48 protein-coding genes and 3 pseudogenes (2 of these 51 cut by a window edge) are annotated in these 57,671 nt (G+C 67.7%); 31 read left to right on the plus strand and 20 right to left on the minus strand.

Annotated features, from left to right (window positions below):
* The 3 genes in view from A5771_RS20985 to A5771_RS20995 are tightly spaced (at most 37 nt apart) and all read right to left on the minus strand, a layout consistent with a single transcriptional unit that may run on beyond the window.
* Nucleotides 1-1,294: the 5' portion of an AMP-binding protein gene (locus A5771_RS20985; protein WP_064857115.1), read on the minus strand. The gene continues 368 nt to the left of window position 1, outside the view; the window shows 1,294 of its 1,662 coding nt (coding positions 1-1,294); its start codon is at nt 1,292-1,294; its stop codon lies off the left edge, out of view.
* The gene (locus A5771_RS20990) at nt 1,287-2,192 is read right to left on the minus strand and encodes an NAD(P)-dependent oxidoreductase (RefSeq protein ID WP_342707878.1); all 906 of its coding nucleotides are present in this window, start codon (nt 2,190-2,192) and stop codon (nt 1,287-1,289) included. The genes A5771_RS20985 and A5771_RS20990 overlap by 8 nt, the downstream gene beginning before the upstream one ends.
* A gap of 37 nt (nt 2,193-2,229) precedes the next feature.
* Nucleotides 2,230-2,853: a helix-turn-helix domain-containing protein gene (locus A5771_RS20995; RefSeq protein ID WP_165606138.1), complete on the minus strand. Its 624-nt coding sequence runs from the start codon at nt 2,851-2,853 to the stop codon at nt 2,230-2,232.
* Between the two features lie 125 nt (nt 2,854-2,978).
* Here A5771_RS20995 and A5771_RS21000 point away from each other — a divergent pair, with 125 nt between their 5' ends.
* Both A5771_RS21000 and A5771_RS21005 read left to right on the plus strand, forming a co-directional pair.
* A complete protein-coding gene (locus A5771_RS21000; protein WP_064857117.1) occupies nt 2,979-3,563 on the plus strand; it encodes a VOC family protein in 585 nt (194 codons plus the stop codon).
* 10 nt (nt 3,564-3,573) lie between these two features.
* Nucleotides 3,574-3,912: a hypothetical protein gene (locus tag A5771_RS21005; RefSeq protein ID WP_064857118.1), complete on the plus strand. Its 339-nt coding sequence runs from the start codon at nt 3,574-3,576 to the stop codon at nt 3,910-3,912.
* Here the strand turns inward: A5771_RS21005 and A5771_RS21010 are convergent.
* From A5771_RS21010 to A5771_RS21020, 3 genes are read right to left on the minus strand one after another with little or no spacing between them, the layout of a single operon-like run.
* On the minus strand, nt 3,905-4,666 hold the full coding sequence (locus A5771_RS21010; RefSeq protein WP_064857119.1) for an SDR family NAD(P)-dependent oxidoreductase: 762 nt from the start codon (nt 4,664-4,666) through the stop codon (nt 3,905-3,907). The two genes, A5771_RS21005 and A5771_RS21010, sit on opposite strands and share 8 nt — an antisense overlap.
* An 18-nt stretch (nt 4,667-4,684) precedes the next feature.
* Nucleotides 4,685-5,713 (minus strand): phosphotransferase family protein, encoded by a 1,029-nt coding sequence (locus A5771_RS21015; RefSeq protein ID WP_064857120.1) that lies wholly within the window; start codon nt 5,711-5,713, stop codon nt 4,685-4,687.
* Complete coding sequence (locus tag A5771_RS21020; RefSeq protein WP_064857121.1) at nt 5,710-6,921, minus strand: acyl-CoA dehydrogenase family protein; 1,212 nt, start codon at nt 6,919-6,921, stop codon at nt 5,710-5,712. Before A5771_RS21020 ends, A5771_RS21015 begins: the two co-directional genes overlap by 4 nt.
* A gap of 139 nt (nt 6,922-7,060) precedes the next feature.
* Here A5771_RS21020 and A5771_RS21025 point away from each other — a divergent pair, with 139 nt between their 5' ends.
* The 4 genes from A5771_RS21025 to A5771_RS21040 all read left to right on the plus strand — a co-directional run bounded on the left by A5771_RS21025 (nt 7,061) and on the right by A5771_RS21040 (nt 14,657).
* Nucleotides 7,061-7,909: a TetR family transcriptional regulator gene (locus A5771_RS21025; RefSeq protein WP_064857122.1), complete on the plus strand. Its 849-nt coding sequence runs from the start codon at nt 7,061-7,063 to the stop codon at nt 7,907-7,909.
* A gap of 11 nt (nt 7,910-7,920) precedes the next feature.
* Nucleotides 7,921-11,517, plus strand: a complete 3,597-nt coding sequence (locus tag A5771_RS21030) for a hydantoinase B/oxoprolinase family protein (protein ID WP_064857123.1) — start codon at nt 7,921-7,923, stop codon at nt 11,515-11,517.
* Between the two features lie 117 nt (nt 11,518-11,634).
* Nucleotides 11,635-13,086, plus strand: coding sequence for a protein kinase domain-containing protein (locus tag A5771_RS24495; protein WP_428844429.1), 1,452 nt, complete (start codon nt 11,635-11,637; stop codon nt 13,084-13,086).
* A gap of 68 nt (nt 13,087-13,154) precedes the next feature.
* On the plus strand, nt 13,155-14,657 hold the full coding sequence (locus A5771_RS21040; RefSeq protein ID WP_064857125.1) for a serine/threonine-protein kinase: 1,503 nt from the start codon (nt 13,155-13,157) through the stop codon (nt 14,655-14,657).
* Between the two features lie 13 nt (nt 14,658-14,670).
* Here A5771_RS21040 and A5771_RS22905 read toward each other — a convergent pair whose 3' ends face one another.
* Nucleotides 14,671-15,333: a hypothetical protein gene (locus tag A5771_RS22905; protein WP_131808964.1), complete on the minus strand. Its 663-nt coding sequence runs from the start codon at nt 15,331-15,333 to the stop codon at nt 14,671-14,673.
* Between the two features lie 383 nt (nt 15,334-15,716).
* Between A5771_RS22905 and A5771_RS21050 the strand changes: the two genes are divergently transcribed.
* From A5771_RS21050 to A5771_RS21065, 4 genes are all read left to right on the plus strand, one after another.
* Nucleotides 15,717-16,661 carry an ABC transporter substrate-binding protein gene (locus tag A5771_RS21050; RefSeq protein ID WP_064857126.1) on the plus strand — a complete coding sequence of 315 codons (945 nt, stop codon included), beginning with the start codon at nt 15,717-15,719 and terminating at the stop codon, nt 16,659-16,661.
* 89 nt (nt 16,662-16,750) lie between these two features.
* A complete protein-coding gene (locus tag A5771_RS21055; RefSeq protein WP_064857127.1) occupies nt 16,751-17,410 on the plus strand; it encodes a 5-oxoprolinase subunit B family protein in 660 nt (219 codons plus the stop codon).
* Nucleotides 17,411-17,441: 31 nt separating this feature from the next.
* The gene (locus A5771_RS21060; protein ID WP_064857128.1) at nt 17,442-18,335 is read left to right on the plus strand and encodes a 5-oxoprolinase/urea amidolyase family protein; all 894 of its coding nucleotides are present in this window, start codon (nt 17,442-17,444) and stop codon (nt 18,333-18,335) included.
* Between the two features lie 8 nt (nt 18,336-18,343).
* Nucleotides 18,344-18,889: a GNAT family N-acetyltransferase gene (locus tag A5771_RS21065; protein WP_064857175.1), complete on the plus strand. Its 546-nt coding sequence runs from the start codon at nt 18,344-18,346 to the stop codon at nt 18,887-18,889.
* Between the two features lie 542 nt (nt 18,890-19,431).
* Here A5771_RS21065 and A5771_RS24230 read toward each other — a convergent pair.
* Nucleotides 19,432-20,472: pseudogene (locus A5771_RS24230) on the minus strand (SulP family inorganic anion transporter); the annotation flags it as partial.
* Nucleotides 20,473-21,063: 591 nt separating this feature from the next.
* Here A5771_RS24230 and A5771_RS23190 point away from each other — a divergent pair.
* The 7 genes and pseudogenes from A5771_RS23190 to A5771_RS21095 all read left to right on the plus strand — a co-directional run bounded on the left by A5771_RS23190 (nt 21,064) and on the right by A5771_RS21095 (nt 28,069).
* Nucleotides 21,064-21,465, plus strand: a complete 402-nt coding sequence (locus A5771_RS23190) for a hypothetical protein (RefSeq protein WP_131808966.1) — start codon at nt 21,064-21,066, stop codon at nt 21,463-21,465.
* A gap of 33 nt (nt 21,466-21,498) precedes the next feature.
* Nucleotides 21,499-22,713, plus strand: coding sequence for a sodium-dependent bicarbonate transport family permease (locus A5771_RS21070; protein ID WP_064857129.1), 1,215 nt, complete (start codon nt 21,499-21,501; stop codon nt 22,711-22,713).
* 182 nt (nt 22,714-22,895) lie between these two features.
* Nucleotides 22,896-24,302, plus strand: a complete 1,407-nt coding sequence (locus A5771_RS21075) for an MFS transporter (protein ID WP_064857130.1) — start codon at nt 22,896-22,898, stop codon at nt 24,300-24,302.
* 87 nt (nt 24,303-24,389) lie between these two features.
* Nucleotides 24,390-24,689, plus strand: a pseudogene (locus tag A5771_RS21080) (winged helix-turn-helix domain-containing protein); the annotation flags it as partial.
* The gene (locus A5771_RS21085; protein WP_064857132.1) at nt 24,686-25,402 is read left to right on the plus strand and encodes a sirohydrochlorin chelatase; all 717 of its coding nucleotides are present in this window, start codon (nt 24,686-24,688) and stop codon (nt 25,400-25,402) included. The pseudogene A5771_RS21080 and the gene A5771_RS21085, both read left to right, overlap by 4 nt.
* A 110-nt stretch (nt 25,403-25,512) precedes the next feature.
* Nucleotides 25,513-26,901 (plus strand): nitrate/nitrite transporter, encoded by a 1,389-nt coding sequence (locus tag A5771_RS21090; RefSeq protein WP_064857133.1) that lies wholly within the window; start codon nt 25,513-25,515, stop codon nt 26,899-26,901.
* A 31-nt stretch (nt 26,902-26,932) separates the two neighbouring features.
* A complete protein-coding gene (locus A5771_RS21095) occupies nt 26,933-28,069 on the plus strand; it encodes a uroporphyrinogen-III synthase (protein WP_064857176.1) in 1,137 nt (378 codons plus the stop codon).
* 33 nt (nt 28,070-28,102) lie between these two features.
* Here the strand turns inward: A5771_RS21095 and nirD are convergent, their stop codons facing one another.
* Complete coding sequence (gene nirD, locus A5771_RS21100) at nt 28,103-28,504, minus strand: nitrite reductase small subunit NirD (RefSeq protein WP_064857134.1); 402 nt, start codon at nt 28,502-28,504, stop codon at nt 28,103-28,105.
* Nucleotides 28,501-31,071 (minus strand): nitrite reductase large subunit NirB, encoded by a 2,571-nt coding sequence (gene nirB / locus A5771_RS21105; protein WP_082947375.1) that lies wholly within the window; start codon nt 31,069-31,071, stop codon nt 28,501-28,503. Before nirB ends, nirD begins: the two co-directional genes overlap by 4 nt.
* A 225-nt stretch (nt 31,072-31,296) precedes the next feature.
* Here nirB and A5771_RS21110 point away from each other — a divergent pair, with 225 nt between their 5' ends.
* From A5771_RS21110 to A5771_RS22355, 6 genes and pseudogenes are all read left to right on the plus strand, one after another.
* Complete coding sequence (locus tag A5771_RS21110; RefSeq protein WP_064857178.1) at nt 31,297-31,734, plus strand: Hsp20/alpha crystallin family protein; 438 nt, start codon at nt 31,297-31,299, stop codon at nt 31,732-31,734.
* 166 nt (nt 31,735-31,900) lie between these two features.
* Complete coding sequence (locus A5771_RS21115; RefSeq protein WP_064857135.1) at nt 31,901-32,197, plus strand: hypothetical protein; 297 nt, start codon at nt 31,901-31,903, stop codon at nt 32,195-32,197.
* Between the two features lie 62 nt (nt 32,198-32,259).
* The gene (locus A5771_RS21120; RefSeq protein ID WP_064857136.1) at nt 32,260-33,102 is read left to right on the plus strand and encodes a hypothetical protein; all 843 of its coding nucleotides are present in this window, start codon (nt 32,260-32,262) and stop codon (nt 33,100-33,102) included.
* A gap of 34 nt (nt 33,103-33,136) precedes the next feature.
* Complete coding sequence (locus A5771_RS21125) at nt 33,137-35,050, plus strand: fumarate reductase/succinate dehydrogenase flavoprotein subunit (protein ID WP_064857137.1); 1,914 nt, start codon at nt 33,137-33,139, stop codon at nt 35,048-35,050.
* On the plus strand, nt 35,050-35,805 hold the full coding sequence (locus tag A5771_RS21130; protein WP_064857138.1) for a succinate dehydrogenase/fumarate reductase iron-sulfur subunit: 756 nt from the start codon (nt 35,050-35,052) through the stop codon (nt 35,803-35,805). The genes A5771_RS21125 and A5771_RS21130 overlap by 1 nt, the downstream gene beginning before the upstream one ends.
* A 3-nt stretch (nt 35,806-35,808) precedes the next feature.
* Nucleotides 35,809-36,629: pseudogene (locus A5771_RS22355) on the plus strand (aldo/keto reductase); the annotation flags it as partial.
* Nucleotides 36,630-36,844: 215 nt separating this feature from the next.
* Here the strand turns inward: A5771_RS22355 and A5771_RS21145 are convergent.
* Both A5771_RS21145 and A5771_RS21150 read right to left on the minus strand, forming a co-directional pair.
* Nucleotides 36,845-37,714: an inositol monophosphatase family protein gene (locus A5771_RS21145; RefSeq protein WP_064857179.1), complete on the minus strand. Its 870-nt coding sequence runs from the start codon at nt 37,712-37,714 to the stop codon at nt 36,845-36,847.
* Nucleotides 37,715-37,798: 84 nt separating this feature from the next.
* The gene (locus A5771_RS21150; protein WP_064857180.1) at nt 37,799-38,284 is read right to left on the minus strand and encodes a flavin reductase family protein; all 486 of its coding nucleotides are present in this window, start codon (nt 38,282-38,284) and stop codon (nt 37,799-37,801) included.
* A 258-nt stretch (nt 38,285-38,542) separates the two neighbouring features.
* Here A5771_RS21150 and A5771_RS21155 point away from each other — a divergent pair, with 258 nt between their 5' ends.
* The 3 genes from A5771_RS21155 to A5771_RS21165 all read left to right on the plus strand — a co-directional run bounded on the left by A5771_RS21155 (nt 38,543) and on the right by A5771_RS21165 (nt 42,240).
* Complete coding sequence (locus A5771_RS21155) at nt 38,543-40,387, plus strand: acyl-CoA dehydrogenase (protein ID WP_064857141.1); 1,845 nt, start codon at nt 38,543-38,545, stop codon at nt 40,385-40,387.
* A gap of 153 nt (nt 40,388-40,540) precedes the next feature.
* Nucleotides 40,541-41,509, plus strand: coding sequence for a GlxA family transcriptional regulator (locus A5771_RS21160; RefSeq protein WP_064857142.1), 969 nt, complete (start codon nt 40,541-40,543; stop codon nt 41,507-41,509).
* A 17-nt stretch (nt 41,510-41,526) separates the two neighbouring features.
* On the plus strand, nt 41,527-42,240 hold the full coding sequence (locus A5771_RS21165; RefSeq protein WP_064857143.1) for a DJ-1/PfpI family protein: 714 nt from the start codon (nt 41,527-41,529) through the stop codon (nt 42,238-42,240).
* A gap of 143 nt (nt 42,241-42,383) precedes the next feature.
* Here the strand turns inward: A5771_RS21165 and A5771_RS21170 are convergent, their stop codons facing one another.
* Complete coding sequence (locus A5771_RS21170) at nt 42,384-43,718, minus strand: acetyl-CoA C-acetyltransferase (RefSeq protein ID WP_064857144.1); 1,335 nt, start codon at nt 43,716-43,718, stop codon at nt 42,384-42,386.
* Nucleotides 43,719-43,857: 139 nt separating this feature from the next.
* Between A5771_RS21170 and A5771_RS21175 the strand changes: the two genes are divergently transcribed.
* The gene (locus A5771_RS21175) at nt 43,858-45,222 is read left to right on the plus strand and encodes a 3-oxoacyl-ACP reductase (RefSeq protein ID WP_064857145.1); all 1,365 of its coding nucleotides are present in this window, start codon (nt 43,858-43,860) and stop codon (nt 45,220-45,222) included.
* 1 nt (nt 45,223) lies between these two features.
* Nucleotides 45,224-46,066 (plus strand): MaoC/PaaZ C-terminal domain-containing protein, encoded by an 843-nt coding sequence (locus A5771_RS21180; RefSeq protein WP_064857146.1) that lies wholly within the window; start codon nt 45,224-45,226, stop codon nt 46,064-46,066.
* Here the strand turns inward: A5771_RS21180 and A5771_RS21185 are convergent.
* Nucleotides 46,063-46,689, minus strand: coding sequence for a TetR/AcrR family transcriptional regulator (locus A5771_RS21185; RefSeq protein ID WP_064857181.1), 627 nt, complete (start codon nt 46,687-46,689; stop codon nt 46,063-46,065). The genes A5771_RS21180 and A5771_RS21185 overlap by 4 nt on opposite strands.
* Before the next feature lie 80 nt (nt 46,690-46,769).
* Nucleotides 46,770-47,948 carry a glycoside hydrolase family 3 N-terminal domain-containing protein gene (locus A5771_RS21190; protein WP_109401235.1) on the minus strand — a complete coding sequence of 393 codons (1,179 nt, stop codon included), beginning with the start codon at nt 47,946-47,948 and terminating at the stop codon, nt 46,770-46,772.
* 183 nt (nt 47,949-48,131) lie between these two features.
* On the opposite strand from A5771_RS21190, the gene A5771_RS21195 reads away from it, so the two are divergent.
* The gene (locus tag A5771_RS21195; RefSeq protein WP_019738802.1) at nt 48,132-48,305 is read left to right on the plus strand and encodes a DUF2613 domain-containing protein; all 174 of its coding nucleotides are present in this window, start codon (nt 48,132-48,134) and stop codon (nt 48,303-48,305) included.
* A gap of 49 nt (nt 48,306-48,354) precedes the next feature.
* The gene (locus A5771_RS21200) at nt 48,355-52,617 is read left to right on the plus strand and encodes an alpha-(1->3)-arabinofuranosyltransferase (RefSeq protein ID WP_109401236.1); all 4,263 of its coding nucleotides are present in this window, start codon (nt 48,355-48,357) and stop codon (nt 52,615-52,617) included.
* A 127-nt stretch (nt 52,618-52,744) separates the two neighbouring features.
* Here the strand turns inward: A5771_RS21200 and A5771_RS21205 are convergent, their stop codons facing one another.
* On the minus strand, nt 52,745-53,662 hold the full coding sequence (locus tag A5771_RS21205; protein WP_064857147.1) for a hypothetical protein: 918 nt from the start codon (nt 53,660-53,662) through the stop codon (nt 52,745-52,747).
* A gap of 112 nt (nt 53,663-53,774) precedes the next feature.
* On the opposite strand from A5771_RS21205, the gene A5771_RS21210 reads away from it, so the two are divergent.
* A complete protein-coding gene (locus A5771_RS21210; protein WP_064857148.1) occupies nt 53,775-55,151 on the plus strand; it encodes an NADP-dependent succinic semialdehyde dehydrogenase in 1,377 nt (458 codons plus the stop codon).
* Between the two features lie 6 nt (nt 55,152-55,157).
* Here the strand turns inward: A5771_RS21210 and A5771_RS21215 are convergent, their stop codons facing one another.
* The 4 genes from A5771_RS21215 to A5771_RS21230 all read right to left on the minus strand — a co-directional run.
* Complete coding sequence (locus A5771_RS21215; protein WP_064857149.1) at nt 55,158-56,102, minus strand: R2-like ligand-binding oxidase; 945 nt, start codon at nt 56,100-56,102, stop codon at nt 55,158-55,160.
* The gene (locus A5771_RS21220; RefSeq protein ID WP_064857150.1) at nt 56,099-56,782 is read right to left on the minus strand and encodes a TetR/AcrR family transcriptional regulator; all 684 of its coding nucleotides are present in this window, start codon (nt 56,780-56,782) and stop codon (nt 56,099-56,101) included. Before A5771_RS21220 ends, A5771_RS21215 begins: the two co-directional genes overlap by 4 nt.
* 68 nt (nt 56,783-56,850) lie before the next feature.
* Entirely contained in the window at nt 56,851-57,465 is a 615-nt protein-coding gene (gene wrbA / locus A5771_RS21225; RefSeq protein ID WP_064857184.1) for an NAD(P)H:quinone oxidoreductase, read from the minus strand.
* Between the two features lie 12 nt (nt 57,466-57,477).
* Nucleotides 57,478-57,671, minus strand: the end of a protein-coding gene (locus tag A5771_RS21230; RefSeq protein ID WP_064857151.1) for an FMN reductase. It continues 406 nt past the right edge of the window; 194 of the gene's 600 nt are visible here — the last part of the coding sequence; its start codon lies beyond the right edge, outside the window; it ends in the stop codon at nt 57,478-57,480.

Here is a 57,671-nt window from a genome sequence, read left to right on the forward strand (position 1 = left end):
GGACCAGCGGATGCCGGCGCAGCACCCGTTCGATGGTCAGTGCCGAGGTGTTCTCACCGTCGACCCGGATCCAGTCGCCGCGCCGGCCGGCGAAGTACAGGAAGCCGGCCTCGTCGCGGTAGCCGAGATCGCCGGTCCAATACCAGCCTTCGCGCACCTTTTCGGCGTCGGCGTCCTCGTTTTTGTAGTAGCCCTCGAAGTCGCGGGCTCCGGTCTTGTCGACAATCTCGCCGACCGCTTCGTCAGCGTTGGACACCCGCCCGTGCTCATCGAGGATCGCGGTGGCGCACTCGGCTCGGGTCTGCGGGTCGACGACGGCGATGCCTGCGTGCGCCGGACGCCCCAGCGCGCCGGCCGGCGCCGCCGGGTCGGGCACCGCGGCGTTGCCGCCCTCGCTGGAGCCGTAGCCCTCATGCAGCACGGCGCCGAACCGGCGGAGGAACTCGGCCTGATCCTGCGGCGACGCCTCGGTGCCGAAGCCGCGGACCAGGGTGTTGTCCGCATCGTCGGGACGCTCCTCGGTGGCCAGCAGATAGCCCAGGGCCTTGCCGACATAGGTGAAGTACGTCGCACCGAAGTAGCGCACATCGGGCAAGAACCGCGACGCCGAGAATTTCGGCGTCAGGCAGACCGTGGCCCCGTTGGCCAGCGCCGGCGCCCACAGCGCCATGATCGCGTTGCCGTGAAACAGCGGCATGCAGCAGTAGTCGACGTCGTCGCGGACATGGCCGAACTTCGCGGTGGCGGTCTCGGCGATCCGGGCCAGCCGGCCCTGGCTGCACTTGACCGCCTTCGAGGCGCCGGTGGTGCCGGAGGTGAACAGCAGCAACAGCAACGATTCAGGCCCGACGCCTGCCGCGACGGCCGGCTCGACCCGGTGCGCCTCAACCAGCGCGGTGTACTCGGGGTCGTCGACGACCAGGAAACGCGTGGGTTCCAGTCCGTGGTCCAGGTCGCGCAGCCGCTCTGATCCGCTCGCGTCGGTGACGATCAGCTGGCAGTCCGCGTGGCGGATCTCGGCGGCCAACTCGGCGTCGCCGCGAGTGGGGTTGATCCCGACCACGGCGGCACCCGCCAGCGCACCGGCACCGAGCCAGAACACGAAATCTTGCGTGTTCTCCAGCAGGACCCCGATGTGAAACGGCCCGTCCCGGCGCAACGCCGACGCCAACGAGGCGCGCGCGGCGGATTCCCGCACCACCTCATCCCAGGTCCAATCCCGCTGTCGGGTAAGCAATCCCGGATGGTGATCGCCGAGTCGGTCGAGCAGCATGGAAGCGATGTCGTCAGGCATTCGCTGCGGGCGCGGCGCGCCGTCGGGTGACCTCGGCGATGCTCGCCCAGTCCAGTTCCGCGCCAACGTGTTCAACGGCTTCCTCGAAGATCCCTTGCAGCACTGGGCCGGTAGGCAGCTCAACCCCCAGGTCGTCGGCCATGCCGAGGGCCAGCCGAAGATCCTTGAGCCCGAGCTCACTGGTGAATCCCGGCGGTGAGTAGCTGCTGGCAGCAATGGCACGCCCGTATCCGCCGTAAACCGGCCCCGGAAGGATGGAGTCGTTGATCAGATCGACAAACGCGCCGGTGTCGAGACCACGCGCGCCGAGCAAGGTGACCGATTCGGCCAGCGCCTGTAGCGCGTGAATGATGAGATAATTGGCCGAGATCTTGACGGCGGGAGCCGATTCCGCGGACGGCCCAAAGTCCCAAACCCGCCGACCCATCGCTTCGAGCGGGGCCCTAACGACCGTTCGACTCTCCGGATCGCCGGAGACCAGAATGGTGAGGTTGCCGGTCGTCACCGCTTCCGGCCGGCCGAGAACCGGAGCACTGACGTACCGGCTACCGTGCTCCGTAGCGGCAGAGGCTAATTCGCGTGCGGTCGCCGGGCTGATCGTGGCGTGGTTGACATGGATGAAACCTTCCGAGGCGGCGGCCAGCCGATCGGGGCTAAAGACCTGACGTACCGCGTCATCGTTGCTCAACATGGAGAAGACCACTCCGGTTGCGATAACGTCCTCAGGGCCTGAGCCGAGGGTGGCACCGCGCTCGACGAGCGCGGCCGCCTTGGCCGCAGTCCGGCTCCACACCGTCACGTCATAGCCGGCATCGATCAGACGGGCCGCCATCGCGATGCCCATGTTCCCCGCGCCGATGAACCCGACGCGATTTGGCTTTTCGTCCACGTCCTTCAATGCCCTTCTCCTCCCTTGACACCTGCGACCGAGCTGACTAAGGGTGTACGACGACCGACAGCACCTGGACAGTCTCGGCCGTCGGGTTGCGGTACCGATGCGGCGTTGCAGGATCGAACGCGATGGAATCTCCTTCGCGCAACCGCACGGTTTCGAAACCGACGACGGCTTCGATTTCGCCCTGCAAGACGTAGAGGTATTCCCTGCCCTCGTGCCGAATGGGTTGGCCGTTATCGGAGGACTGGCCACCCGGCCCGTAGACGACTTTGAGGAAATCGACCCGGCTGTCATGGCTGGGCGTGAGGCGCTCCCAGCGAACGCCCGACGACAGATCGATGCTGCGCCGATCATCGGCGCGTTGCACGATGCCTTTTCCGTCCGGGCCGGTAGCCCTTCCCCACGACTCGGCCGGCGCAGCAGGAACTGCGGTGACAGCCGGCGCACCGAACAACGAATCCAGGTTGATACCGAGTTCATGCGCCAGTGCATAAACCACGCGAGCCGACGGCGTGGTCACGCCGCGTTCCACCTGGGAGACCAGACTCGGCGAGCATCCCGCCCGTCCGGCGAGTTCGCGCACGGACAAGCCGCGCGCGGTGCGGATCCGGCGGATCCGTTCACCGATGTCGCTCGTTGGCCTCTTTGCGGCGCGGTCCTTCACTTGGTCATCCCTCACCACGCCTAATGTGCAATATTACAGACGCTGAGTGTACACAACTCCGCACTTCACATGCGATTATCTCGGGGTCGTGTGCGTTATTCTGCACACAAGAGATGGAGGCAGCTATGGCCCTGACAACCCCCGCCGCCCTTGTCGTCAACCACGTGGGAGTTACCGTCCCGGACATCCACGCCGCTATCGACTGGTACGGGTCCGTCTTTGGCTTCCGATGCATCATGGGTCCGCGCGAACTCACCGCGGCCGGTCATGCCGAGGCGTCGTCGGTGTTCGGCGCCGGCTTTCGCCGAGCGTGGCAGGCGCACCTCCTCACCGGGAATTCGGTGGGAATCGAGCTCTTCCAGTTCATCGACCCGCCAACCCGGGAACTGCGGCCGGATCAGGAAACGGCGCCGGGCCGAGAAGGGATGCCGTGGTTCCAGCCCGGACTCTGGCATCTGTGCATCACGCACCCGGACGTTCCGGCCATGGTTGAGCGCATCGTCGAACACGGCGGCGCGCTACTGGCGCCGCCCTACCAATTCGTGCCCGGCCGGCCGTGGACGCTGGCCTACTCCACGGACCCGTGGGGCACCGTGCTCGAGCTGATGAGCCATAGTTACGCCGAGGCGTTCAGCAACTGGCCCCAGCCCGGGCAGCTGGTTCCGCCGACGCTGGTGCCACGCCCGAATCACGACGGCGTCACCCAGTAGCCTCACCACCGTGACCTTCTACTTGGTGATCCGGGACTTCAACAACGAGACCCGCGAGGAAGGCCCCGAGCTCGCCCGGGCCGAACCGTCGGCCGTGGGCGCGGCCCTGCAAGCCTTCCGGCCCGGGCAAGAGTCGGTCCTGGGCCGGTTGCAACGCGCACTGGACGACGCACCGCCGCGCGTTTTCGACATCGACGACCCGCAGATCCTCAAGTCCAAGCAGCTGCTGCTTTTCGCCGACGAACTTTCGGTGCAGTTCAGCGGGTACGACGACGTAACGAAAGAGGAGGCGCGGTACGCCCATTACGATCGCCCGGAGGACCCGATCCGATTCTCCGACCTCAGTTGATCGTGAAACCGCCGTCGACGGCGATGGTCTGCCCGGTGACGTAGCCGCCGGCGTCGGAGGCCAGCCACACCGCGGTGGCCGCGAGTTCCTCGGGGTCGCCCATCCGGCCCAGCACCATGCGGTGGGAGATGCTGTCCAGGTAGCCCGGGCGGTACTGGTCGGTCATCTCCGATTGGAAGAAGCCGGGCGCGATCGCGTTGACCCGGATACCTTTCCGGCTCCCCCACTGCTGAGCCAGATCCCGCGTCAGTCCGATGAGCCCGGCCTTGCTGGCGGCATACGCGGCCTGCGGCAGTCCCGCCGTGGTCAGGCCCAGGATGCTGGAGATGTTGACGATCGACGAACCCGGCCCCATCACCCGGCCGCACGCTTGCGCGGCCCAGTAGGCCCCGTTGAGATTGATGTCGATCACCTCGCGGAACTGTTCGGGCGTTTCCCGGGTGGCGGGGTGTGCGGTGCCGATACCGGCGTTGTTGATCAGCACATCGACCCGGCCGAAACGCTCGACGGCGGCTTCCACCATTGCGGTCGCCGCCGCCGGGTCGGCGACATCGGTGGCCACCGGCAAGGCCGCGCGCCCGGTCGCGGCGACCAGTTCGGCGGCATCGGCGAGCTTGTCCACTCGCCGCGCGGCCAGCACGACGTCGGCGCCGGCCACGGCCAGCGCCCGAGCGAAATACACCCCGAGGCCCGAGGACGCCCCGGTCACCACTGCAACCCGGCCGTCGATGCGGAATTTGTCCAGTACGCCCACCCATCTCACCTTTCTTCGTCAGCAGTTCAATGCTTTTCGGGCCGCGGCGATGAACTCCGGCGCGGCCTGCGCTGCCTCATCGGCGTGCAGCACGTTTCCGGCCCCGTGCGCAGCCCGATGGGTGATCCCTTCGGCGATGACCCCGATCTTGAAGTTCGCCAAAGCCAGGTAGAAGTTCCACTGCCCCAGGTCGCGTCCGGAAAGCTGGGCGTATCGCTCGGCGAGGTCGTCGGCGGAGGGCAGTCGGGAACTGGTCCACGCGGCGGGGTGGCCGAAGACCAGATCGAACGCGGGCGACCGGTAGGCACACATCAGCGCGATATCGGTGAGCGGATCGCCGAGCGTGGACAGCTCCCAGTCCACCACCGCCCGGATGACCCCGGCCTGCTCGGGATCGCAGATGGTGTTGTCGATACGGAAGTCGCCGTGCACCACCGAGGACTCCGAAGCCCGCGGGATGGACTCGGCGAGTGCGGCGGCCAGTTTCGCCACATCGCCGTCCACCGCGTCGTCATCGCCGCGCGTCTTGACCAGTTCCCACTGGCGAGCCCATAGCCGAACTTGGCGTTCCAGGAAACCCGCTGGCCTGCCGAATGATTCGAGCCCCACCGCCCGATAGTCGACCGCGTGCAGGTCGACGAGTATCCGCACCAGCGCGGAGGCGTTGGCGGCCAGTTCCGCATCGGTGAGAACGCCGAGATCGTCCTTGTGCCGGAATACCCGGCCGGCCACGAACTCGGTCACCGTCAGCGGCGCACCGCACACCGTGCCGTCGGCGTCGAACGCGATGGGCTCCGCGATCGGCACCGCCGTACCGAACAGGCCTCGGGTGACCACGAATTCGCGACCCACATCATGGGCCGACGGCGTCAGGCCACCCAGCGGAGGCCGGCGGACCACCCACGCCGACACTTCGTCGCTGACCTTGAAGGTGAGGTTGGACCGGCCGCCGGCGATCAGCTCGACGGCCAGGTCGCCGCGAACCGGTACGTCGTGTGCGATGAGGTAGCGGCGCAGCGCAGCCGGGTCCAGTCCGTCGACCGTCACTGCGGGGACGCCTTGAGCGCGCGCCGGGCCGCGCCGATGCGCCGTTTGGCGATCGCCCAGCGGTGTACCTCCGAGGGCCCGTCGTAGACCCGGAACGGGCGTACTTCCCGGGACAGCCGCGCCGGTGGCAGGTCCTCGGTGACGCCGAGCGCACCGCACATCTGCACGCTGCGGTCGACGATGCGGAAGATCGCCTCAGCGGCGAAGGTCTTCGCGATCGATGTCGCATCGCCGGCGTTGCCGCCCTGATCCAGTTCCCAGCACGCCCGCACCAGCAGCGCTCGGGTGGCGGCGATGTCGATCTCGTTGTCGGCCACCATGTTCTGGATCATGCCCAGATCGCCGAGCGCCGACCCGAACGCCTGACGCTCCACCACATGAGCCAGCGCGGTGTCGTGACCGCGGCGTGCCGCACCGAGCCACCGCATCACGTGCGTCATGCGCGCGGGGCCGAGGCGGACCTGGGCGTACTCGAAGCCGCGGTCCACCTCGCCGAGCACCGCTTCCTCGGGGACTCGAACGTCGTCGAAGAGCACCTCGCAGTGCCCACCCACCATGGACCGGTCGAGGGTCGGGATGTGCCGGCCGACGGTCAGGCCGGGGGTGTCGGCGGGAACCAGGAACATGGTGGCGCCGCCACGCTGCCCGGCCTCCCCGGACGTCCGGGCCATCACGATGAAGAAGGCGGCGCCGTCAGCACCGGTGATGTACCACTTGCGGCCGGTGATGTACCAGTCTCGCGAGCGGCGCTGCGCCGTGGTCGCCAGCGCCGCCGGGTCCGAGCCGGCTCCCGGGGCCGGCTCGGTCATCGCGAACGCCGACCGCACCTCGCCGGCCGCCAGCGGGGCCAGGTAGCGAGCCTTCTGTTCGGTGCTGGCCACCTCCGCCAGCAGATGGACGTTGCCTTCATCCGGCGCCGCGATGTTCACCGCGGCCGGGCCGAACAAGGAATATCCGGCGGCCTCGAACACCGGCGCGCGATCGGACATGTTCAGGCCCAGGCCCCCGTATTCGATGGGGGCGTGGGGCGCGAACACTCCCGCTTCCCGGGCTGCTGCCTGCAGTTCCTTGATCACCGTGTCGCCGCCGGCGGCCGCGATGTCCCCGCCGTACCGGTCCTCGACCGGCAGCACGACGTCCTCGATGAACGCCCGGGTGCGTTCCACCAGCGCCATCACATCCGGCGAGTAGCCCAGCTCGATTGCCATGTCACTCCATTCTGACCGACCGATCACTCGGGCCCGAACAGTACGGACTGTGGCATAGAAGCTGTCACCAGTCAAAAGCCGACCTTGGCTGCGCACTTCTCGCGCGTTATAGTTCAGATTTCCTGAACATGGAGGTGGCGTGGCCGGAGCGGTGGCGTGCGGCGTTGCGATCCGCGCGGCCCGCCGGGGGCGCGGGCTGACCGTCCGGGAGCTGGCGCAGCGCCTGGGGGCGAGCGCGGCGACGGTGAGTGCGGTCGAAAACGGCAAGACCGGAATCTCGGTGACTCGTCTGCAGCAGTACGCGCAGGCGTTGGGCGTGACGGCCGCCCAGCTCCTGGAGGGCGGCATCGAAGTGCCGGCAACCAACTCGGAAAAGGTGCCGGCGGATTCGGGGATTCCACCCGGCGACTGGCGAACGTTTCCACCGCTGGCACTGGACGGTGTGCTGACCGCGGCGATCGACGCTTTCGTCGAAACCGGCTATCACGGCAGCACGATGCGGGACCTGGCGGCACGGGCCGGGATGAGCGTTCCGGGCCTCTACCACCACTACCCGGATAAGCAGGCCCTGCTGGTCGCGATCCTGGATCTGACCATGACCGAACTGCACTGGCGCGTCGACGCGGCCCGCGCCGGTGCGACAACCGGCATCCACGAGGTGCGGCGCATCGTCGAAGCGCTGGCCCTGTTCCACACTCACCGGCAGAAGCTGGCGTTCATCGGAGCCAGCGAGATGCGCAGCCTGACCCCGATAAATCGGCAGCGCATCGCCACCTCCCGAAACCAGCTCCAGCACACCCTGGATGCCGCCATAGACCGCGCATCGCGCGACGGGGACGTCGTTGTCGCAGACCGCCGCATCGCCGGCCGCGCCATCGCGACGATGTGCACCTCGCTGCCGCAGTGGTTCAACGCCGCCGGCCCGGCCACACCGGAGGCAACCGCCCGCATCTACGCCGACTTCGCGGTATCGCTGCTCACCGAGTAACAATGTGAGCCGTGTCGACGACGTGGCAGTTCTGGATCGACCGGGGCGGCACCTTCACCGACATCGTGGCCCGGCGCCCCGATGGGCGACTGGTCACCCACAAGCTCCTGTCGGAGAACCCGGCCCAGTACCGCGACGCCGCAGTGGCCGGAATCCGCGCCCTGCTGCAGATCCCCGACGGGCCGATTCCGGCCGGCACCATCGACGCGGTGCGGATGGGCACGACGGTGGCCACCAACGCCCTGTTGGAGCGCGCCGGGGAACGCACCCTGCTGGTCATCACCCGCGGCTTCGGCGACGCGCTTGCCATCGCCTACCAGAACCGGCCCCGCATCTTCGACCGGCACATCGTGCTGCCCGAGCAGCTATACGAACGCGTCATCGAGGTCGATGAACGTATCGGCGCCGACGGCAGCGTCCTGCGCGCACCGGACCTGGAAGCCCTGGGTACACAGTTGCGCGCGGCGCATGCCGACGGGATACGTGCGCTGGCGGTGGTGTGCCTGCACAGTTACCGGAACAACGCGCACGAGCGGGCGATCGGCGCACTGGCCGAACAGCTGGGCTTCACCCAGATCTCGCTATCGGGTGAAGTCAGTCCGCTGCCGAAGCTGATTCCGCGCGGTGACACCGCGGTCGTCGACGCCTACTTGTCGCCGGTGCTGCGCCGCTACGTCGCGCAGGTCGCCGACCAGCTGCGCGGGGTGCGCCTTGAGTTCATGCAGTCCAACGGAGGCCTGGCCGGTGTCGATCACTTCCGCGGCAAAGACGCGATCCTGTCCGGCCCGGCAGGCGGAATCGTCGGCATGGTGCGGATGTCGGCGCTGGCCGGATTCGACTCGGTGATCGGGTTCGACATGGGCGGAACCTCCACCGACGTCTCGCATTACAGCGCGGACTCCGGCGGTTACGAGCGGGTGTTCACCACCGAAGTCGCCGGGGTGCGGCTGCGGGCTCCGATGCTGCACATCCACACCGTCGCCGCCGGCGGCGGATCGATTCTGCACTTCGACGGCAGTCGGTTCCGTGTCGGGCCGGAGTCTGCGGGCGCCGATCCGGGCCCGGCCTGTTACCGGCGCGGCGGACCGCTGACCGTCACCGATGCCAACGTGATGCTCGGACGCATCCAACCGGCGCACTTTCCGGCGGTGTTCGGGCGCACCGGCGACCAGCCGCTGGATGCCGCGGCGGTGCGACGCGGCTTCGCCGACCTGGCCGGCGAAGTCCTCAGCGCCACCGGCGATGCGCGCACCCCAGAGCAGGTCGCCGAAGGGTTCCTGCGCATCGCGGTGGCGAACATGGCCAACGCGGTCAAGAAGATCTCGGTGGCCAAGGGCCGCGACATCACCCGCTACGCCCTGACCACCTTCGGCGGAGCCGGCGGACAGCACGCGTGCGCGGTCGCCGACGAACTCGGCATCCGCACGGTGCTGGTACCGCCGATGGCCGGTGTGCTTTCCGCACTGGGCATCGGGTTGGCCGACACCACCGTGATCCGGGAGCGGGCGACAGAGACGCGGCTGGACACCGACGGCCTCGGTGACGTCGCCGACGACCTGGAACAGCAGGCCCGCGCCGACCTTGCCGCCCAAAGTGTTTCGGCCGACCGGATACGGGTGACACGTCGGGTCCACCTGCGCTACCAGGGCACCGACACCTCGATCCCGGTCGAGCTCGGCAGCCTCGAGCAGATGACCGCGGCGTTCGAAAGCACCCACCGCGGTGTGTACTCGTTCCTGATGGAGCGCCCGCTGATCGCCGAAGCGGTCGCGGTCGAGGCTACCGGCCTGACCGAACAACCCGACCTGGCCCTGCACGTGGCGTCCGGCACCACGCGGGAATCAGCCGAACTCGTCCGGCTCTACACCGGCGGACGCTGGCGGGACGCGCCGCTGCACCGGCGGGAACAGATCACCTCCGCCGACGTGGTGACCGGGCCGGCCATCATCGCCGAGGACAACGCCACCACCGTCGTCGACGACGGCTGGCAGGCCGGCCCGACCGCCGACGGACAGCTGATCCTGCGGCGAACCGCCGCGACGGTGACGGACCGTGCCGGGACCGACGCCGATCCGGTGCTGCTGGAGATCTTCAACAATCTGTTCATGGCCATCGCCGAACAGATGGGCGCTCGACTGGAGGCTACCGCTCAATCGGTGAATATCCGGGAACGGCTGGACTTCTCGTGCGCACTGTTCGATGCCGACGGCAACCTGGTCGCCAACGCGCCGCACATCCCGGTGCACCTGGGATCGATGGGCGCCACCGTCAAGGAGGTGATCGCCCGGCGGGCCGGCCAGATGCGGCCCGGGCAGGTCTACGCGGTCAACGACCCGTACCACGGCGGGACCCACCTGCCGGACATCACCGTCGTCACCCCGGTCTACCCAGCCTCGGCCAACGCCGGCGACTCGGTGCTGTTCTTCGTGGCATCCCGCGGCCACCACGCCGAGATCGGCGGAACGACACCAGGTTCCATGCCCGCTAACAGCCAAACCCTCGACGAGGAAGGCGTGCTGTTCGACAACTGGCTGCTGGCCGAGGATGGGCAGTTCCGCGAAGCGCAGACCCGCGCGTTGCTCACCGGCGGGCGGTTCGCCTCGCGCAGCCCCGACACCAACCTCGCCGACCTGCGCGCGCAGATCGCCGCCAATCAGAAGGGTATCGACGAGATCCACGCCATGATCGAGGATTTCGGGCTGGACGTGGTTCAGGCCTACATGCGTCACGTCCAGGACAACGCCGAGGAGGCGGTACGCCGGGTCATCGATTCCCTCGACGATGGGCACTACCGCTACGTGATGGACTCCGGTGCGACGATCGCCGTCCGGGTGACCGTCGACAAGGCCGCCCGCAGTGCCACCGTCGACTTCGACGGAACCTCGGCACAGTTGGCAACTAATTTCAACGCGCCGTCATCGGTGGCCACCGCCGCGGTGCTCTATGTGTTCCGCACATTGGTGGTCGACGACATCCCGATCAACGACGGCTGCCTGCGTCCGCTGCGCATCACGATCCCCGACGCAACGATGCTGGCACCGCGATACCCGGCCGCGGTGGTGGCCGGCAACGTCGAAACCTCCCAGGCGATCACCGGGGCGCTGCTGGCCGCGCTGGGGGTGCAGGCGGAGGGGTCCGGGACGATGAACAACGTCACGTTCGGCAATGCCGGCCACCAGTACTACGAGACGCTCGGTTCCGGGTCCGGCGCCGGTGACGGGTTCGACGGCGCCGCCGTGGTGCAGACCCATATGACCAACTCGCGGCTCACCGACCCCGAAGTGCTGGAGATGCGTTTCCCGGTGTTGTTGCGCGAGTTCGCGATCCGGCACGGTAGCGGTGGTGCCGGCCGCTGGCACGGCGGCGACGGCGGCGTGCGGCGGATCGAGTTCGGCGAGCCCATGACGGTCAGTGTGCTGTCCGGACATCGAACCGTCGCGCCGTACGGCATGGCCGGGGGATCCCCCGGGGCGATCGGGCACAACCGGGTGGAGCGCGCCGACGGCACCGTCACCGAACTGGCCGGCTGCGACTCCACCGACGTGGCGCCCGGCGACATTCTGGTGATCGAGACTCCCGGCGGCGGCGGGTATGGCGAACCTCGCTAGAAGGTTCATTTGGACGTCGCGGTCCCGCATTACGCAGTGCCTGTCGGCGATACTCGTTACGATTCGCCAATGCCACTCGCTGACGGGACTAGGTTCGCCGGTTTCACGGTGCTCCGAATGCTGGGAAGTGGTGGCATGGGGGAGGTCTACTTAGCTCGCCATCCGCGGTTGTCCCGTAATGACGCGCTCAAGGTCTTGCCGCGCGACCTGGCCGATGATCCCGCCTACCGACGGCGCTTCGAGCGCGAGGCAGACGCCGCGGCAGGACTGTTTCATCCCAACATCGTCGGAGTCCATGACCGCGGGGAGTGTAATGGGCAACTGTGGATCTCGATGGACTTCGTCGAAGGTTTCGATGCGCTGAAGTTGCTGCGGGAGACCTTACCTGGCGGGCTTCCACACAATGAGGTGGTACAGATCGCCCAGGCGGTGGCGGATGCCCTCGATTACGCCCACAGCCGCGGACTCCTGCACCGCGATGTCAAGCCTGCGAATATCCTCATCGCTGGGCGGGCTTCCGGTCACCGACGAATTATGCTCGGGGACTTCGGTATTGCTCGCCGCATTGACGACACAAGCGGTCTGACGGCCACGAATATGACTCTTGGTACGTTGAATTATTCTGCCCCCGAGCAATTGACGGGCCAGGCGATCGACGGTCGAGCTGATCAGTACGCGTTGGCGGCGACAGTGTTCCATCTGTTCACCGGCTCGGCTCCATACGCTCACTCGAACCCCGCGGTTGTCATCAGCCGTCGGCTCAGCGAGCCGCCGCCGCGGCTATCGTATGCCCGTCCCGACCTAGCAGGTCTCGACCCCGTCCTGGCGCGCGGGCTAGCGACGGAGCCCAATGACCGTTTCGCCTCCTGCGCTGAATTTGCTGCCGCACTGACTGGGCAGCGCGCCGCGGTAGCATCGGCACCCACCCTGGTAGCGCCTGCTCCGGCGGCTCGAGCGGAATCCGCCGCGGAACCGCTGACATTGCCGGCCGGCCCAACCGCCCTCGGCAGGCGGCCACGCCCGCCGGTTTGGGCCCTGGCCTTTTTGGGCGTGATGACGGCGGTCGCCGCCGTATTGGGAGGGATGCTCCTGGTGCGCAACGGCCAGCCTGCTCCGGTGGCCGCCCAAACCCGCAGCCCTACCTACACTGCGCCGGACGCACCTTCGATCCCAGCGACACGGGCAGCCACGCCACCTGTGGGAAGCCCGACGCGATCGACCGCACCGGCGCGTTCCAGCCCGATATTGCCCGATGCCGACGAATACGGGTTCGTCAGCTACCACGGAGGTGCTCGCTGCGCCGGAACCGACCGCGCTGTGATGATCCTGCGGACCACACAATCAGCCGTGGTGATCTGTCGCGGAACAGCCGAAGGTCTTTACTACCGGGGCTATCGGATCTCTGACGGCGCAACTATCGAACTCGGCGACGTGGTTCCGGTGGGTTCCGGCTACCGCGCGATCAACGGCTCCGAGGACGCCTTCTATGAGGTCACCACCCGCGGTCTGGTGATCGCCCAACACGGCCAGATACTCGCCGACGAGCCCGCCGTCGAATCGGCTTCCTGACCTGTATGACGGCGGCTTGACGAACACGAGGAGGTGTCGTGGCCCCAGGTAACGCCCGCATAGGGTCGATGTTCGGCAAGTATTCGCTCAAGAAGCTGCTCGGGCAGGGCGGAATGGGTGCGGTGTATGAGGCCTACGACACCAGCAAGAACCGCACTGTGGCGCTGAAGATCCTCGCCGAAGAACTCTCGCGCGACGAGCGGTTCCGCACCCGGTTCCAGCGGGAGTCACACGCCGCGGCGACGCTCGACGAGCCGCACGTCATTCCGATCCACGACTGGGGCGAGATCGATGGAAACCTATTCATCGACATGCGGATGGTTCGGGGGCAGGACCTCCATGAGTTGCTCAAGCAGGGTCCCATTGATGCGGCGCGAGCAATACGACTCATCCGCCAGATCGCCTCAGCCCTCGATGCTGCCCACCTGGCTGGCCTCGTACACCGGGACGTCAAGCCACAGAACATTCTCGTCACCGGCGGTGAGGATTTCGCGTATCTCATCGACTTCGGTATCGCCGCCAACCGAACTGATACCAGGCTCACCGTGGCGGGCTCCGCGATCGGATCGCTCGCGTACATGGCGCCGGAACGGTTCGGGGACGGACCCACGACGCCGGCGGTCGACGTGTACTCGTTGGCCGGCGTGCTGTACGAGACGCTCACCGGCGAGACTCCGTTTCGGGCCGACAGCATCGAACAGTTGATCGCCGGTCACATGTCGCTGCCGCCTCCCCGTCCCAGTCTGGTCAACCCGCGGGTCCCGGCAGGGCTGGACGACGTGATCGCACGAGGGATGGCCAAAGAGGCCGACGACAGGTACGGCAGCGCGGGAGCGCTGGGACGTGCGGCCGAGCGCGCACTCGGTTCCCTGGCTTCTGGACCGAGCACCGGACCAAGTGCGGTGACGCAACTCGCGCCGACCGCAATGGCCGCACCGACTCCGTCCTCGACGCAACCGGAGACACTATCCACGGGACCGAATGCTGCTGCGCAACCCCGTCAGTGGCTGGTACCGGTCGTGGTAACGGTAGTCGCCGTCCTCCTGCTCGCCGGTATCGGCGTGATGATTGGGCTCCTAGCCCGGCAGAACGCCGCCCCTGCTACTGACGCCGCGCCCCAACCGACCCGTTACACCGGTTACCCAGTGCCGGCGCAGACACCCTCCTACCGGCCGGAGCCGGTGCCGCCGCCACCGCCACCGGCACCGGCACCGGCGCGTCCGGCAACTCCGCCGGGGGTGACGGGTCCGGACAACAGTGTCAACCACCAGTCCTGTGACGACGGCTATTCGCTGACCAACGCGAGCGGTTTCGGAACCCACTCCAAACGCGGCAGCCGGGCAAGCTCGTGCTATTTCGCCCAAAGCGTTCTACTTGCCTACTGGAACCAGTACGGCAATGCCAGTCGAGAGTCCCGCACCGTCTCTGCACCCGGAGCGGTCCCCTGCTCTAGCGTGGGTCGGGATGTCACCTGCGATGGAAATAACTTTGTATTATATTGCGCTGCTTATGGATTCGATAACTGGATCACTTGCCGTGGCGGGAACGATGCCGTCGTGTATCTCTACTGAGGTCGGACCACGATCAGACGCCGCACGTGCCGGATGGCAGTGCCTCGGCATGTGCCCGGAGCCACCCAGCCAGCTCGGTCAAGTCGGCAACTCCCTCCGAATAATCGCCAGAGTCGGGTTCAACGGCCATCGCCACGACCATCGAACCTTTGGGGGTGGGCACAACGGCGATCTGACGTACCAGGTACCGGCCCGCCGGTGACGGACCCCAGCCGCCTTTGATCCTCGTACCCGGAATCACGCCGAGGCCCCACCGTTGACTGGGTTCGATCTGTCCCATCAGTTCCAAGACAGGCTGATCCCGCGAATCACACGCAGCTGAAGCCAGGAATTGCGCTTGGCTCACAAGCGACCATTCCGTCTGACCGAAGGCGCTGAATTCGGGCCGTACCTTCTGTGTTTGAACGATCGTGGCGTCTCCGGCGGCGCCCAGCACCGCTTCGACCTTTGCCGCCGCTTCCGTTGGTTCGCCGAGGCTCGCCCATATCGACTCCGCGGCCGCATTGTCGGATTGCGTGATTGCCGCCGTCACGTCGTCGGAAACTTGATCGGAGTTCCGCTGTCGCATCTCAGCAATAGCAAGCGGAACTTTGATCGTCGACCATGCCGGCCCGGAGGTCCACTCACCCAAAATGACAGGCCCGCCAGGGTCGCTGCCCACCGCGCGAATCACCACACCGGCAGTCGCATGCAGTCTGGTCTGCAGACCGGCAAAGGAGGACTCCAGTCCAGCGCGATCTGGGCCCAGCGGGCCGGCCGGGGGCGAGTCCGGAACCACCTGCAGGGGTGCCGAAGACGGCGGCGGATGCTGACCCGCGGGGCTGGGCGCAATATTGAACGCGAAAACAGCGGCCGCGGCGACGACCCCCAAACCGCCTAGCGCGATTAGCCATTTCTGCTGCGTTCCCCGGGGCGCCGACGTGGCAGACCCCGGCCACCTTTGCCTGCCCCGTCGGCCCATGCTGAAACAGCCTAACTTCCGCTTCCGGCCAGCGTCTCCGGTGACACACAGCCTCATTTCCTACTCCCACAATCATGCAGACCGACTAATCTCGCGCCATGCGCGATCAGTGGAGCCGACGCGGCTTCTTAGGTCTATGCGCCACCGCGGGCGTAGCGTGGCTGGCCGCTTGTTCGTCGGACAGGCCCGATGACGCCGGCGCCCCGGGCCCGGTGACCATCACCCACCTGTTCGGCGAGACCACCGTGCCCGAACCACCCCAGCGGGTGGTCTGCGCGGGCTACACCGGGCAGGACGACCTGCTGGCGCTGGGTGTCGTACCGGTCGCCGTCACCGCCTGGTTCGGCGACCAGCCCTTCGCGGTGTGGCCCTGGGCGCAGCAGCGCCTCGGTGACGCCAAACCCGCGGTGCTCAACTTGGACAACGGGATTGACATCGATCGGATCGCCGAGCTCAAGCCGGATCTGATCATCGCGACGAACGCCGGGGTGGACGCCGACACCTATCAGAAGCTGTCGGCGATCGCGCCGACCGTGCCGCAGTCCGGCGGCGACGCCTTCTTCGAGCCGTGGAAAACTCAGGCCAACGCGATCGGCACAGCGGTACACCAGGGCGCCCAGATGCGGTCGCTCATCGACGGCGTCGACGCGAAGTTCGCCGACGTCGCCGCCGCGCACCCCGGCTTCAAAGACAAGAAGGTGCTGTTGCTGGCGGGCCGCCTCGAGAGCGGCAACCTCACCGCGAGCACCGGGTGGCGCACCGAGTTCCTCTCCCGGATGGGACTGACCGTCGCCGATACCCCGGCGGTCATCGAGCATGACCGGCGCGGCGCCGCCCTCGCCGCCGCCGACGTGCTGATCTGGACCACCGAGAACGACGACGAACGCCGGGCGCTGCTGGACGATCCCGACATCGCCGGGTGTGAATCGCGCAGCGTCTTCACCACCGGGGATCAGGCCGCGGCGATCGCCTTCGCCTCCCCGCTGAGCTACCCCCTGGTGGCCCAGCAGTTGCCGGGTCCGATCGCCAAAATCCTCGGCTAGCGGCCCAACTCTGCGCGTTTGGTAAGGCCGCTCTGGCATAGCCCGCAGAATTGTGGCCTGGATCACTTTCCATGGCTACGGTCGGAGATATGAGCACGGCATTGGATTTCACTGATCGCACCCAAACCGACAGGATCCTCGACTACGGCGACTGCGCACTGCTGTTGCAGTTCGGCCGCACCGCCGAGGTACTGGCCTGGACCTCGGCGCTGAGCGCCGCGGCGCTGCCCGGGGTCGTCGACATCGTGCCGGCATCGCACACCGTGCTGGTGAAGCTGGCCGACCCCGGCTACCAGGCCGATATCCGGCGCCGGCTGGCCAAGCTGACCGTCGACTCCGGCGAGATCCAGACCACGCCACCCGACACCGCCGTCGACGTGACGATCGATGTGGTCTACGACGGCCCCGATCTCACCGAGGTGGCCGAGCGGACCGGCTTGACCGTTCCCCAGGTGATCAACGCTCATACCGCAACACCCTGGCGGGTGGGATTCGGCGGCTCCACCCCGGGATTCGCCTACTTGATCGGCGGCGACCCGCGACTGCAGGTACCGCGCCGCCCCGAATTGCGGGACGCCGTTCCGGCCGGCTCGGTGGCCCTCGCCGGCCAATTCAGCGGCATCTACCCGCGCCAGTGGCCAGGCGGCTGGCAGTTGATCGGGCGCACCGACGCCGTGCTGTGGGATCTAAAACGACCAAGCCCAGCGCTGCTCACACCGGGCCTGACCGTGCAATTCCGGGCCGCCTGAGGGCCGCGGGACTCGAGAACGGGAGGTTGCGATGATCACGTTGGAGATACTGCGCACCGGGCCGCTGGCCTTGGTCGAGGACCTTGGCCGCCCCGGATTGGGCCACCTGGGCGTCACCCGGTCCGGGGCCGCCGACCGCCGCTCGCACCAACTGGCCAACCGTTTGCTGGCCAATCCCGACGACCGTGCCACCATCGAGGTGGCGTTCGGCGGCTTCTCTGCGCGGGTCCACGGCGGCGATGTCGACATCGCGGTCACCGGCGCCGACACCGACCCCGAAGTCAGCGGAGTCTCGTTCGGCACCAACAGCATTCAGCGCGCCCACGATGGTCAGGTGATCTCGCTGGGATCGCCCCGATCGGGTCTGCGGACCTACCTTGCGGTGCGCGGCGGGATCGAGGTCACCCCCGTGCTGGGCTCGCGCAGCTACGACGTGATGGCCGCGATCGGACCGGCGCCGTTGCGCGACGGCGACGTGCTGCAGATCGGCGAACCGACCGGCGAGTACCCCGAGGTCGACCAGGCCCCGGTCGCGACCATCCCCGACGACGTCGTCGAGTTGCGGGTGACCCCGGGGCCGCGCGACGACTGGTTCGTCGACCCCGACATCATGGTGCGCACCAACTGGCTGGTCTCCAACCACAGCGACCGGGCCGGGATGCGACTGGTCGGGATGCCGCTGGAATACCGGTGGCCGGAGCGGCAGTTGCCCGCCGAAGGCGCCGCCCGCGGCGCCATCCAGGTACTGCCGAACGGATTTCCGATCATCCTGGGCCCGGACCACCCGGTGACCGGCGCCTATCCGGTGGTCGGCGTGGTCGTCGAGGAGGACATCGACACCCTGGCGCAGGTCCGGCCCGGACAGTCCGTGCGGATGCACTGGTCGCGGCCGCGTCAGCACCCGTCCGCCCACTCGACCTGGTAGGCCGGAGGGTGCTTCGCAAGGTCCGCACCGCCCGCCTGATCCACACCTCCGATCTGGACGACGAGACCCGCCGCGCCGCTCATGAGCTGGTCATCGAGGCCTACGGGGACGCGTTCTCCGACGCCGACTGGCAGCACGCGCTCGGTGGCATGCACGCCCTGATCTGGCACCGCGGTGCCCTGATCGCCCACGGCGCGGTGATCCGGCGTCAGCTGCTCTACCGCGACCGGTCCCTGCGCTGCGGCTACGTCGAGGCCGTCGCCGTCCGGGAGGACCAGCGCGGGCGTGGGCTGGCCACCGCGGTGCTGAATGCCTGCGAACAGGTGATCCGCGGCGCCTTCGAGCTCGGTGCGCTCAGTTCAGCCGAGATCAGCCGCCGGCTCTACACCTCCCGGGGCTGGTTGCCGTGGCGCGGCCCGACCTCGGTGCTGTCCCCGACCGGGCTGGTCCGCACCCCGGATAAGGACGGCACGGTATTCGTGATGCCGGTCGAGCTGGACTTGGATACCACCGCTGAGCTGGCCTGCGACTGGCGCGACGGCAACGTCTGGTAGCCCAACTCCTCAAGGCTGGCCAGGGCGATTCGGGTGCTCATCTCGTGCTTGGACAGGGGGCGCAAGTGTTCCCATCCCTCGATCACCAGCATTGGACTCTCGTCTTGGCCGGTGAACTCCTCCAGGTAAGAACGAAGGGACTCACTTGTCGTGTGGTCAACGAGGGACACACGTGAGCTCAAGTGTAGGTGCACTGTCCGTGTGCCCTGCGGGAGCTGACCCAACTCCCGAATGACGTGGAACAGGTTGAAACACACCAGAGAACTATCCAGGTACAGGTGGTAAACGCCGTCCTCGAATTCCCGCTGCGACACCGGATTGCGAAAGAGACTCAGGAAGCGGCCGGCCAGACTCGGCTTGGCGGATTCCGTGCCGTTGCGCACCGTGTGCCACAGGCCCACCAACCACAGATTCAGTACCAATGCCGCGGCGACGCCGGCGAAAATACCGATGAGCAGGTCCGTCGTCACCGTCACGAACACAGTGATCGCGAAGACCACGAACTGTTCGGTTCCGACCCGTGCGGCATGGATCCAGACCGCGGGCTTACACAGTTTGTAACCGATGAACACCAGGACGGCGGCCAGCACCGCCAACGGGACCAGGTTGATCAGGTCGGTGAACAGCAGCACGAACACCAGCAGGAAGCAGGCGTTGTAGAAGTTGGCCCACTGGGTGCGGCCGCCGCCCATGATATTGGCCGTGCTCTTGACCATGCCGGGGATGATGGTCAAGCCACCGAGCGTGCTGGAGGCGATGTTAGACGCGCCCATGGCCAGTAGGGTCCGGTCCGGGTCGGAACGGCGGCGAAATGGATCGATTTTGTCCACGGCCGAGATCGTCGCCAAAGACTCGGTCCCGTCGATCAAGACCAGGGTGACCACCAGGTAGACCAGCGGCAGCCACAGCTCAGGATGGGCGAACACCGTTCCGAACTGGGGGAGGACAACCCCATCCGTGAGCGAACCGGGGACGTTGATCAGGTAGTGCTCGTCCAGCTTCAGGATGAACACGCTGGCGAGCGTGCCGGCGAAGAACACCCAGACCGGAGGCGGCATGACCTTCAGCAACCGCCCGGAAACCGCCGTGAGCACGAAAAGCCCCGCCAGGCAACCGATCCCCAGGCCGAAGACCTGAAGGTTCATCGCCCCGACTTGGCGGGGCACTTCGCCCAGGATCGCCCAGAATTCGCGGCCCTCGAACGCCACGCCCATAAACAGCGGGATCTGCTTGGCGATGATCATCAGGCCGATCGCGCACAGCATGCCCTGAATGGCCGCGGCCGGGAAGATGGCGCTCAGGCGGGCCACCTTCAACCTGGCAAGGATCACCTGCACCACGCCCGCCATGACGATGGCAACCAGAACCAGGGGGTATCCCACCGCAAGCAAGTCGGCTTCCGAGGCGCCGTCGCCCAATCGGACCTGCCCCAGCATGATCATGCCGGCGAACAGGGCCGGCGCCAGTCCCGCCGCCGGGCCGCTGATGGTCACATACGAGCCGCCCAAAAACGGCAGGACGAAACCGGCGATGATCGCCGACACAATTCCACAGATCGGCGGCGCTCCCGAGGTGATCGCGATTCCCATCGAGAACGGCAGCGAGATCATGGCCACCGTGAAACCCGACCGCAGATCGTAACGCCAGTGTTTGAGGCCGGCCAGGCCGTTGCGCGGCTTTTCGGTCGAAACGGTCAGGCTCTGTGACATGGGTCAGCTCTCTCGGCAGCGGCTTAAAGCCGTTGGCGCAAAGCACTGCCGGAACTCGTGCGGCGTGAATCCAACTCCATGACGGGAGGACGGAAATACGGGTGCGGGACGGACCACCGTATGATAGTCGTTACGGCGGCGGCTGCCACTTAAACGCGGTTACCGTGAAATCTGCACGGCAAGTGTGAACACCGAACGCCCGGCCGACACGACCGATTAACCCCGGCCCGGGCCGGTATCTTGGCCATCAGCGTCGATGCCAGCCGGGCAGGAACATCGGCGCTCCAGGACGCAGGGCTTAGGCACCGATGCCGCATTCCCAGAAAATTGGCAGCTGCATTCACAGCAGACTGGCAGCTCCTATTGCTTCCCGATAGTCGGAATCGGGATTGCGCCATCCGCAGGCAGCACATTTGACCTGCTGACCAGCCGGTTGTAGCCCCCGGTTCGGGCATCGGTGATCCGGTGGCGATGACGGCGTTGATCTCGGGCCAGCAGGTGCAGGCGGTGCCGGGTCAGGTGCGCATCCCCGTCCGCGTGATGGTGGACAGCAGCGTGCAAAATTCCTCCCTGGCGAGCCCCACCGACCGGATCTGCGCACTGGAGTCCTCATCGGCGATAGCGTTCCAGATCACAGCGAAACACTTGCGAGACAGCCGGTCTCGCGCCTCAGCTGTCGGCTCCGGTTACCTCATCCTGGCTCGACTTTGCGTCTACGCCGCCAGCCTTCCGTCTCGAACATGCCGCAGGCCAAAACGAGAAGCAGGACGTCACCACAACCTCATCCGAGCCGAGCTTCTTCCGGTCGCGGCCCTCACAGCAAATCAGTACCCTGCACGGGAGCTGTCGGCCAGCCTCGAGAAGTAATCTGGCCCGCTGGATACTGACTCGGGAGACCCAATGCTGTTTGAGTTCTGGCATAACTTCACGCACAACCTCTTCAAGCCACTGCTCCTCTTCTTCTACATGGGTTTCCTGATTCCCCTGCTGAAGATCCAGTTCGAGTTCCCCTACGTGCTGTATCAGGGTTTGACGCTGTACCTGCTGCTGGCGATCGGATGGCGCGGCGGTGAGGAGCTCGCCACCATCGACTCCTCGAGCATCGCCCAGGTCCTGGGCTTCATCGTGCTGGGGTTCGTCACCAACCTGATCATCGGATTCGTCGCCTATGGGCTGTTGACCCGGATGACGAAGATGCGACGAGTCGACCGGGCCACCGTGGCCGGCTATTACGGCTCGGATTCGGCCGGCACCTTCGCCACCTGCCTGGGCGTACTGGCCGCGTTGGACATCGCCTTCGACGCCTACATGCCGGTGATGCTGGCCATCATGGAGATCCCGGGCTGCATCGTGGCGCTGCTGCTGGTGGCGCGGTTGCGTGAGCGCGGGATGGATCCGGTGGGCAACATGCCCGACGAGCCGGGCTACAACCCGAAAGCTCGTCTCGAACTGGTCACCGCCGCCCAGGCGCAGCAGCCCCAGACCCGGCGTGAGCTCGAGGTCGAGGCGGAACTGGAGATCTCGCTGGAGAAGCGCGACCACCCAGATCCGGTCGAGGTGAACCCGACGGTGGCGACTGCTCCGGTCAGCGGAACGCTACTTCGTGAAGTCCTGCTCAACCCGGGGCTGTACCTGCTCTTCGGCGGAATCCTCATCGGCTTCATCGGCCGGCTGCAAGGCGCCTCGGTCATCGAGGACGGCGACCACGTCTTCGTCACGGCGTTCCAGGGCATGCTGTGCCTGTTCCTGCTCGAGATGGGCATGACGGCATCCCGCAAACTCAAGGATCTGCGGAGCGCGGGACGCGGCTTGATCGCGTTCGGATTACTGGCCCCGAATCTCTTTGCCGTAGCCGGAATTTTCATCATCCACACTTACTCGCAACTCACCGGGACCCACTTCGAGACGGGCAGCTACGTACTGTTCGCCGTGCTCTGCGGTGCGGCGTCGTATATCGCTGTCCCTGCGGTGCAACGGATTGCGATCCCAGAGGCCAGCCCGACGGTGCCGCTCGCCGCATCGCTGGGGCTGACGTTCTCCTACAACGTGACGATCGGCATTCCGCTCTATCTTCAGATCACTCATGCTGTCAACAGCTGGCTACCGGTCGGCTGACAACCTGACGAATTCGGCTGCGCGCACACGCAATAGGTGACGCGGCCCACACCGGCGAACCCCTCCAACGCTTTTACAGGTTCTACACCGCAAGCTGCCAGTTCGGATCGGTATGTTCTCACGGCGGCCCCTCGCGACGGATCAGCACGGCGACGGTGACCGGAGAGCACGAGGAGAGTTCAATGACGCCCACCCATCTCAGCGAATTCGACCCAGAGGACTGTGCGGCTTGGGAAAGCGGCAACAAGGTCGTCGCACGACGTAATCTGATCTGGTCGACGGCGACCATGCACGTCGCCTTCTCGATCTGGTCGCTGTGGTCGGTGGTCGTGCTGTTCATGCCCGAGTCGGTCTACGGCATCAAAGCGGGTGACAAGCTGCTGCTCGCGGCGGTCGCCACCCTGGTCGGTGCGTGTGCGCGGATTCCGTACGTGGCGGCCACCGCCAAATTCGGTGGTCGCGACTGGGCGGTGTCCTCATCGCTGATTCTGCTGATTCCCACCGTCGGTACGCTGTTGCTGCTGGTCAACCCCGGTCAACCGCTGTGGATGTACCTGGTGTGTGCGGCCCTGACCGGCCTCGGCGGCGGAAATTACGCAGCGTCGCTGGCCAACGTCGACGCGTTCTACCCGCAGCGCCTCAAGGGCGTCGCACTCGGGCTCTGCGGCGGTATCGGCAACCTCGGTGTGGCGGCGATCCAGCTGGTCGGACTGCTGGTGCTCTCCACCCTCGGCAACACCAAGCCTGAGCTGGTCTGCGGCGTCTACCTGGTGCTGCTCGCCCTGGTCGGAATCGGCGCCGCCCTGCGGATGGACAACCTCGACCACGGCGCGAAAGAGGTGGGCAGCATCCGGTCGATCCTGTCGATCCCGGACAGCTGGGTCGTCTCGCTGTTGTATTGCGCAGCCTTCGGTTCCTTCATCGGCTTCGCCTTCGCCTTCGCCCAGGTGCTGCACGTCACATTCGAGGAGACCGGCCACAGCCCCGCCGAAGCCTCGCTGTACGCCGCGCGAATCGCCTTCCTGGGACCGCTGTTGGGCGCCTTGTCGCGCATCTACGGGGGCCGGGTAGCGGACCGGCGCGGAGGCGGGCGGGTCACTTTCGTCGTCTTCGTCGGAATGATCCTGGCCGCCGCAGTACTGGCTGTCACCAGCACGATCGACGACCGCACCCCGGGCACGGTGACCTCGACCAGCATTGTGCTCTACATCACCGGATTCATCGCGCTGTTCATCCTGGCCGGGATGGGCAACGGTTCGGTGCTCAAGATGATCCCGTCGATCTTCGAGGCCCGCAGCCGGTCGCTGGACTGCCCTGAAGGCGAGCGCCGCCACTGGGCTCGTTCGCATTCCGGCGCATTGATCGGGTTCGCCACCGCGGTCGGCGCGCTCGGTGGGGTCGCCATCAACCTGACCTTGCGGCAGGCCTGGGCCGCCACGGGCAGCGAGACACCCGCCTTCTGGATCTTCCTCGCAACGTATTGCGCCGCAGCGGCATTGACCTGGGTGATGTACGTGCGCCGCCCGCCGCGGATGCGGCCCGGCACGAGCCCGCGGGCTCCGCGTGACACCCAGACGGTGCCGGTGTGACCGAAATCGCCACCGCACCGGGCAACGGGTTGGAAATCGTTCGGTAACACCGATGAAATCGGCTGCCGCTAAACCTTATACATGAGTACCGTTCAGGCGGCCGGTCATCTCATCACGATTGAGGACGGCCGGGTCTTCGTGGACGGGATGATCAAGCCGGTGTCGCCGGCCGGCCTGGCCACCCTGCGGGCGTTGGCGCACCGGCCCGGTGTCGTCGTGCCGCGCGAGGCGTTGCGGCGGGCATTACCGGGGCGCGACAGCAGCACACACGCGGTGGACACTGCGGTGCTTCGGCTGCGAACGGCGTTGGGCGACAGCCAGATCGTCGCCACCGTGGTCAAGCGGGGGTACCGGCTCGCGGTCGATGATCAAGCGGGGGCCGCATGATTCCCATCCTGGTCGCACACGGCACTCGCCGGCCCGAAGGTGTCGTCATGATCGGTGAACTCGCCGATCGGGTCGGCACATTACTGGCGCAGCCGGTGCGGGTGGCGTTCGTCGACGTGCTGGGCCCCACCCCGACCGAGGTTCTTTCCGCTGAAGCCGATACCGGCCGCCCAGCCGTCGTCGTGCCGGCCTTCCTGGCTCGCGGCTATCACGTCCGGGTCGATGTACCCACCCATGTGCTGGCCAGCGGCCACCCTGACGTCACGATGACGCCGAGTCTGGGGCCGGACCTGCGCGTGGCCGCTGTGGTCGCCGCGCGGCTGGTCGAATCGGGCTGGCGGACAGGAGACTCGGTGGTCCTTGCGGCGGCCGGTTCGTCGGACCCGACGGCGCGGGCCGACCTCGACCGGGCCGCCCGAATGCTGTCCGGGCTGCTGCGCGCGCACGTCGAGGTGGCGTTCGCCGCCACCGGCACGCCAGGCGTTCGTGACTCAGTGGCCGCCTTGCGCAGCCGGGGCGCGAGGCGGGTGGCGGTCGCCTCTTACCTGTTGGCAGACGGGCTGTTTCAGCGACGACTGCACGACGCCGGAGCGGATCTGGTCACCGAGCCACTGGGCGCCCACCCCCTCCTCGTCCGCGTCGTCGCCAACCGGTTCCTCACCGCACAGACTCGGCTTCCGTTGCGATCCGGATCCTTCGGCGGCGGCCGGTAACCCGGTTTTGAGACAGGTCTCACGCCGGCCTCGCCCGGCCGTGAGCAGAAGTTCACCGGAGGGACATCAGGTGCAGCTTTGCCGTAACGAATGATTCATACCGTGTCATCATGCCTTCACACGTCATCACCGATTGGGATCCCGAAGACACCGTGGCCTGGGCCGCCGGTAACGACAAGATCGCCCGGCGCAATCTGATCTGGTCGACCATCGCCGAACACGTCGGCTTCTCGATCTGGTCGATCTGGTCGGTGATGGTGCTGTTCATGCCCGAATCGGTGTACGGCTTCACCAGCGGTGACAAATTTCTGCTCGCGGCCACCGCTACCCTGGCCGGCGGCGGCCTGCGCATCCCGTACTCGATGGCCACCGCGACGTTCGGCGGCCGGAACTGGACCATCTTCTCCGCGCTGGTCCTGTTGATCCCGACGGTGTCGATGATGGTTCTGCTGGCTCACCCGGGTCTACCGCTGTGGCCGTATCTGGTGTGCGCGGTGCTGACCGGTCTCGGTGGCGGCAATTTTGCGGCGTCGATGACCAACGTGAACGCGTTCTACCCCAACCGGCTCAAGGGCTGGGCACTGGCGGTCAACGCCGGTGGCGGCAACCTCGGGGTGCCGCTGATTCAGCTGGTTGGCTTGGCGGTGCTGGCAACCGCAGGCAATCGCCAACCGCACTGGGTCTGCGCGATCTACCTGGTGTTCCTCGCGGTCACCGGGATCGGCGCGGCGCTGTTCATGGACAATCTCGCCAATCACAAGGTCGATCTGACCGCGATGCGCTCGATTCTACCTGCGGCCGACACGTGGATCATCGCGCTGCTCTACATCGGTACCTTCGGCTCATTCATCGGGTACTCGTTCGCTTTCGGTCAGGTGCTTCAGATCAGCTTCGTCGGCAGCGGCCAGAGTCCCGCGCAGGCCTCGCTGCACGCTGCTCAGATCGCCTTTCTCGGACCGCTATTGGGTTCGGTGGCGCGGATCATCGGCGGTCGTGTCGCCGACCGCATCGGCGGTGGCCGGGTCACCCTGGCCGCCTTCGGCGGGATGTTCGCCGCCGCCGGGCTGCTCGCCGGTGTCAGCTTCCTCAACGATCATCGCAGCGGTCCCACGAGCAGCGCCACCATGGTCGGCTTTGTCATCGGCTTCGTAGCGTTGTTCATCGTCTCGGGGATCGGCAATGGTTCGGTGTACAAGATGATCCCGTCGGTCTTCGAGGCCCGCAGTCACGCACTGGGTCTCAGCGAAAGCGAGCGCCAGCACTGGTCCCGGGCCATGTCGGGGGCCCTGATCGGATTCGCCGGTGCCATCGGCGCGTTCGGCGGGGTCGGTATCAATCTGGCGCTGCGCCAGTCGTATCTGTCCAGCGGCTCGGCAACGGCGGCATTCTGGATCTTCCTGGCCGGCTATGTCGTCGCCGCGGGCTTGACCTGGCTGAGGTATGTGCGCAGCCCGATCCTCACCGTGCAACCTGCCCGGGCCGCTCTGGCTCCGGCATAAAAAGGTGGCCACCGCCGCAGCGGGGATGCTCATGAGCCGGCTGAATCAAACGCCGCTGAGCGGCTACCGGGTTGCGGTGACCTCGTCGCGCCGTGCTGACGAGCTCTGCGCCATACTGCGCCGGCACGGCGCGACGGTCTGCGCCGCGCCGGCGATCGCGATGATCGATTTGACCGATGATGACGAACTACACCGGCGCACTGACGAATTGATCGCAGAGCCGCCTGACATTCTGGTTGTCACAACCGCAATCGGTTTCCGCGGCTGGATCGCCGCGGCCGAGGGCTGGGGGCTCGTCGACGAGCTGATCGAGGTATTGCGATCAGCCCGCATCGTGGCACGTGGGCCGAAGGCGGTCGGCGCCTTGCGTGCGGCCGGGCTGCCCGAGGAGTGGTCACCCCAATCCGAGTCGTCGTCGGCGGTGCTCGGCTACTTGATGCAGGAAAATATGATCGGTTGCCGGATCGCAGTCCAGCTGCACGGTTCCGCCAGCGGCTGTGATCCGATTCCGGAGCTACTAGGCCAACTCCGTTATGCGGGCGCCGATGTGGTGCCCATCAGGGTCTACCGGTGGCAGGCCGCCCGCCCGGGCGGAGAATTCGACCAGCTGACCACCGAGATCGCCCAGCGGCAATTCGACGCCGTCAGCTTCACATCAACAGCGGCCGTGCTGGCGACCCTGACGCGTGCCACCGAACTCGGTCTCTCTGACGAGTTGCTCGGGGCACTGCGATCGGATGTGCATGCCATGTGCGTTGGTCCGGTGACTGCCCGCCCGCTGGCGGTACTGGGCGTACCCACCTCGTCCCCCCGGCGAATGCGCTTGGGCGCGTTGGCCCGCCATATCGTCGACCAGCTACCCCGGTTGCGCACCCACACCGTATATACGGCCGGGCACCGAATCGAGATCCGTAGCAGTTGCGTGATGGTCGACGGGGAGGCCAAGTCGTTGTCCCCCGCCGGAATGGCGACCCTGCGGGCGCTGGCCCACCACCCCGGCAGGGTGGTTTCCCGCGATGATCTGCTGGATGCGCTGCCGGGCAACGGAAGTAACACTCACGCGGTGGAAACCGCGGTGCTGCGACTCCGAACCGCCCTGGGCGACAAGAACATTGTCGCCACCGTGGTCAAGCGCGGTTACCGGCTGGCAGTAGAGTCGACCGGCTGAGCCACGGCCCGGGGCGGTGGCGGTCCGGCCGCGCTAAGCGACGGCCAGTGCGGTGGACCCGGTGGAGCTGGAATGCCCGGGGGCGTCAGCGGTCCGGCCGACCTGCACGTAGCCGTCCACGATCCGGGTCGGGTACACCCGGACCGAGATGCGGGGGTCCTCCAGGCAGCTGCCGTCGTCGAAGGCGAACGCCTGCTTCTTCAGCGGTGAGATGACGGTCAGCCGGCCGCCGCGGTCACCGACGATCCCCCGCGACAGCACCGCCGCGTGGAAGAACGGGTCGACGTTGCACACCGCGTGCACCGAGCCGTCGTCGAGCCGAAACAGCGCGGCCTGCTTGCCGTTATCCAGCAGCACGCCCACGCCGAGGCCGGGAATCAGCTGGTCGTATCGGCAGGCGGTGGTCCATGCCTCAATGTTGTGAGCGGTGATCATGCTTCCTCCTCAATGCGCAGTACCGGGATGGGCAATGGGATCTTGCGGCCGTCGCGTTCGGTGAACGCGACGGTGGTGTCTTCGGCGTCGGGGGCGTTGACGAACGACACGAAGCGCGACAGTTTCTCCGGATCGTCGAGCACCCCCTTCCATTCGTCGGTGTAGTTGTCGACGTGGCGGGCCATCGCCGCCTCGAATTCAGAAGCGAGGCCCAATGAGTCATCGCAGACGACTTCGCGGACGTGGTCGAGCCCGTTGTCCATCGACTCGATCCACGGTGCGGTGCGCTGCAGCCGATCCGCAGTGCGGATGTAGAACATCAGGAATCGGTCGATGTAGCGGAACACGGTCTCGGTGTCGAGGTCGCCGGCCAGCAACTGGGCATGCTTGGGCGTCATGCCGCCGTTGCCGCCGACGTAGAGATTCCAGCCGAGTTCGGTGGCGATCACGCCGACGTCCTTGGCGCGCGCCTCGGCGCACTCCCGGGCGCAGCCGGACACCCCCATCTTGATTTTGTGCGGAGCGCGCAGCCCCCGGTAGCGCATCTCCAGGTCGATGGCCATCTTCACCGAGTCCTGCTGCCCGTAGCGGCACCAGTCGCTGCCCACACAGCTTTTCACGGTGCGCAGCGACTTTCCGTATGCCTGACCGGATTCCATGCCGGCGTCGACCAGTTTGCGCCAGATCTCGGGCAGCTGATCGACCCGGGCGCCGAACATGTCGATCCGCTGCCCGCCGGTGATCTTGGTGTACAGGCCGAACTCCTGGGCGATCTGGCCGATCAGGATCAGGTGCTCGGGCTTGATCTCCCCGCCGGGCACCCGGGGAACCACCGAGTAGCTGCCGTTGCGCTGAATGTTGGCCAGGAAGTGGTCGTTGGAGTCCTGCAGCGCGGCCTGCTCACCTTCCAGGATGTGCTCAGATCCGGTGGAGGCCAGGATGGAGGCGACGGTCGGTTTGCAGATGTCGCAGCCGTGTCCGGTGCCGAAGCGCTCCAGCAGCTCGGAGAACGTGCGGATTCCGGTGACCTGGATGATTTCGAAGAGCTCGGCGCGGGACTGGGCGAAGTGCTCGCACAACGACTTCGACTGTTCCACGCCCTCGGCGATCAGCAGTTCTTTGAGCAGCGGGATGCAGGAACCGCACGAGGTGCCGGCCTTGGTGCGGTCCTTGAGCGCCTGCACGTCATGGCAGCCATCAGCGATCGCGTCGCACAACTGTGTCTTGCTGACGTTGTTGCAGGAGCAGATCTGTGCCGCCCCGGGCAGCGCGCTGATGCCCAGCGAGGTCTTGGCGCCGTCACTTGGCGGCGCGATCAGGTGCAGCGGGTCGCCGGGCAACTCGGCGCCGACCATCGGGCGCAGCACACCGTAGGAGGATGCGTCACCGACGAGAATGCCGCCGAGCAGGGTCTTGGCGTTGTCGGAGAGCACCAGCTTGGCGTAGGTGCGCTTCACCGGGTCGTTGATCACCACCGACAGCGAGTTCTCGGTGGCGCCCATCGCATCCCCGAAGCTGGCCACGTCGACACCGAGCAGCTTCAGCTTGGTGGACATGTCGGCTTCACCGAACTCGGCGGCTCCCTCGAGCAACCGGTCGGCGACGACCTCGGCGCTGGTGTAGCCGGGTCCGACCAGGCCGTAGCAGCAGCCCTCGATGGCGGCCACCTCACCGATCGCATAGACGTCGGGATCGCTGGTCCGACAGGACAAGTCGGTCAGCACGCCGCCGCGCTCGGCGATCGCCAGGCCGGCCTCGCGGGCCAATTCGTCACGCGGACGCACTCCGGCGGCGAAGATCACCAGCCCGGCATCGATGTCGGTACCATCGGAGAGGCGCACTCGCAGACTGGGTGAGCCGTATTGGTGGGTGAGCTGTTCGATCGACTCGGTGCCCACCCCGACGTGCACCGCGATGCCCAGGTCGGAGATCATCCGGCTCAGCAGCATGCCACCGGCGTCGTCGAGCTGCTGTGGCATCAACCGCGGCGCCATCTCGACGATATGGGGCTGGATGCCGGAGCTACGAAGCGCATTCGCGGCTTCCAGCCCGAGCAGACCGCCGCCGATCACCACGCCGGCGCGAGTGTGGCCGGCTTCGAGCATGCACTGGATGTCGACCCGGATGCCGTCCAGGTCGTCCAAGGTCCGGTAGACATGGCACCCGGGTAGATCGTGGCCGGGAACCGGCGGAACGAACGCTCGGGATCCGGTCGCCAGCACCAGGGTGTCGTAGCCGTAGCGCTGCCCGTCCGCGGCGAGCACCGACTTGCCGGCCAGGTCGAGTTCGGCGACCCGGGAGCGCAGCAGCAACCGCACCTGGTCGTCGCCGGCGTAGTCGTTCCCGGGCAGCGCCAGCCGGGATCGATCCCAGCCTTCGGTGTACGACGTCAGTCCGACCCGGTCGTAGGCCGGATCGGATTCCTCGGCGAGCACGGTGATCCGCCAGTGCCCGCTGTCGGACCGGCTGCGCAGCGCCTCGACGAATCGGTGGCCCACCATGCCGTGTCCGACTACGACCAGTTCCCGAACGGGGTCGCCGGCGCGGGGGGTTTCGATCGGGGCCATGCGGATGAGATTAGAAAGCCGATATTGCCGCAGGATCGCCATGCGTTACAAGCGTGTGACGGTGTGCTCACGCGCATGTGACGTCGTTCACGGGGGCGCGAACTGTCGGTTTGTTCACCGTCGGCGAACACGGAACTTTAGCGTGGTCGACTCAAGTTCCACCTGGTGACGGGCCGGCGACCGACCGGTACGCAGCGATCGATCTTCAAGAAAGGTAGCGACACCATGAGCACCCTGACCCTGTGGCAACACCCCTTCGACACCGACCGGTGGGTACGCGACTTCTTCGGCCCGGCGACGGCCAGCGACTGGCGGGCACCGAGCGGGTTCAGCCCGGCCGCCGAGATCACCAAAGACGGCGACGACGCGGTGGTCCGGCTGGAGCTGCCCGGCATCGACGTGGACAAGGACGTGACGGTCGAACTCGACGGCGGCCGGCTGGTCGTCCGCGGCGAACGTCGCGATGAGCACGCCGAGACCGACGCCAAGACCAAGCGCACGCTGCGCGAGGTGCGCTACGGCGCCTTCCGCCGCTCGTTCGCGGTCCCGGCGCATGTCACCGGCGACGCCGTCACCGCGTCCTATGACGCCGGTGTGCTGACCCTCCGGGTAGCCGGCGTCTACGCGGGCAGCGAGCCGCGACGGATCGCCATCACGAAGTAGGCCGGTAATCGGCGAAGGCCCGGAAAACCCCCGCACACACCGTGTGTGGGGGTTTTTCGTGCGGCGAACACGCAACCATCGCAACGTGATCTGTCTCACGTTCCGTTCCGGATATGACTAGCATCGGGTGAACGTACTGTGATCCGTAACACCTGAGGAGGCACCGGTGTCTGGCACTAGTGAACTCGCCGAACTTCACGCCCTGATCGGGGACCTGCGGCGTTGCGTGCTGGGGCTGAAATCCCGGTTCGGCGACATACCCGGGATGCGCCGCATCGAACTGGACGCCGAGCGAATCCTCACCGACGTCGAACTCCTCGAATCCGACGCCGGCGAACTCGACCTGCAGCGCTGGGCCGCCGAACGCGCCCAGGACAAGATCACCATCCCCGACACCGAGTACGACAGCGAATTCTGGCGTGACGTCGACGACGAGGGCGTCGGCGGCCAAGGCAGGTACTGACACCATTGGGTGCTGCTTCACAGGGGCGCCCTCCGACGAATCCAGCCGAAGGGAACCCCTAGATGAGCGCACCCGCCGTGAACCGTCCCGGCACCGGCGTCTTCTCGGCGACTCGCGCACGAATCGCGAATCGCACCCTGCGTACCGACCGCTGGTGGTTGTCGCCGCTGCGGGTGAACCTGGGCCTCACCGCCTGGGTCATCTACGCAACCGTCCGGGCGTTCTGGGGCAGCGGGTACTGGGTGTCCGACTACCACTACCTGACGCCGTTCTACTCGCCGTGTATCTGGGAGTCGTGCGCGCCCGGCTCCAGTCACCTGGGGGTGTGGCTCCCGTTTGCGGCGCCGTGGTGGGTCCCGATGGGCATGCTGGTGCTGCCATTCCTGCTCGCCTTCCGACTGACCTGCTACTACTACCGCAAGGCCTACTACCGCGCCTACTGGCAGTCACCGACGGCCTGCGCCGTCCCCGAGCCGCGCGCTGGCTACACCGGCGAAACCCGCTTCCCGCTAATCCTGCAGAACAGCCACCGCTATTTCTTCTACGCCGCGCTCGCGATCACGGCGTTGAACACTTACGACGCGATCATGGCGTTTTATTCGGTGCACGCCAATAACGGCGCGGGCGGATTCGGCTTCGGCGTGGGCAACATCGTGCTGCTGGTCAACGTGGCGATGCTGTGGGCCTACACCGGCGGCTGCCATTCCTGCCGGCACATCTTCGGCGGCCGCCTGAATCACTTCTCCAAACACCCGGTGCGCTATTGGTTCTGGACGAAGATCAGCTGGTTCAACGGCCGGCACATGCAGTTCGCCTGGATCACGCTGGCCACCCTGGCATTCACCGACTTCTACGTCTGGATGGTCTCCAGCGGCGTCATCACCGACTTCCGATTCATCGGCTGAGTGCCGCAATCACACGAAGGGTAAGCGAGAATTCATGGATGAAGTCGAACGGCACTCCTACGACGTGGTCGTGATCGGTGCCGGCGGCGCTGGCCTGCGCGCGGTGATCGAAGCCCGCGAGCAGGGTCTGAGCGTGGCGGTGGTGTGCAAGTCGTTGTTCGGCAAGGCGCACACCGTGATGGCCGAAGGCGGCTGCGCCGCGTCGATGGGCAACGTCAACGCCAAGGACAACTGGCAGGTGCACTTCCGGGACACCATGCGCGGCGGAAAATTCCTGAACAACTGGCGAATGGCCGAGCTGCACGCCCGGGAGGCGCCGGAGCGGGTCTGGGAGCTGGAGACCTACGGCGCGTTGTTCGACCGCACCAAAGAGGGAAAGATCAGCCAGCGCAACTTCGGTGGTCACACCTACCCGCGGCTGGCCCACGTCGGCGACCGCACCGGTCTGGAGATGATCCGCACCATGCAGCAAAAGGTGGTCTCGCTGCAACAGGACGACCACGCGGAATTCGGTGACTACGAAGCCAAGATCAAGATCTTCCACGAGTGCACCATCACCGAATTGCTCAAAGATGAGGCCAGCGGCGCCATCTCGGGCGCGTTCGGCTATTGGCGGGAAAGCGGCAAGTTCGTCTTGTTCGAGGCGCCGGCGGTGGTGCTGGCCACCGGAGGCATCGGCAAGTCGTTCAAGGTGACCTCGAACTCCTGGGAATACACCGGCGACGGGCACGCCTTGGCGCTACGGGCCGGCGCGACGCTGATCAACATGGAGTTCGTCCAATTCCACCCGACCGGGATGGTCTGGCCCCCCAGCGTGAAAGGGATTCTGGTCACCGAGGGCGTGCGCGGCGACGGCGGGGTGCTCAAGAACTCCGACGGGACCCGGTTCATGTTCAACTACATCCCGCCGGTGTTCAAAGGCCAGTACGCCGAGACCGAGCAAGAGGCCGACCAGTGGCTCAAGGACAACGACTCGGCCCGGCGCACGCCCGACCTGCTGCCCCGCGACGAGGTGGCCCGCGCCATCAACTCCGAAGTCAAGGCCGGGCGCGGTTCGCCGCACGGCGGGGTGTTCCTCGACATCGCCTCGCGCCTGACATCTGAGGAGATCAAGCGCCGGCTGCCCTCGATGTACCACCAGTTCATGCAGCTCGCCGAGGTCGACATCACCAAGGACGCAATGGAAGTCGGCCCCACCTGTCACTACGTGATGGGCGGCATCGAGGTCGACCCGGATACCGGCGCTTCGGTGGTTCCCGGACTGTTCGCCGCCGGTGAATGCTCCGGCGGAATGCACGGATCCAACCGGCTGGGCGGCAACTCCCTGTCGGACCTGTTGGTCTTCGGCCGCCGCGCCGGCCTGGGCGCCGCGGAATACGTGCAGAAGCTGGACAGTAGGCCGGCCGTGGCGCCGGCGGCGCTGGACGCCGCAGCCAAGCTGGCGCTGGCGCCGTTGGACCGTAGCGGCGGGGCCGCGGAGAACCCGTACACCCTGCACGCCGACTTGCAGCAGTCGATGAACGACCTGGTCGGCATCATCCGCAACGCCGCCGAGCTCGAGCAGGCGCTCTCCCGGCTCGAGGAGTTCAAAGCCCGGTTCGCGGCCATCGCCGTCGACGGCGGCCGGCACTACAACCCCGGCTGGCATCTGGCCGTCGACCTGCGCAACATGCTGCTGGTCAGCGAGTGCGTGGCCAAGGCGGCGCTGCAACGCACCGAGAGTCGCGGCGGGCATACCCGCGACGACCACCCCGGCATGGACGCCAACTGGCGTAAGACGCTGCTGGTCTGCCGGGCCTCGGACGAGAGCGAGGTTCCTGACATCACCATCACCCCCGAGACCCGGTCCGGGATGCGCGAGGACCTGCTGGAACTGTTCGAGATCTCCGAGCTGGAGAAGTACTACACCGACGAAGAGCTGGCCCAACACCCGGGACGGAGAGCGTAATGACATACAACGCCCAGCTGCGGGTCTGGCGCGGTGACGTCGACGGCGGTGAGCTGCAGGACTTCGAAATCGAGGTCAACGAAGGCGAGGTGGTGCTCGACGTCATCCACCGGCTGCAGGCGACCCAGACCCCCGACCTGGCGGTGCGCTGGAACTGCAAGGCCGGCAAGTGCGGGTCGTGTTCGGCCGAGATCAACGGCTACCCGCGACTGCTGTGCATGACGCGGATGTCGACGTTCGACCCCGACCAGACCATCACCGTCACCCCGGTGCGGACCTTCCCGGTGATTCGGGATCTGGTCACCGATGTGTCCTACAACTACGAGAAGGCCCGCGAGATGCCGGCGTTCAAGCCGCCGGCGGATCTCAAGCCCGGCGAGTACCGGATGCAGCAGAAGGACGTGGAACGCTCCCAGGAATTCCGCAAGTGCATCGAGTGCTTCCTGTGCCAGAACGTCTGCCACGTCATCCGCGACCACGAGGAGAACAAGCCGCGGTTCGCCGGGCCGCGGATGTTCATCCGGCTGGCGGAGTTGGAAATGCACCCGCTGGATACCGCCGACCGCCGCGACTTCGCCCAGGACGAGGCCGGCCTGGGGCTGTGCAACATCACCAAGTGCTGCACCGAGGTCTGCCCGGAGCACATCACGATCACCGACAACGCCATCATTCCGATGAAGGAGCGGGTGGCCGGGAACCGCTACGACCCGGTCGTCTGGCTCGGCCGAAAGATCTTCCGCCGCAAGCCCGACTGAGCCGTGCAGACGACCACGCTGGGTCGAAGCGGCCTCGGAGTCTCACGCTTGGCGCTGGGCACCTGGGAGTTCAGCGGGGCGTGGGGCGGCGTCGACGAGGACGAGGCGATCGCGATCGTCCGTCGGGCCCGGGAGTTGGGTTCAACTTCTTCGACACCGCCCACGAGTACGGGTTCGGAACGGCCGAGCGCATTCTCGGCACCGCGCTGCGCCACGACCTGGACCACGCCCGCGACGAGGTGCTGATCGCCACCAAGGGCGGCTTGCGCGAGACCGACGACGGACCGGTCCGCGACGCACGGCCCGAATGGCTTCGTCACGACGTCGACACCAGCCTGGCCGCGCTGGGCCTCGATCGCATCGACCTCTATCAGGTGCACTGGCCCGACCCGGCCGTGCCGGCTGCCGAAACCGCCGGCGCGCTGGCCGATTTGGTGGCGACCGGAAAGATCCGCCACGTCGGGGTGTCGAATTAGGACGCCGAGCAGATCGCGGAGTTCTCGGCCACGTTGCCGGTGGAAACCGTCCAGCCGCCGTTCAACATGTTGCGCCGCGGACTGCAGGACACCTTGTTCCCCTACTGTCGGGAACACGACGTCGGCGTGCTGGTCTACGGTGCGCTGGCGCACGTCCTGCTGACCGGGGCCATCACCTCCGACAGCAGTCTCGCCGCCGACGACTGGCGGGCCCGAAGCGGAATCTTCAGCGGTGCCGACTTCGCTCGCAACCTGAAAGTCGTTGCGGGACTTCGATCCCTGGCGTCAGACCTAGGTGTCACGCTGAGCCAGCTCGCGTTGGCCTGGGCGTTGGCGCAGCCCGGGGTGACCGGTCGTGCTTGGCCCCGATCGCCTTCACCGTCGGGTTGTCGATCACCCGAACGATGATGTGCCGTTCGCCGAAGCCCAGCGGGCTGTGCGCCTCGGTGACGATGCGGTGCTGGGCGTGGAACCGGCGCAGCTCCTCCTGGTTAGGTCAAAGCGTGATACGCGACATTTACCGAGTCACGGTGAATTCAGCCACAATTCAAGTGGCGTCACTGCTACTGCGAAATCGGCCCGAGACCGCCCTCGCGCCGCAGCGTTGCGATGAATTCGTCGGCGATACCGGGTGCCGCGGCGATGATCGGGTCCGCGCTGTCGATCTCCGGGCCGGGCAGCACCACCCGCGCACCCGCCTCCGCCGCGATCAACGAACCCGCCGCGTAGTCCCACGGTTTGATCCCGTGCTCGTAATAGACGTCGAGGCGCCCGGCAGCCACCATGCACAGGTCCAGCGCCGCTGATCCGATCCGACGCACGTCGCGCACCATCGGCAGCAGTCGCGCCAGCAACTGGGCCTGCACTGCTCGGCGCCCGCGCGAATACCCGAACCCGGTACCCAGCAGGGCCACGGACAGCTCGGAGACGTCGTTGCAGCGCAGCGCGGCGGTGCCGGCCCGGTCGGTGACCTGGGCGCCCAGCCCGCTGGCCGCCGAGTAGATCCGGTCACCGGCCACGTCGGCGACCGCGCCGGCCACCGAGGTCCCACCGATCTGGGCGGCCACCGACACGGCGTAGGCGGGCACGTCATACATGAAGTTGACGGTCCCGTCGATCGGGTCGACCACCCAGGTGACGGCGCCGGGTTCTCGTCCCGAGACGTCGCCGGAGCCGCCGCCTTCTTCTCCGAGCACCGCATCGCCGGGCCGCAGCTGCGTCAGCCGGTCGCGGATGAAGCGCTCGGTCTCGGTGTCGACCACCGTCACCGGATCGGTCGGAGTGCTTTTGGTTTGGACCAGGTCGTGGGCCGAGCCGGCCCCTTCCGCACCGAACACCTCGGCGCGGCGCCGCTGCACGAACTCCGCCGCCTCGGCCACCAGCGTCTCGGCCGTGGACCGCAACTGCCCGGGGTCGCTACTGAGAGTCGCCATCTGCCCATAGCAACACATCCGCGCCGGGCATCGCATCTTCGGCGAAGCCGCCGGCGACGCCGATCCACCACCGTTCTAAATGGTCTAGCCTCCGAGCCGACGGAACCCGCTGCGGTGAAACACGATCGGCGCGACCTCCGGATCCACCGTCACGTCGCAGACCCGCAGCACCACGATGGTGTGGTCCCCGGCGGGAACCAACTGCTCAACTGAGCTGCCCAGCCACACCCCGGTGCCCTTGATGAACACCGCACCGTCGTTGCTCACCGTCTCCAGCCCGGCGAAGCGGTCACCGGTCTTGGCGGCCAGGGTGCGCGCCGCGATGTCATGAGCCTCGCCGAGCACACTGATGCCCAGCCGGGGCGCGTCCTTGAGCTTGGGCCACGTCGTGGAGGTGTTCTGCACGCAGAACGACACCAGCGGCGGCTCCAGCGACACCGGCACGAAGGTGCTGGCCGCCAGCCCGACCCGCACGCCGTCGACCTCGGCCGCAACAGCCACCACGCCGGACGGGAAATGGCCGAACGCCTCCCGCAGCGACGACGGGCTCAGATTGCTCGCGGAACTCACCTGGGCATTCACCGGAAACTCGTTCACCTCGTCGGATCGGGTCGCTGAAGAACCCTACCCGCCGCGCCGCCACCCCGGGGGGAGCGGTGCGTTCCCGCCGCTGACCTGGTGAGACCAACTGGTTGGTTAGTTACTTTGACGATGTAGCTCACACTGGCTTGCACTGTGGCCGCCAGGGGGTATATTTCAGGGCACGTTACTGGTGGGTAACTTAAGCCTAGTACCCAACCGCAGGTGGCATTCCATGAGGAGGAAGTAGTGAGCCACTACAAGAGCAATGTCCGTGACCAGCTCTTCAACCTGTTCGAGGTATTCGGCTTGGACCGGGTCTTCGGCCAGGGCGAATATTCCGACCTGGACGTCGACACCACTACCGAGATGCTCGGCGAGATGGTCCGCCTGGCCGAAGGCCCGATTGCTGACTCGTTCGTCGAGGGCGACCGCAACCCGCCGGTGTTCGACCCGGCCACCCACACGGTGACCCTTCCCGAGGCGTTCAAGAAGTCGGTGCGTGCCACTCTGGAAGGCGGCTGGGACAAGGTCGGCGTCGTCGACGAGCTCGGCGGCATGCCGATGCCCAAGGCGCTGATGTGGGCGCTGCACGAGCACATCCTCGGCGCCAACCCGGCGGTGTGGATGTACGCCGGCGGCACCGGTTTCGCCAACATCTTCTACCACGTGGCCACCGAAGAGCAGAAGAAGTGGGCCGTCATCGCCGCCGAGCGGGGCTGGGGCTCGACCATGGTGCTCACCGAGCCGGACGCCGGCTCGGACGTGGGCGCCGGCCGCACCAAGGCCGTCCAGCAGGAGGACGGCTCCTGGCACATCGACGGCGTCAAGCGGTTCATCACCTCTGCTGACTCCGACGACCTGTTCGAGAACATCTTCCACCTGGTGCTGGCCCGCCCCGAGGGCGCCAAGCCGGGCACCAAGGGCCTGTCCCTGTTCTTCGTGCCGAAGTTCCTGTTCGACTTCGAGACCGGCGAGCTCGGCGAGCGCAACGGCGTGTTCGTCACCAACGTCGAGCACAAGATGGGCCTGAAGGTCTCGGCGACCTGTGAGCTGACCTTCGGACAGCACGGGGTGCCGGCCAAGGGCTGGCTGGTCGGCGAGGTGCACAACGGCATCGCGCAGATGTTCGACGTGATCGAGCAGGCCCGGATGATGGTGGGCACCAAGGCCATCGCCACCCTGTCCACCGGTTACCTCAACGCCCTGGAGTACGCCAAGGAGCGGGTGCAGGGCGCCGACCTGACCCAGATGACCGACAAGGCCGCGCCGCGGGTGACGATCACCCACCACCCGGACGTCCGCCGGTCGCTGATGACCCAGAAGGCCTACGCCGAGGGTCTGCGCGCGCTGTACATCTACACCGCCACCTACCAGGACGCCGCGGTGGCAGAGGCCCTGCACGGGGTGGACGCCGAGCTGGCGGTCAAGGTCAACGACCTGATGCTGCCGATCGTCAAGGGCGTCGGCTCCGAGCAGGCGTACGCCAAGCTCACCGAGAGCCTGCAGACCCTGGGCGGCTCGGGCTTCCTGCAGGACTACCCGATCGAGCAGTACATCCGCGACGCCAAGATCGACTCGCTCTACGAGGGCACCACGGCGATTCAGGCGCAGGACTTCTTCTTCCGCAAGATCATCCGGGACAAGGGCCAGGCGCTGGCCCACGTCGCGGGCGAGATCGAGGTGTTCATCGCCAACGAGTCCGGCAACGGCCGGCTCAAGGCGGAGCGGGAGCTGCTGGCCACCGCGCTGGCCGACGTGCAGGGCATGGCGGCGACGCTGACCGGCTACCTGATGGCCGCGCAGGAAGACATCTCCAGCATCTACAAGGTCGGCCTGGGCTCGGTGCGCTTCCTGATGAGCGTGGGCGACCTGATGATCGGCTGGTTGCTGACCCGCCAGGCCGCGGTGGCCGTGCAAGCCCTGGACGCCGGAGACAGCACTCTCCAAGGCGCTGACCGGGCCTTCTACGAGGGCAAGATCGCGGTGGCGTCGTTCTTCACCAAGAACTTCCTGCCGCTGCTGACCAGCACCCGCTCGGTGATCGACGCCATCGACAACGACATCATGGAGCTCGACGAAGCGGCTTTCTAAGCGCTGACAACACCACAGACCGCGCAGGCCTCCGGGGCGATCCCCCGGGGGCCTGTTGCCATTGGCGCGCCCAGACGGGCGAGAAAGCGCGTGTCCTGATTAGTGGGATGTATGGCGTAGACGCCACCGGGGTCGGCGGCTGACACTGGGGGTGTGACACACAAGGTCGTCATCTTGGGCTATCCCGGCATCCAGGCGCTGGATGTGTTCGGGCCGTCGGAGGTGTTCGCCGGGGCATCGCTGGCCCTGCTGGGCGCCGGCCGCGGCGAGGACGGGTACGACGTCACGGTGGCCAGCGCCGGAGGCGAGCCGATCGCCACCAGCAGCGGACTGGTGCTGGCGACGAGCGCGCTGCCCGACCCCACCGATGCCGTCGACGCGGTGGTGCTGCCCGGCGGCAGCGGTGTGGATGCAGCTCGGGCCGACCCGGACGTGCTGGAGTGGATCCGCATCGCCTCGGCGCACAGCCGACGGGTGATCAGCGTGTGCACCGGGGCTTTTCTGGCCGCATCGGCGGGGCTGCTCGACGGGTGCCGAGCCACCACGCACTGGGCGTTCGCCGACGCACTGGCCCGGGAGTTTCCGGCGGTCAACGTCGACCCGGAGCCGATCTTCCTGCGGAGCTCGGAATCGGTGTGGACCGCAGCGGGTGTCACCTCCGGAATCGACCTGGCGCTGGCGCTGGTCGAAGACGATCACGGCACCGAGGTGGCCCAGACCGTGGCCCGCTGGTTGGTGCTGTACCTGCGCCGGCCGGGCGGGCAGACCCAGTTCGCGGCCCCGGTCTGGCTACCGAGGGCGCGCCGCGCGCCGATCCGCGACGTGCAACAACTCATCGAGTCCGAACCCGCTGGCCCGCACCGGATCTACGACCTGGCCGCCCGTGCCGCGATGAGTCCCCGGCACTTCACCCGGGTTTTCACCGACGAGGTCGGGCTCGCGCCGGGCGCCTACGTGGAGCGGGTGCGTACCGAGGCTGCGCGCCGACAGCTCGAAGAGACCGACGACACCGTCGTCGTGATCGCCGGCCGCTGCGGCTTTGGCACCGCGGAAACCTTGCGCCGCACCTTTATCCGTCGGCTCGGCATCTCCCCCGACCACTACCGCAAGACGTTCGCCTGACACCGGAAGGACAACCCATGCAAATCGCAATCGTGCTCTATCCCGGCTTCACCGCCCTGGATTTCATCGGCCCCTACGAGGTACTGCGCTGGCTGCCCGACGCCCAGGTACGGTTCGTCTGGCATGAGCCCGGCCCGATCACCGCCGATTCCGGTGTGCTCATCGTCGGAGCCACCCACTCCTTCGACGAAACCCCTTCTCCCGACGTCATTGTGGTGCCCGGCGGCATGACCACGACCGAGCACGCCCGCGACGAGAAACTGTTGGCGTGGGTGCGGCAAGCCCATACGACGGCGGCCTGGACGGCGTCGGTGTGCTCGGGGTCGATCATCCTGGCCGCCGCCGGGCTGCTGGCCGGTAAGCGGGCCACCTCACATTGGCTGGCGCTTCCCGCGCTGAAGGCGTTCGGCGTCACCCCGGTCGGTGACGAACGCATCGTGCACTCCGGTGACATCGTCACCTGCGCCGGGGTCTCGGCCGGCATCGACCTCGGGTTGTGGCTGGCCGGGCGGATCGGTGGCGAGGACCGCGCGAAGGTCATCCAGTTGTCAATGGAATACGACCCGCAACCGCCGTTCGACTCCGGTCATCTGTCCAAGGCGTCGGCGAAGACCAAAGCGGCGGCGACCGCGTTGATGGCCCGGGATCTGGCCAAGCCGGCGCAGTTGAAGGCCTCCGCGTTGCTGCTGTGGGACGCCGCAATCGGAGCGGCCCGAAGCCGGCGAGGCTAACCGGAGACGTTGGCCGCCGCTGGATCCCCTCAGTCCAGCGGCGAGCCAAGTCCAGGCTGCTCCGCGCTGACGCTGGGGGCAGACGACCACACGGAGCACGCCGTGCTGTGGACTACCCCGGGGTGACCCGGCACAAACGTGGGCTACGCCTCCAGAATCGCGGCCACGCCTTGGCCCCCGGCGGCGCAGATCGAGATCAGCGCACGCACCGGCTTGTTCTTCTTGGCGGCCTTGGCTTCGGCGATCTGCTTGGCCGCCTGCGCCACGATCCGCCCGCCGGTGGCCGCGAACGGGTGCCCGGAGGCCAGCGACGAGCCGTTGACGTTGAGCTTGGATCGGTCGATGGCGCCCAGCGCGGCGTCCAGTCCCAGCCGCTCCTTGCAGTATTCCTCGGACTCCCACGCCGCCAGGTGGCACAGCACCGTCGAGGCGAACGCCTCGTGGATCTCGTAGAAGTCGAAGTCCTGCAGGGCCAGACCGTTGCGGGCCAACAGCCGCGGCACCGCGTAGGTCGGGGCCATCAGCAGCCCGTCGGGCCCGTTGACGTAGTCGACGGCGGCGGTCTCGGAGTCGACGAAGTAGGCCAGCGGGGTCAGCTTGTGCGCGGCCGCCCACTCCTCGCTGGCCAGCAGCACCGTCGACGCGCCGTCGGTCAGCGGCGTGGAGTTGCCCGCGGTCATGGTGGCGTCGCCGGCCTTGGCGCCGAACACCGGCTTGAGGGTGGCCAGCTTCTCGGGGCTCGACTCGGGCCGCAGGTTGTTGTCGCGGTAGAGGCCCTGGAACGGGGTGACCAGGTCGTCGAAGAAGCCGCGATCGTAGGCGGCGGCCATGTTGCGGTGGCTTGCGGCGGCCAGCTGGTCCTGGTCGACCCGCTTGATCCCCATCTTCTTGGTGGTGATCGCCTGGTGCTCGCCCATGGAAAGACCGGTGCGGTTCTCTTTGTTGGCCGGGATCTCCACCCCCAGGGTGGCCGGCAGCTTGCCGATCAGCTTGAGCCGCTGCATGTTCGACTTGGACCGACGCAATGCCAGCAGGGTGCGGCGCAGTTCGTTGCCGACCTCCAGGGGCGCGTCGGAGGTGGTGTCCACCCCGCCCGCGGCGGCCACCTCGTAGCGACCGGCGGCGATACCGTCGGCTGCGCAGATCGCCGCCTGCAGGCCGGTGCCGCAGGCCTGCTGCAGGTCGAAGGCGGGCGTGTAAGGCGACAGCGCCGAGCCGAGCACGCATTCCCGGATCAGGTTGAAGTCACGGCTGTGCTTGAGCACCGCGCCGCCGATCACCGCGTCCAGCTTCTCGCCGGCCAGCCCGAACCGGTCGACCAGGCCGCCGAGCGCCGCGGTGAACATATCCTGGTTGGACGCGCTGGCGTAGGCGCCGTCGGAGCGTGCGAAGGGGATGCGATTGCCACCGAGGACGGCGACGCGACGTCGCGCGCCGGTGTCGGCGGGTGTGGGCTTAGCAGCAGATCCAGATGCCACGATCTCTCCGTCTACTGGGGCGCCCCGCACTGCCGGGGCGGTTGGACTAATACTACCCAGTATTCTTACTCTGGAGTAAGTTCGTTGTCGACACCGTCGCCTGCACCAGGCACACGTCCCCACACGGAAGGCAACTCAAGTGGCCCCCAAGCTTCCCTCGGACCTGTTGTCCCAGATCATGAACTCCGGCCCCGGGTCGTTCCTGTCCAAGCAACTCGGCGTTCCGCAAGCCGAGACGCTGCGCCGCTACCGGGTCGGCGAGCCGCCGCTGGCCGGACCGCTGCTGATCGGCGGCGAAGGCCGGGTTGCGGAGCCGCTGCGCGCCGCACTCGCCGGCGACTACGAGGTCGTCGGCGACAACCTCGGCGGCCGGTGGGCCGACTCGTTCGGCGGGCTGGTCTTCGACGCCACCGGCATCACCTCGCCGGCCGGGCTGACCGGGCTGCACGAGTTCTTCACCCCGCTGCTGCGCAACGTGGGCCGTTGCGGCCGGCTCGTCGTGGTCGGCACCACCCCGGATCAGATCGACGGCGTCGACGAGCGGATCGCCCAGCGAGCGCTGGAGGGCTTCACCCGCTCGCTGGGCAAGGAGCTGCAGCGCGGCGCCACCGCGCAGCTGGTGTACCTGTCGCCGGACGCCAAGCCCGGGGCCACCGGTCTGGAATCGACTATGCGGTTCATCTTGTCGGCCCGCTCGGCTTACGTCGACGGCCAGGTGTTCTACGTCGGCGCCGACGACGCCACCGCGCCCGCCGACTGGGACCGCCCACTGGAGGGCAAGGTGGCCGTCATCACCGGCGCCGCGCGCGGCATCGGAGCCACCATCGCCGAGGTGTTCGCCCGCGACGGTGCCAAGGTGGTGGCGATCGACGTGCCGCAGGCGGCCGAAGCGCTGGAGAAGACGGCCGCCCGGGTGGGCGGCACCGCGCTGGCCCTGGACGTCACCGCCGACGACGCGGTCGATCAGATCACCGCCCATCTCAAAGAGCACTATGGCGGCAAGGCCGACATCCTGGTCAACAACGCCGGCATCACCCGTGACAAGCTGCTGGCCAACATGGACGACGCCCGGTGGAACTCAGTGCTGGCGGTCAACCTGCTTGCCCCGCAACGGCTTACCGAGGGACTGGTGGCCAATGGCAGCATCGGCGACGGCGGCCGGGTGATCGGCCTGTCGTCGATGGCCGGCATCGCCGGCAACCGCGGCCAGACGAACTATGCGGCCACCAAGGCCGGCATGATCGGGCTGACCGACGCGCTGGCGCCGGTGCTGGCGCCCAAGGGCATCACGATCAACGCCGTCGCTCCCGGCTTTATCGAGACCGAGATGACCGCGGCGATCCCGCTGGCCACCCGCGAGGTCGGCCGCCGGCTCAACTCACTGTTCCAGGGCGGCCAGCCCGTCGACGTCGCCGAGCTGATCGGCTATTTCGCCAGCCCGGCGTCGAACGCCGTGACCGGCAACACGATCCGGGTCTGCGGCCAGGCCATGCTGGGGGCATGACATGACTCAACCAAGTGGCACCAGGAACATGTTGCGGGCGGTCGCCGGGGCGCTGCCATTCGTGCCGCGCGCCGGCACCGTGCCGGACCGCACGCTGCAGGTCGACGAGCTGGCCATCGACCCCGGCCACGTCGCCGAATACGCCGCGGTGACCGGACTGCGCTACGGAGATCAGGTGCCGCTGACCTACCCGTTCGCTTTGACCTTCCCGACAGTGATGGAGCTGGCCACCGGCTTCGATTTCCCGTTCGCCGCAATGGGTTCGGTGCACACCGAGAACCGGATCGTCCGGCACCGCCCGATCACTGTCACCGACACCGTCGGGTTCAGTGTGCACGCGGAGAACCTGCGCGAGCATCGCAAGGGTTTGCTGGTCGACATCGTCACCGACATCAACGTCGGAAACGACCCGGCCTGGCATCAGGTGACGACGTTCCTGCACCAGCAGCGCACCAGCCTGTCCGACGAGCCGAAGCCGCCCCCGGCCAAACAGCCCAAGTTGGGCCCGCCCAATGCGGTGCTGCGGGTCACGCCGGGCCAGATCCGGCGCTACGCCTCGGCCGGTGGCGACCACAACCCCATCCACACCAGTTCGATCGGCGCCAAGCTGTTCGGCTTCCCGACCGCGATCGCCCACGGAATGTTCTCCGCGGCAGCGGTTCTGGCCAACATCGAAGGGGCCCTGCCGGACGCGGCGGAGTACTCGGTGAAGTTCGGCAAGCCGATGCTGCTGCCGGCCAGCCCGGGTCTCTATGTCGACCGGGTCGAGGGCGGCTGGGATCTGGCGCTGCGCAACGTCGCCAAGGGCTATCCGTATCTGACCGGCGCGGTGCGGGCGCTCTAGCCCGCCGCGGCGCTCTCGACGCCCTCGCGTCCGCCCGGAGCCTCTTTGAGGCCGCGCCAGAATAGGTCGATCATCAGCTGGCCCGCCTCGTCGACGTCGGTGTCGCCGGTGCTGACCCGGCTGGCGATCGCCTCGCCGGCGCCCACCAGCGCCACCGCCATCAGCTCGAAGTCGACGCCGGGCTCGGGGTTGCGGGTCCCGGCGCGCAACAGCCGGCCGACCAGCTCCACGATCCGCTCGCGACCCTCGCGCACGGTATGAGCGAACGCCTGCGAACTGGTGGCCTGGGCATACATCACGATCCACGACGCCCGGTTGGCGTCGATGTAGTGCAGGAACGACCGAACCGCGTTCCGTAGCAGGTCTTTCGGGGGTTGCTGGAAGTCGATAGCGGTGCGCACCGCCTCGACGAAGCGCTGCAGCTCGCGGTCCAGACACGCCCCGAACAGCTCCTCCTTGGAGCCGTAGTACAGATACAGCATCGGCTTGGAGATCTGCGCGGCCGCCGCGATCGAGTCCATCGAGGTCTCGTGGTAGCCGTTGATCGAGAACATCTGCACCGCGGCGTCGAGCATCTGCTGTTCCCGCACGGCGCGTGGTAACCGCTTACTGCCAGCTGCCATCGACTCGGAATCCTTCCGCATTCTGCCCGACGCCCGATCTTACCGAAGAGTAACTTCAACGATCGGTCGCGGCGGCGAGATCACCGTTGGCAGTGGGTCCCGGGCTTTTTGACCGCGGCGACCCGCGCCAGCGAGGCGTCGATGGACTCCTGCTTCAGTTCGCCGGCGGCCACCGCCTGTTCCAGCCGGTCCAGCACCGCCGGTACCTCGTCGGTGGTGACCCACAGCGCGATGTCGACACCGGCCTGCAGGCTGCGCAGCACCGCCTCGGCGACGCCGTAGTGCTCGGTGATGGCGGCCATCGACGACAGGTCGTCGGTGAACACCAGCCCGGAGAATGCCGGGCCGTGATAATCGGTGCCGGTGCGCAGCAGGGTGACCGCGGCCGGGCTCAGGCTGGCGGGGTCCTCGGTGAGGCCGGGCACCTCCAGGTGGCCCAGCATCACAGCCACCGGTTCCTGGGTGACCAGCGTGCGGTACGGCACCAGGTCGTTGTCCTGCAGCTGCGCCAACGGCGGCGTGGCCACCGCGCCGGCGGTGTGCGAGTCACCGGAGCCGTGGCCGTGACCCGGGAAGTGCTTGAGCACCGGCAACAGCCCGGCATCACGCAGCCCCTGGGCGTACGCCCCGGCGTACTCGGTGACCTTGGCCGGATTCGACCCGAACGAGCGGTCCCCGATCACCGTCTCGTCGTCGGTGCCGGCGTCCACCACGTCGACCACGGGCGCGAAGTCGACGGTGATGCCCAGCTCGGCCATCTTGCGTCCCCGCTCGGCCGCCAGCTCGCGTACCTGCGCGACGGTGCGCGTGGCGGCCAGTTCCTTCGCCGACGGCGAGGCCCCGATCAGCTTCGACAGCCGCGAGACCCGGCCGCCTTCCTCATCGACGCTGACCGCCAGCGGCAGCAGCGCGTCGGTACCGGCGAACTCCTTGAGCGAACCGTCGGTCAGGATGGACAACTCGGTCCAGCTGCCGATGAAGATGCCGCCGACATGGTGATCGGTCACCACCGCCCGCGCGTCGGCTGCATCGCGGACCCCGACCATCACCAGCTGCGCCAACTTGTCGCGGAGTGGCAGTGCCGCCAGCTGCTCGCAGACCGGATCGACCGGTGCTGCGGCAGCCGTCGTGGCGCCAGATGACTCCGCTTCCGATGACGGTTCGGAGGGCTGGGTGCGCGAGCAGGACGTCACCAGGGCCGGCAGCATCACGGCCGCCAGCAGCAGGCCGGGCAGGTGGCGAGTCAGCGATCCAGGCATCGGACCATGCTGTCACGACCGGAAAAGCCGGGCTCATGCGGCGGTCCCAGCTTCACCCCTCCCTCGTCGAGCCTCGCTGAACCGCCGGGCACGCAAGGCCCGCATGCTAGGTTGGCGGTCGGGGCCAGCGGGGTTTGACGGTGCCCCGAGATCACGTCGCGAGACTGCGGAAGGAACCAAAGCATGCCTCGATTCGTGGTGCCGGCGGCCATCAGCATCGTCGTCGGGGTGTTGCTCGGTGCGGCGGCTGTTTTCGGGGTCACCTTGATGGTGCAGCAAGACACCAAGCCGCAGATCGCCGGAGGCGACCCGGCGTCTTCGGTGCTGAACAGGGTGGAATACGGCAACCGCGGCTGACCTGCGGACGCCGCCGGCTTCCGGCCGTTCGCAGGCGGAGTCGCAGGATGTGACACCGTTGTCCCGGCGCTGGCTGTGGCTGGTCGGCACACTCTCGTTGGCCTGCAGCTTCATCCAGGCACCCGGACGGATCTCCCCCGACACCAAACTCGACCTGACCGCTGCTCCACTGCGGTTTCTGGCCCGCGCCGTCAACCTGTGGAGCAGCGAACTGCCGTTCGGCCAGGTGCAGAACCAGGCATACGGTTACCTGTTTCCGCACGGCGCCTTCTTCCTGCTCGGCGATTTGGTGGGGCTGCCCGGCTGGATCATCCAGCGACTGTGGTGGGCCCTGCTGCTCACGGTCGGATTCTGGGGCCTGCTGCGGGTCGCCGAGACGTTGCGGATCGGAACTCCGACGGCGCGGCTGATCGGCGCCGCGGCCTTCGCGCTGTCGCCGCGGGTGTTGACCACCCTGGGCTCGATCTCCTCGGAAACGCTGCCGATGATGCTGGCGCCGTGGGTGCTGCTGCCCGTCATCCGGGCGCTGGGCGCCGAAACCCCCGCGCGCCCGGTGCGAATGCTGGCCGGCCAGGCCGGGGTGGCGGTCGCCCTGATGGGCGCCGTCAACGCCGTCGCAACGCTGGCGGGCTGCCTCCCGGCGATCCTCTGGTGGCTGTGTCATCGCCCAACCCGGCGCTGGTGGTCCTTCACCGGCTGGTGGCTACTGGCCCTGGCGCTGGCCGTGACGTGGTGGGTGGTGGCCCTGGTGCTGCTAGGCCGGGTCAGTCCGCCGTTCCTGGACTTCATCGAATCCGCCGGTGTGACGACCCGGTGGACGTCGCTGACCGAGATGCTGCGCGGCACGCACAGCTGGACGCCGTTCGTCGCGCCGAACGCCACCGCGGGCGCGCCGCTGGTCACCCGTCCGGTGATGATCCTGGGCACCTGCCTGGTGGCCGCCGGCGGGCTCGCCGGCCTGACCGGCATGCTGCGCCGGCGGCTTCCCGGCGCCGGGCGGCTGGTGGCCATGCTGCTCATCGGGGTGACACTGCTGGCCCTCGGCTATGCGGGCAGCCTGGGTTCGCCGCTGGCGCCTCTGGTGCAGGCGTTCCTCGACGGCGCCGGCGCCCCGCTGCGCAACGTGCACAAGCTCGAGTCGGTGATCCGGATCCCCCTGGTGCTGGGGCTCACCTACCTGTTGGGCCGCATCCCACTGCCGGGCAGCGCCCCGGCGCCGGTGTGGCGGCGCGCTTACGTGCACCCCGAGCACCACAAGGCCGCAGCGGTCGGGCTGGTGCTCCTGACGGCGCTGATGGTCAGCACGTCGCTGGCCTGGACCGGCCGGCTCACCCCGCCGGGGACGTTTTCCGCGCTGCCCCAGTACTGGCGCGACGCCGCCGCCTGGCTCGACGAACACAACAATGGCGGCCCTACTCCGGGACGGGTGCTGGTGGCGCCGGGGGCGCCGTTCGCCACCCAGACCTGGGGCAGCAGTCACGACGAACCCCTGCAGGTGCTCGACGCGGGTCCGTGGGGGGTGCGGGACTCGATTCCGCTGACCCCACCGCAGACCATCCGGGCACTGGACTCGGTGCAGCGCCTGTTCGCCGCCGGCCGCCCCTCAGCTGGACTGGCCGACACCCTTGCCCGCCAAGGCATCTCGTATCTGGTAGTACGTAACGACTTGGACCCCGACACCTCGCGGTCGGCCCGGCCGCTGCTGGTGCACCGCGCCGTCGACGGCTCTCCGGGATTGCACCGGGTGGCGCAGTTCGGCGAGCCGGTCGGGTCGGGCACGGTGCCGGGATTCGTCTCCGACAGCGGCCTGCGCCCGGCCTATCCGGCGATCGAGATCTACCGGGTCGGCGACGCCGGCGCCAATCCGGGCGCGCCGTATCTGGCCGAGCTCGATGCGATGCCGCGGGTCGCCGGGGGCCCGGAGGTGCTGTTGCGACTGGACGAACACCGTCGGTTGCGCGGCGAGCCGGTGCTGGGCCCGGTGCTGCTGACCGCTGATGCCCGCCGCGCCGATCTGGGGCCGCCGCGCCATGTCGGAGTCACCGTCACCGATACGCCGTTGGCGCGCGAAACCGACTACGGCCGGGTCGATGACCACTCATCGACGATCCGGGCCGCCGGCGACGCCCGCCACACCCACAGCCGGGTCCCGGACTATCCGGCGCCCGGGGCCGCCACCGTCTTCGGCGGTTGGGTCGGCGGGCGACTCACCGCGTCGAGTTCCTCCTCGGACGCCACCACCCTGCCCGACGTCGCACCGTCGACGTCGCCGGCCGCCGCCATCGACGGCGACTCGGGCACCGCCTGGGTGTCCAACGCTTTGCAGTCCGCGGTCGGTCAGTGGCTGCAGGTGGACTTCGATCGTCCGTTGACCAACGGCACCATCACCGTGACGCCCAGCGCGACGGCCGTCGGCGCGCAGGTGCGGAGGATCCAGATCTCGACCGTCAACGGCACCACCACGCTGCGGTTCGACCGCGCCGGCGAGCCGCTGACCGCCGCGCTGCCCTACGGTGAGACGCCCTGGGTGCGCATCACGGCCTCCGGCACCGACGACGGATCGCGCGGCGTGCAGTTCGGTATCACCGACTTGTCGGTCACCCAGTACGACGCTTCGGGTTTCGCGCATCCGGTCGACCTGCGCCATACCGCGCTGGTGCCGGCCCCGCCGGCGGGCGCACACGTGGCGCAGTGGGATCTGGGTGCCGGCCTGCCCGGCCGGACCGGGTGCGCGGCGACCGCCGACACCGTCCGCTGCGCGGCCTCGATGATGCTGGAGCCCGAGGAACCCGCCACCTTCAGCCGCACCCTGAACGTGCCGCGGCCGATATCGGTGACCCCGACGGTCTGGGTGCGGCCACGCCAGGGGCCCAATCTGGTCGACCTGATCGCTGAGCCCGGCACCACCCGCGCCCATGGCGACGCCGACGTGCTCGACGTGCTCGGATCGGCCTACGCCGCCGCAGACGGTGATCCGCGCACCTCCTGGACCGCGTCGCAGCGGGTGGTCGCCCACCGCTCTCCGCCGACACTGACCCTGACCCTGCCGCGGCCGGTCCAGGTGACCGGATTGCAGTTCGCCGCCAGCAGGTCGCCGCTGCCGGCCCGGCCCACCATGGTGGCCATCGATCTCGGCTCCGGCCCGCAGATCCGGGAACTGGACGACTCCGACGACCAGCGCGTGGCGCTGCAGCCGCGGGTCACCGACACCGTCAGCATCAGTCTGCTGAACTGGGAGGACGTGATCGACCGCACGGCGATCGGCTTCGACCAGCTCAAACCGCCGGGGCTGGCCGAAGTCAGCGTGCTCGGCGCCGACGGCCGTCCGGTCGCCCCCACCGACCCGTCGCGCAACCGGTCGCGCCGGGTCAGCCTGGGCTGCGGCCACGGCCCGATCATCGCGATCGCCGGCCGATTCGTCCACACCTCGATCACGACCACCGTGGGTGCCCTGCTCGATGACCAACCGGTGCCGGCACACCCCTGCGACAAACAGCCGATCGCCTTGCCGCCCGGCGAACAGGAGTTGCTGATCAGTCCGGGTTCGGCGTTCGTCGTCGACAGCGCGACGCTGTCCGGGCCGACGGCGGCGCACAGTCTGACCGGATCCACGACAACACCCGCCGACATCGGCACCTGGGATGCGGCCCGTCGGGAGGTGACGGTGCCCGGCGCGGCGACGCCGCGGGTGCTGGTCGTCCCGGAGAGCATCAACGGCGGCTGGGTGGCGCGCACGGCGGACGGCACCCGGCTGGTTCCGGTGGCGGTCAACGGGTGGCAGCAGGGCTGGGTGGTGCCGGCCGGTACCGACGGCACGCTCACGCTGGCGTACGGGCCCAACCGGATGTATCGCCTGGGGATGGCCGGCGGTCTGGCCCTCTTGCCGCTGCTGGCGCTGCTGGCCTGGTGGCCGGCGCGCCGACGGCGTGAATCCGGTCCACCGGCGCAGCCCTGGCAACCCGGCCGCGGGGCGGCGGTGGTGGCGGCGTTGACGGTCGGCGTGCTGATCGCCGGGACCGCCGGAGCCGCGGTGTTCGGGGCGGCGCTGGCCCTGATGTTCGCGCTGCGGCATCGCCGGCGCGCCTTCGATGCGGCCCGGCTCGGGTTGAGTGCCGGCGGGTTGATCGTGGCCGGTGCGGTGTTGTGCCGGCATCCGTGGCGGTCGGTCGACGGCTATGCCGGCCATTCCGCGGGGGTGCAGCTGGCGGCGTTGGTCTCGGTTGCGGCGCTGGTCGCGACGGCGGTGGTCGTAGGCGGTGGTCGAGATAACCTCGGCCCCAACAGCACCATTGGCACCGCCAACTCGGCATAGTGAGCTGTTCGAATCGGGTATCGGAAGCGATATCAGTGGGCACGAAGCTCCAGCGATAGCGCCGGCGCTATCCGATTCGTACGCGTCTACCCAGTCCAGCCATGGGGCCACTGGGCCTGCCGGGGCCCTACGGGGCGGCTTCGAGCTTCTCGATCTGGGTGTTGAACAGCTTCACCAGTGCCTCGGCGTTGGCGGCATCGTCGTCGGCGTCGTCGTTGCCGGTCCGCAACCCGATGTCGTTGCTGGTGGCGACGACGAGCACCCCGCGGTAGTAACCGGAGATCGTGGAAGCGGTGATCGCGATCGGCAGCCGGATGGCGGCCTTGCTGGAGCTCGTGATCACCGTCGCGACCGCCCAGGGCGGCACCCCCTCGGCATCGAGCGGGCTGAGCTGAATATCGGTGGTGACGCTGCGCCCACCGGCCTCGAAGGTCTGCCGGAACGACTGACACTTGTCCACAAAGGCCTTGAGGTTCGGGCGATCTGGCGTCAGCGCCAGGCGCACCCTCATCGAGTGCAGACCACCGGGTTGCAGCTTGGCCAACGTGGCCGTCGCCGTCTGGGTGGCCGACGTGGGACTGGAGTAAAAGTCAGCGCATTCCGGCGGGTCGACGGTCAGATTCGGCATCTCCGAAGGAGCGTCACCGGCGTCGTTGACCCCGCTGATCCATTTGCCGCCCGAAGGGTCCGGGAAGGATGCGCGGTCGACCAGCATGTCCGACGTCAGCTCGGTGATGTCGGGCTTGCGCGACGGCTTCTCCTCGGCGGTGAGGCGACCGCCGAAGCTCAGCACCAGCCCGACGACCACCACGAGGGCCACTGCGGCCGCGGCCAGCGAAAGCCACAGCACTTTGCGCGGCCGGTGCTCGGGCATCGGCATCGGCCACGGCGCCCCGTACGGCGGGTAAGGCACCGGAGTCGTGTCGTCGACCCACAGCTGCCAACCCGGCGGCGGGGGCGGCCACGACGGATCCGGCGCCCAGTTGGCGTCCGGCGCCCAGCCGGGCGGCGCAGGCGGCCAGTTGGGCGGGGGGTTGAAACGCATCCGGTGACTCCCGTGTCGACGTACTGATTCTGGCTCGTGGCGAGCCTACGCGGTTCGGGGGTGGCAGGCTGGACCTGCACACGCCACACCGCAGCGCTCGAAGGAGGCCCGCGTGCCCGCAATTGCCACCACCAACCCGGCGACCGGGGAGACGGTCAAGACGTTCACCGCAGCCACCGAGGCGCAGATCGAGGCCGCGATCGCTCGCGCCGCGGCCCGCTTCACCGACTACCGTCGTACCGATTTCGCCCAGCGCGCTCGGTGGACGCACGCGGCCGCCGACCTGCTGGAGGCCGAAGCCGACGAGGTTGCCGCGATGATGACCCTCGAGATGGGCAAGACGCTGGCCTCCGCCAAGGCCGAAGCACTCAAGTGCGTCAAGGGCTTCCGGTTCTACGCCGACCACAGTGCGGCGTTGTTGGCCGACGAGCCCGCCGACGCCTCGTCGGTCAACGCGTCGAAGGCGTTCGCGCGCTACCAGCCGCTCGGGGTGGTGCTGGCGGTGATGCCGTGGAATTTCCCGCTCTGGCAGGCGGTGCGGTTCGCTGCGCCGGCCCTGATGGCCGGCAACGTCGGCCTGCTCAAACATGCCTCCAATGTGCCGCAGACCGCGCTGTACCTGGCGGACCTGTTGTCGCGCGCCGGTTTTCCCGACGGCTGTTTCCAGACCCTGTTGATCGGATCGGGCGCTGTCGAGCGAGTGCTGCGCGACCCGCGGGTGGCCGCGGCAACCCTGACCGGAAGCGAGCCGGCCGGGCGGTCGGTGGCGGCCATCGCCGGCGACGAGGTCAAACACACCGTGCTGGAACTGGGCGGGAGCGACCCCTTCATCGTGATGCCGTCGGCCGATCTGGAAGCCGCGGTAACCACCGCGGTCAAGGCCCGGGTACAGAACAACGGCCAATCCTGTATCGCGGCCAAGCGGTTCATCGTCCACACCGACATCTACGACGACTTCGTGGCCAAGTTCACCGATCAGATGTCGGCGCTGCGGGTCGGCGATCCCACCGACCCCGACACCGACGTCGGGCCGCTGGCCACCGAGCAGGGCCGCGACGAGGTCGAGCAGCAGGTCGACACCGCGGCCGCGGCGGGTGCGGTGATCCGTTGCGGCGGGAAGCGACTCGACCGCCCGGGCTGGTTCTACCCGCCCACCGTGGTCACCGACATCACCCGCGACATGGCGTTGTACACCGAGGAGGTGTTCGGTCCGGTGGCATCGGTCTACCGCGCCGCCGGTATCGACGAGGCCATCGAGATCGCCAATGCCACCACCTTCGGGCTGGGATCCAACGCCTGGACCCGCGACGAAGCCGAGATCAGCCGCTTCGCCGACGAGATCGAAGCCGGGCAGGTGTTCATCAACGGGATGACGGTGTCCTACCCGGAGCTGCCGTTCGGCGGGATCAAGCGGTCAGGCTACGGCCGGGAGTTGTCCGGGCACGGCATTCGCGAGTTCTGCAACCTCAAGACGGTGTGGGTGGCCTGAACCGGTTCAGGCGGAGGCGGCCGCCAGCATTTTGCTGTCCTCATCGGCGAAGGTGTCCTCCAGTTGCACCGGGCTGTAGTCCAGGTCGATCTCGCCGACCGGGCGGCCGCGGGCGCTGCTGATCGTGCCGAACCGCCGCATTCCCTTGTCCATCGCGTAGTTGAACACCACTTCGGGGGACAGGCCGAATGGGGTGTCGCCGCCGTAGATCGCGTCACCCTCGGCGGTGTAGCTCCCCAACAGCGGCATGAGCTCGTTCATGCGCGCCTCGAACACCGTCCAGTTGGCGTCGTCGGCGGCGACGTGGCGCCGACAGGTGAAGGTGCCCCAGGCCATGTGGCGTCGCTCGTCGTCGGCGATGTGCCCGACCAGCGCCTGCATGCCGGGCAATATGCCGCGCTCCACGCAGATCCGGTGCCAGGCGTAGTAGCCGGTCAGCGCCAACGTGCCCTCGACGAAATGGTTGTAGGTCACCGCCGCCCGAACCTGTGCCACCGGTGAGGGATCATCCGACAACGCTCCGAGCGATTCCGGCAGCTCCTCGTTGAAGATCCGCAGATAGGTCGGAAGCGGCTCGAGGTAGCTGTCCAGCTGCTCGGTGATTCCGACCGCGTCGAGCCACATCCGGAACACCTGGGTGTGTTTGGCCTCCTCGAAGGCGAACTGGGTCAGATACATCTCGTCACCGAGCCGGCCCTCGGCGCGCATCGCCGCCATGAACGGCTGGATGTCCTGGGTCACCGACTCCTCACCGGCGATGAACTGCGCGCACAGCCGGGTGGCGTAGTCGCGTTCCCGGTCGGTCAGCGATTCCCAGTCCTGCCGGTCGCGGGAGAAGTCGATGTCGGCGGGATTCCAGAATTTCGCGTTGCCACCGGCGAACAGCTTGAGCGGCAGACTGTCCCAGTTCAGTCCGCCCGCCGCCAGTGAGTCGAAGTGGGTACGGGTCATGGAACTGCCTCCTTCGAGTGGTGCCGATGGCGAGTTGTCTCGCCGCCGAATGCCGCGGCCAGCACGGCGACCAGCCGGCGTACCGCCAGGGCCGGTAGTTCGGGGGTGGGCTCGTCGAGTCCGAGGATGGGATCGATGCCGCGCAGGTAAGGCGCCAGCGCCAGATGCGGAAAGATCAACAGCAGCAACGACAGCAGCGCGTCGGTGTCGGCGTCGGCGCGCAGGTCGCCGCGGTCCCGCGCCTCCCGCACCAGGGGGCGCAGCACCTCCAGATAGTGCCGGTGGATGACGGTCCGCACGCTGATCCTTGCGTCGGTGTCGACTTCCAGGCTGGCCGCGGCGTGCAGCGCCCGCTCCCGCGGATGGTCGGCGAAATAGGCGACCCACACGTCGAGCATGTCGGTGAGGAACTCGAAGAACGGCCGGCTGGAGTCGAGTTCGACGATCTGTCGCTCCATGTAGGACCGCACCCGCTGACCGGCGGTGTCGGCGACGAACGCGTACAGGTCGGCCTTGTCGGCGAAGTACTGGAACAGACTGCCCTTGGCGACCTTGGCCCGCCGGGCGATGACGTTGAGGCTGCCGTGCGAGAAGCCGCGCGCGCTGAACTCCGCCTCGGCGGCCTCCAGCACGGCGGCCCGGCGCGCCGGGTCGACCCGTCCCCACGTCACCGTCGGCATCGGACCACCTCACTGGAATGACCACTGGTCATCCTAGTGTGAGGTGCGTCACGCCACAAGAGGGTCGGTCAAACGCGGGCCGCTGGCCCACCGAGCTTGGCGGCGACGCCAACCACGCGGGCGGCCAGGTGATCGAGCGCGGCGAGGGTGGTCTCGTCCAGCTCGTTCTGGTTCTCCGGGCCGGTGATGTGCCCGACCCCGTAGGGGTTGCCGTCGGCGAACTTGATCGGATCGGTGTAGCCCGGCGGCACCAGGATCCCGCCGAAGTGCATCAGCGAGACGTAGAGATTCAGCAGCGTGGCCTCCTGCCCGCCGTGCGTGGTCTGGCTGGAGGTGAAGCCGGCGTAGACCTTGTCGGCGAGCGCACCCTTGGCCCACAGCCCGCCCAGCGAGTCGAGGAAGGTCCGGAATTGCGCTGCCGGAGACCCGAACCGGGTGGGCGAGCCGAAGATGACGGCGTCGGCCCAGACGATATCGTCGCCGGTGGCAGCCGGCAGGTCCTTGGTCGCCTCGTAGTTGGCGGTCCACGCCGGGTTGTGCGCGAAGGTGGCCGGGTCCCGGGTCTCCTCGATGTGGCGCAGCCGCACCTCGGCGCCCGCCGACTCACCCGCCTTCGCCACCCGTTGCGCCATCGCGGTGCCGTGTCCGGTGGCCGAGTAGTAGATCACCGCCAACTTCGTCATTTTCATTGCTCCTTACTGTTGGGCGCCTGCGAGCAGGCGGTGCATCTCATCGAGTTCGGCGCTGACCGTATCGTCGCGCCCGGGTTCGCGCCGTTCCAGAAGTCGGGCGAAGTCGTTGGCCGCCTGGGTGATCCGCTCGTCGAGCCCGCGCGCACCGAAGTCCGACGTCGCGGCGTAGACCCCAGTGGGCGACACCAGCGCGTGCA

It is taken from the genome of Mycolicibacter sinensis, assembly GCF_001667375.1.
GTDB classification, from domain to species: domain Bacteria; phylum Actinomycetota; class Actinomycetes; order Mycobacteriales; family Mycobacteriaceae; genus Mycobacterium; species Mycobacterium sinense_A.

What these genes read in the sequence shown, in the direction of transcription:
- A5771_RS21000 (WP_064857117.1), top strand. Translation starts at nt 2,979, where the DNA reads ATGGCCCTGACAACCCCCGCCGCCCTTGTCGTCAACCACGTGGGAGTT.
- A5771_RS21020 (WP_064857121.1), bottom strand. Translation starts at nt 6,921, where the DNA reads ATGGCAATCGAGCTGGGCTACTCGCCGGATGTGATGGCGCTGGTGGAA.
- A5771_RS24495 (WP_428844429.1), top strand. Translation starts at nt 11,635, where the DNA reads ATGCTGGGAAGTGGTGGCATGGGGGAGGTCTACTTAGCTCGCCATCCG.
- A5771_RS21040 (WP_064857125.1), top strand. Translation starts at nt 13,155, where the DNA reads ATGTTCGGCAAGTATTCGCTCAAGAAGCTGCTCGGGCAGGGCGGAATG.
- A5771_RS21050 (WP_064857126.1), top strand. Translation starts at nt 15,717, where the DNA reads ATGCGCGATCAGTGGAGCCGACGCGGCTTCTTAGGTCTATGCGCCACC.
- A5771_RS21055 (WP_064857127.1), top strand. Translation starts at nt 16,751, where the DNA reads ATGAGCACGGCATTGGATTTCACTGATCGCACCCAAACCGACAGGATC.
- A5771_RS21060 (WP_064857128.1), top strand. Translation starts at nt 17,442, where the DNA reads ATGATCACGTTGGAGATACTGCGCACCGGGCCGCTGGCCTTGGTCGAG.
- A5771_RS21070 (WP_064857129.1), top strand. Translation starts at nt 21,499, where the DNA reads ATGCTGTTTGAGTTCTGGCATAACTTCACGCACAACCTCTTCAAGCCA.
- A5771_RS21075 (WP_064857130.1), top strand. Translation starts at nt 22,896, where the DNA reads ATGACGCCCACCCATCTCAGCGAATTCGACCCAGAGGACTGTGCGGCT.
- A5771_RS21085 (WP_064857132.1), top strand. Translation starts at nt 24,686, where the DNA reads ATGATTCCCATCCTGGTCGCACACGGCACTCGCCGGCCCGAAGGTGTC.
- A5771_RS21090 (WP_064857133.1), top strand. Translation starts at nt 25,513, where the DNA reads ATGCCTTCACACGTCATCACCGATTGGGATCCCGAAGACACCGTGGCC.
- A5771_RS21095 (WP_064857176.1), top strand. Translation starts at nt 26,933, where the DNA reads ATGAGCCGGCTGAATCAAACGCCGCTGAGCGGCTACCGGGTTGCGGTG.
- nirD (WP_064857134.1), bottom strand. Translation starts at nt 28,504, where the DNA reads ATGATCACCGCTCACAACATTGAGGCATGGACCACCGCCTGCCGATAC.
- nirB (WP_082947375.1), bottom strand. Translation starts at nt 31,071, where the DNA reads ATGGCCCCGATCGAAACCCCCCGCGCCGGCGACCCCGTTCGGGAACTG.
- A5771_RS21110 (WP_064857178.1), top strand. Translation starts at nt 31,297, where the DNA reads ATGAGCACCCTGACCCTGTGGCAACACCCCTTCGACACCGACCGGTGG.
- A5771_RS21120 (WP_064857136.1), top strand. Translation starts at nt 32,260, where the DNA reads ATGAGCGCACCCGCCGTGAACCGTCCCGGCACCGGCGTCTTCTCGGCG.
- A5771_RS21125 (WP_064857137.1), top strand. Translation starts at nt 33,137, where the DNA reads ATGGATGAAGTCGAACGGCACTCCTACGACGTGGTCGTGATCGGTGCC.
- A5771_RS21130 (WP_064857138.1), top strand. Translation starts at nt 35,050, where the DNA reads ATGACATACAACGCCCAGCTGCGGGTCTGGCGCGGTGACGTCGACGGC.
- A5771_RS21145 (WP_064857179.1), bottom strand. Translation starts at nt 37,714, where the DNA reads ATGGCGACTCTCAGTAGCGACCCCGGGCAGTTGCGGTCCACGGCCGAG.
- A5771_RS21165 (WP_064857143.1), top strand. Translation starts at nt 41,527, where the DNA reads ATGCAAATCGCAATCGTGCTCTATCCCGGCTTCACCGCCCTGGATTTC.
- A5771_RS21180 (WP_064857146.1), top strand. Translation starts at nt 45,224, where the DNA reads ATGACTCAACCAAGTGGCACCAGGAACATGTTGCGGGCGGTCGCCGGG.
- A5771_RS21185 (WP_064857181.1), bottom strand. Translation starts at nt 46,689, where the DNA reads ATGGCAGCTGGCAGTAAGCGGTTACCACGCGCCGTGCGGGAACAGCAG.
- A5771_RS21190 (WP_109401235.1), bottom strand. Translation starts at nt 47,948, where the DNA reads ATGCCTGGATCGCTGACTCGCCACCTGCCCGGCCTGCTGCTGGCGGCC.
- A5771_RS21195 (WP_019738802.1), top strand. Translation starts at nt 48,132, where the DNA reads ATGCCTCGATTCGTGGTGCCGGCGGCCATCAGCATCGTCGTCGGGGTG.
- A5771_RS21205 (WP_064857147.1), bottom strand. Translation starts at nt 53,662, where the DNA reads ATGCGTTTCAACCCCCCGCCCAACTGGCCGCCTGCGCCGCCCGGCTGG.
- A5771_RS21215 (WP_064857149.1), bottom strand. Translation starts at nt 56,102, where the DNA reads ATGACCCGTACCCACTTCGACTCACTGGCGGCGGGCGGACTGAACTGG.
- A5771_RS21220 (WP_064857150.1), bottom strand. Translation starts at nt 56,782, where the DNA reads ATGCCGACGGTGACGTGGGGACGGGTCGACCCGGCGCGCCGGGCCGCC.
- wrbA (WP_064857184.1), bottom strand. Translation starts at nt 57,465, where the DNA reads ATGACGAAGTTGGCGGTGATCTACTACTCGGCCACCGGACACGGCACC.